Origin of the sequence: Streptomyces sp. NPDC051567 (assembly GCF_044454165.1) — a bacterium.
Taxonomy (GTDB): domain Bacteria; phylum Actinomycetota; class Actinomycetes; order Streptomycetales; family Streptomycetaceae; genus Streptomyces.
On record NZ_JBITDK010000004.1, the window covers coordinates 277731 to 334848 of the forward strand.

48 protein-coding genes and 2 pseudogenes (2 of these 50 only partly in view) are annotated in these 57118 nt (G+C 72.6%); 24 read left to right on the forward strand and 26 right to left on the reverse strand.

The annotated features are described in order from the left end of the window. Positions 1-12 carry the start of a pirin family protein gene (locus ACIA5F_RS07160; protein ID WP_399350041.1) on the reverse strand. It extends 954 nt beyond the left edge of the window, so 12 of the gene's 966 nt are visible here — the first part of the coding sequence; it begins with the start codon at positions 10-12; its stop codon lies off the left edge, out of view. A 163-nt stretch (positions 13-175) separates the two neighbouring features. Between ACIA5F_RS07160 and ACIA5F_RS07165 the strand changes: the two genes are divergently transcribed. The 6 genes from ACIA5F_RS07165 to ACIA5F_RS07190 all read left to right on the forward strand — a co-directional run bounded on the left by ACIA5F_RS07165 (position 176) and on the right by ACIA5F_RS07190 (position 4599). Beyond that, the gene (locus ACIA5F_RS07165; RefSeq protein ID WP_399350043.1) at positions 176-526 is read left to right on the forward strand and encodes a tetratricopeptide repeat protein; all 351 of its coding nucleotides are present in this window, start codon (positions 176-178) and stop codon (positions 524-526) included. 114 nt (positions 527-640) lie between these two features. Continuing rightward, entirely contained in the window at positions 641-1837 is a 1197-nt protein-coding gene (locus tag ACIA5F_RS07170; RefSeq protein ID WP_399350241.1) for a methyltransferase, read from the forward strand. A 28-nt stretch (positions 1838-1865) separates the two neighbouring features. Further along, positions 1866-2624, forward strand: a complete 759-nt coding sequence (locus ACIA5F_RS07175; RefSeq protein ID WP_399350045.1) for a MerR family transcriptional regulator — start codon at positions 1866-1868, stop codon at positions 2622-2624. 213 nt (positions 2625-2837) lie between these two features. Further along, positions 2838-3395 carry a DUF6230 family protein gene (locus tag ACIA5F_RS07180; RefSeq protein ID WP_399350243.1) on the forward strand — a complete coding sequence of 186 codons (558 nt, stop codon included), beginning with the start codon at positions 2838-2840 and terminating at the stop codon, positions 3393-3395. Further along, positions 3386-3952: a DUF6114 domain-containing protein gene (locus ACIA5F_RS07185; RefSeq protein WP_399350047.1), complete on the forward strand. Its 567-nt coding sequence runs from the start codon at positions 3386-3388 to the stop codon at positions 3950-3952. The genes ACIA5F_RS07180 and ACIA5F_RS07185 overlap by 10 nt, the downstream gene beginning before the upstream one ends. Then, positions 3949-4599: a hypothetical protein gene (locus ACIA5F_RS07190; protein ID WP_399350049.1), complete on the forward strand. Its 651-nt coding sequence runs from the start codon at positions 3949-3951 to the stop codon at positions 4597-4599. Before ACIA5F_RS07185 ends, ACIA5F_RS07190 begins: the two co-directional genes overlap by 4 nt. Before the next feature lie 104 nt (positions 4600-4703). Here ACIA5F_RS07190 and ACIA5F_RS07195 read toward each other — a convergent pair whose 3' ends face one another. The 3 genes from ACIA5F_RS07195 to ACIA5F_RS07205 form a co-directional block, all read right to left on the reverse strand. Next, complete coding sequence (locus tag ACIA5F_RS07195; RefSeq protein WP_399350051.1) at positions 4704-6872, reverse strand: hypothetical protein; 2169 nt, start codon at positions 6870-6872, stop codon at positions 4704-4706. A 138-nt stretch (positions 6873-7010) separates the two neighbouring features. Further along, positions 7011-7547, reverse strand: a complete 537-nt coding sequence (locus ACIA5F_RS07200; RefSeq protein WP_399350053.1) for a hypothetical protein — start codon at positions 7545-7547, stop codon at positions 7011-7013. A gap of 198 nt (positions 7548-7745) precedes the next feature. Then, the gene (locus tag ACIA5F_RS07205) at positions 7746-8438 is read right to left on the reverse strand and encodes a TetR/AcrR family transcriptional regulator (protein ID WP_399350055.1); all 693 of its coding nucleotides are present in this window, start codon (positions 8436-8438) and stop codon (positions 7746-7748) included. A 386-nt stretch (positions 8439-8824) separates the two neighbouring features. Here ACIA5F_RS07205 and ACIA5F_RS07210 point away from each other — a divergent pair, with 386 nt between their 5' ends. Continuing rightward, the gene (locus ACIA5F_RS07210; RefSeq protein ID WP_399350057.1) at positions 8825-10039 is read left to right on the forward strand and encodes a glycosyltransferase; all 1215 of its coding nucleotides are present in this window, start codon (positions 8825-8827) and stop codon (positions 10037-10039) included. A 173-nt stretch (positions 10040-10212) separates the two neighbouring features. After that, entirely contained in the window at positions 10213-11835 is a 1623-nt protein-coding gene (locus ACIA5F_RS07215; protein ID WP_399350059.1) for an MDR family MFS transporter, read from the forward strand. A 57-nt stretch (positions 11836-11892) separates the two neighbouring features. On the opposite strand, the gene ACIA5F_RS07220 is transcribed toward ACIA5F_RS07215, so the two are convergent. Next, positions 11893-12531, reverse strand: coding sequence for a class I SAM-dependent methyltransferase (locus ACIA5F_RS07220; protein WP_399350061.1), 639 nt, complete (start codon positions 12529-12531; stop codon positions 11893-11895). Positions 12532-12712: 181 nt separating this feature from the next. On the opposite strand from ACIA5F_RS07220, the gene ACIA5F_RS07225 reads away from it, so the two are divergent. Together ACIA5F_RS07225 and ACIA5F_RS07230 are read left to right on the forward strand one after the other, a co-directional pair. Next, positions 12713-13780, forward strand: a complete 1068-nt coding sequence (locus ACIA5F_RS07225) for a CdaR family transcriptional regulator (RefSeq protein WP_399350063.1) — start codon at positions 12713-12715, stop codon at positions 13778-13780. Positions 13781-14182: 402 nt separating this feature from the next. After that, on the forward strand, positions 14183-16246 hold the full coding sequence (locus ACIA5F_RS07230) for a PhoX family protein (protein ID WP_399350065.1): 2064 nt from the start codon (positions 14183-14185) through the stop codon (positions 16244-16246). A 144-nt stretch (positions 16247-16390) separates the two neighbouring features. On the opposite strand, the gene ACIA5F_RS07235 is transcribed toward ACIA5F_RS07230, so the two are convergent. Both ACIA5F_RS07235 and ACIA5F_RS07240 read right to left on the reverse strand, forming a co-directional pair. After that, a complete protein-coding gene (locus tag ACIA5F_RS07235; RefSeq protein ID WP_399350067.1) occupies positions 16391-17065 on the reverse strand; it encodes a response regulator in 675 nt (224 codons plus the stop codon). Then, positions 17062-18708, reverse strand: coding sequence for an ATP-binding protein (locus tag ACIA5F_RS07240; RefSeq protein WP_399350069.1), 1647 nt, complete (start codon positions 18706-18708; stop codon positions 17062-17064). The genes ACIA5F_RS07235 and ACIA5F_RS07240 overlap by 4 nt, the downstream gene beginning before the upstream one ends. A gap of 97 nt (positions 18709-18805) precedes the next feature. Between ACIA5F_RS07240 and ACIA5F_RS07245 the strand changes: the two genes are divergently transcribed. Genes ACIA5F_RS07245 through ACIA5F_RS07260 form a run of 4 tightly spaced genes read left to right on the forward strand, consistent with a single transcriptional unit; the run spans position 18806 to position 22243 of the window. After that, positions 18806-19807, forward strand: a complete 1002-nt coding sequence (locus ACIA5F_RS07245) for a Bug family tripartite tricarboxylate transporter substrate binding protein (protein WP_399350071.1) — start codon at positions 18806-18808, stop codon at positions 19805-19807. Continuing rightward, complete coding sequence (locus ACIA5F_RS07250; protein WP_399350073.1) at positions 19804-20337, forward strand: tripartite tricarboxylate transporter TctB family protein; 534 nt, start codon at positions 19804-19806, stop codon at positions 20335-20337. The genes ACIA5F_RS07245 and ACIA5F_RS07250 overlap by 4 nt, the downstream gene beginning before the upstream one ends. Then, complete coding sequence (locus ACIA5F_RS07255; protein ID WP_399350075.1) at positions 20337-21836, forward strand: tripartite tricarboxylate transporter permease; 1500 nt, start codon at positions 20337-20339, stop codon at positions 21834-21836. Before ACIA5F_RS07250 ends, ACIA5F_RS07255 begins: the two co-directional genes overlap by 1 nt. An 11-nt stretch (positions 21837-21847) precedes the next feature. Continuing rightward, on the forward strand, positions 21848-22243 hold the full coding sequence (locus ACIA5F_RS07260) for a universal stress protein (protein WP_399350077.1): 396 nt from the start codon (positions 21848-21850) through the stop codon (positions 22241-22243). Between the two features lie 205 nt (positions 22244-22448). On the opposite strand, the gene ACIA5F_RS07265 is transcribed toward ACIA5F_RS07260, so the two are convergent. Further along, positions 22449-22856: a hypothetical protein gene (locus ACIA5F_RS07265; protein ID WP_399350079.1), complete on the reverse strand. Its 408-nt coding sequence runs from the start codon at positions 22854-22856 to the stop codon at positions 22449-22451. After that, on the reverse strand, positions 22853-24559 hold the full coding sequence (locus ACIA5F_RS07270) for a right-handed parallel beta-helix repeat-containing protein (RefSeq protein WP_399350081.1): 1707 nt from the start codon (positions 24557-24559) through the stop codon (positions 22853-22855). Before ACIA5F_RS07270 ends, ACIA5F_RS07265 begins: the two co-directional genes overlap by 4 nt. Positions 24560-24678: 119 nt before the next feature. On the opposite strand from ACIA5F_RS07270, the gene ACIA5F_RS07275 reads away from it, so the two are divergent. After that, positions 24679-25299, forward strand: coding sequence for a DJ-1/PfpI family protein (locus tag ACIA5F_RS07275; protein ID WP_399350083.1), 621 nt, complete (start codon positions 24679-24681; stop codon positions 25297-25299). Between the two features lie 118 nt (positions 25300-25417). On the opposite strand, the gene ACIA5F_RS07280 is transcribed toward ACIA5F_RS07275, so the two are convergent. From ACIA5F_RS07280 to ACIA5F_RS07295, 4 genes are all read right to left on the reverse strand, one after another. Next, entirely contained in the window at positions 25418-25888 is a 471-nt protein-coding gene (locus tag ACIA5F_RS07280) for an ATP-binding protein (protein ID WP_399350085.1), read from the reverse strand. Between the two features lie 1610 nt (positions 25889-27498). After that, positions 27499-29505, reverse strand: a complete 2007-nt coding sequence (locus tag ACIA5F_RS07285) for a DUF6923 family protein (RefSeq protein ID WP_399350087.1) — start codon at positions 29503-29505, stop codon at positions 27499-27501. A gap of 743 nt (positions 29506-30248) precedes the next feature. Next, positions 30249-31421, reverse strand: coding sequence for a cytochrome P450 (locus tag ACIA5F_RS07290; RefSeq protein ID WP_399350245.1), 1173 nt, complete (start codon positions 31419-31421; stop codon positions 30249-30251). A gap of 581 nt (positions 31422-32002) precedes the next feature. Next, positions 32003-32575 carry a TetR-like C-terminal domain-containing protein gene (locus ACIA5F_RS07295; RefSeq protein WP_399350089.1) on the reverse strand — a complete coding sequence of 191 codons (573 nt, stop codon included), beginning with the start codon at positions 32573-32575 and terminating at the stop codon, positions 32003-32005. Between the two features lie 97 nt (positions 32576-32672). Here ACIA5F_RS07295 and ACIA5F_RS07300 point away from each other — a divergent pair, with 97 nt between their 5' ends. Further along, on the forward strand, positions 32673-33926 hold the full coding sequence (locus tag ACIA5F_RS07300; protein WP_399350091.1) for an MFS transporter: 1254 nt from the start codon (positions 32673-32675) through the stop codon (positions 33924-33926). Between the two features lie 80 nt (positions 33927-34006). Further along, positions 34007-34807 (forward strand): alpha/beta fold hydrolase, encoded by an 801-nt coding sequence (locus ACIA5F_RS07305; RefSeq protein ID WP_399350093.1) that lies wholly within the window; start codon positions 34007-34009, stop codon positions 34805-34807. A 215-nt stretch (positions 34808-35022) separates the two neighbouring features. Here ACIA5F_RS07305 and ACIA5F_RS07310 read toward each other — a convergent pair whose 3' ends face one another. The 5 genes and pseudogenes from ACIA5F_RS07310 to ACIA5F_RS07330 form a co-directional block, all read right to left on the reverse strand. Continuing rightward, the gene (locus tag ACIA5F_RS07310) at positions 35023-36453 is read right to left on the reverse strand and encodes a dihydrolipoyl dehydrogenase family protein (protein WP_399350095.1); all 1431 of its coding nucleotides are present in this window, start codon (positions 36451-36453) and stop codon (positions 35023-35025) included. Between the two features lie 43 nt (positions 36454-36496). Then, positions 36497-36889 (reverse strand): thioredoxin family protein, encoded by a 393-nt coding sequence (locus ACIA5F_RS07315; RefSeq protein ID WP_399350097.1) that lies wholly within the window; start codon positions 36887-36889, stop codon positions 36497-36499. Between the two features lie 161 nt (positions 36890-37050). Then, positions 37051-38490: an aldehyde dehydrogenase family protein gene (locus ACIA5F_RS07320; RefSeq protein WP_399350099.1), complete on the reverse strand. Its 1440-nt coding sequence runs from the start codon at positions 38488-38490 to the stop codon at positions 37051-37053. 262 nt (positions 38491-38752) lie between these two features. Next, positions 38753-39952 carry a thiolase family protein gene (locus tag ACIA5F_RS07325; RefSeq protein ID WP_399350101.1) on the reverse strand — a complete coding sequence of 400 codons (1200 nt, stop codon included), beginning with the start codon at positions 39950-39952 and terminating at the stop codon, positions 38753-38755. A gap of 260 nt (positions 39953-40212) precedes the next feature. Further along, positions 40213-40470, reverse strand: a pseudogene (locus tag ACIA5F_RS07330) (substrate-binding domain-containing protein); the annotation flags it as partial. A 726-nt stretch (positions 40471-41196) separates the two neighbouring features. Here ACIA5F_RS07330 and egtA point away from each other — a divergent pair. The 4 genes from egtA to egtD are packed head-to-tail and all read left to right on the forward strand — an operon-like array spanning position 41197 to position 45656. Next, a complete protein-coding gene (gene egtA, locus ACIA5F_RS07335; protein WP_399350103.1) occupies positions 41197-42600 on the forward strand; it encodes an ergothioneine biosynthesis glutamate--cysteine ligase EgtA in 1404 nt (467 codons plus the stop codon). Next, complete coding sequence (gene egtB, locus ACIA5F_RS07340) at positions 42597-43925, forward strand: ergothioneine biosynthesis protein EgtB (protein ID WP_399350105.1); 1329 nt, start codon at positions 42597-42599, stop codon at positions 43923-43925. The genes egtA and egtB overlap by 4 nt, the downstream gene beginning before the upstream one ends. Continuing rightward, positions 43925-44689 (forward strand): ergothioneine biosynthesis protein EgtC, encoded by a 765-nt coding sequence (gene egtC, locus ACIA5F_RS07345; protein ID WP_399350107.1) that lies wholly within the window; start codon positions 43925-43927, stop codon positions 44687-44689. Before egtB ends, egtC begins: the two co-directional genes overlap by 1 nt. Next, positions 44682-45656: an L-histidine N(alpha)-methyltransferase gene (gene egtD, locus ACIA5F_RS07350; RefSeq protein WP_399350109.1), complete on the forward strand. Its 975-nt coding sequence runs from the start codon at positions 44682-44684 to the stop codon at positions 45654-45656. Before egtC ends, egtD begins: the two co-directional genes overlap by 8 nt. Positions 45657-45847: 191 nt before the next feature. Here the strand turns inward: egtD and ACIA5F_RS07355 are convergent, their stop codons facing one another. After that, entirely contained in the window at positions 45848-47110 is a 1263-nt protein-coding gene (locus ACIA5F_RS07355; RefSeq protein WP_399350111.1) for an extracellular solute-binding protein, read from the reverse strand. Between the two features lie 170 nt (positions 47111-47280). Between ACIA5F_RS07355 and ACIA5F_RS07360 the strand changes: the two are divergent. Beyond that, a pseudogene (locus tag ACIA5F_RS07360) lies at positions 47281-47373 on the forward strand (dodecin domain-containing protein); the annotation flags it as partial. Between the two features lie 559 nt (positions 47374-47932). Here the strand turns inward: ACIA5F_RS07360 and ACIA5F_RS07365 are convergent. Continuing rightward, a complete protein-coding gene (locus ACIA5F_RS07365) occupies positions 47933-48154 on the reverse strand; it encodes a dodecin (RefSeq protein ID WP_399350113.1) in 222 nt (73 codons plus the stop codon). 618 nt (positions 48155-48772) lie between these two features. Next, a complete protein-coding gene (locus ACIA5F_RS07370) occupies positions 48773-49267 on the reverse strand; it encodes an HAD family acid phosphatase (protein WP_399350115.1) in 495 nt (164 codons plus the stop codon). A 139-nt stretch (positions 49268-49406) separates the two neighbouring features. Here ACIA5F_RS07370 and ACIA5F_RS07375 point away from each other — a divergent pair, with 139 nt between their 5' ends. Further along, the gene (locus ACIA5F_RS07375) at positions 49407-50453 is read left to right on the forward strand and encodes an MsnO8 family LLM class oxidoreductase (protein ID WP_399350117.1); all 1047 of its coding nucleotides are present in this window, start codon (positions 49407-49409) and stop codon (positions 50451-50453) included. Between the two features lie 11 nt (positions 50454-50464). On the opposite strand, the gene ACIA5F_RS07380 is transcribed toward ACIA5F_RS07375, so the two are convergent. The 4 genes from ACIA5F_RS07380 to ACIA5F_RS07395 all read right to left on the reverse strand — a co-directional run bounded on the left by ACIA5F_RS07380 (position 50465) and on the right by ACIA5F_RS07395 (position 54693). Further along, complete coding sequence (locus tag ACIA5F_RS07380; protein WP_399350119.1) at positions 50465-51121, reverse strand: hypothetical protein; 657 nt, start codon at positions 51119-51121, stop codon at positions 50465-50467. Between the two features lie 160 nt (positions 51122-51281). Beyond that, positions 51282-52022, reverse strand: coding sequence for a succinate dehydrogenase/fumarate reductase iron-sulfur subunit (locus ACIA5F_RS07385; protein WP_399350121.1), 741 nt, complete (start codon positions 52020-52022; stop codon positions 51282-51284). Then, entirely contained in the window at positions 52019-53986 is a 1968-nt protein-coding gene (locus tag ACIA5F_RS07390; RefSeq protein WP_399350123.1) for a fumarate reductase/succinate dehydrogenase flavoprotein subunit, read from the reverse strand. The genes ACIA5F_RS07385 and ACIA5F_RS07390 overlap by 4 nt, the downstream gene beginning before the upstream one ends. 2 nt (positions 53987-53988) lie before the next feature. Next, the gene (locus ACIA5F_RS07395; RefSeq protein ID WP_399350125.1) at positions 53989-54693 is read right to left on the reverse strand and encodes a succinate dehydrogenase cytochrome b subunit; all 705 of its coding nucleotides are present in this window, start codon (positions 54691-54693) and stop codon (positions 53989-53991) included. Positions 54694-54788: 95 nt separating this feature from the next. On the opposite strand from ACIA5F_RS07395, the gene ACIA5F_RS07400 reads away from it, so the two are divergent. Next, positions 54789-55667: a LysR family transcriptional regulator gene (locus ACIA5F_RS07400; protein WP_399350127.1), complete on the forward strand. Its 879-nt coding sequence runs from the start codon at positions 54789-54791 to the stop codon at positions 55665-55667. Between the two features lie 34 nt (positions 55668-55701). On the opposite strand, the gene ACIA5F_RS07405 is transcribed toward ACIA5F_RS07400, so the two are convergent. Continuing rightward, positions 55702-57118: the 3' portion of a putative bifunctional diguanylate cyclase/phosphodiesterase gene (locus tag ACIA5F_RS07405; protein WP_399350247.1), read on the reverse strand. It continues 716 nt past the right edge of the window; the window shows 1417 of its 2133 coding nt (coding positions 717-2133); the start codon falls outside the window, past its right edge; the stop codon is at positions 55702-55704.

The window sequence follows — 57118 nt, forward strand, 5'->3', positions numbered from 1 at the left end:
GAGATTACTCATGCGGACAACCTAAGGGGTGTCCCGTGCTCCGTGGCGGGCACGCGACGACGGCTCCGGCGCGGCGGCGGCCCGGCGGGGAGCCGGGGAGGCGGGGTGAGGAATGCGCGGCGGAGCGGCGGCGTTGGAGCCACCGAAGAGACACCCGGACGGCGGAAGGGACCCGATGGACGCGTCGACGACGTACCACGAGCAGGGGACGGCAGCCGAGCGCTGGGCGCGGGCCCAGCTCTTCTTCGACGCGAAGGAGTACGCGACGGCCGCGATCGTCCTGGAGACGCTGGCGGGCGAGGCCCCCGAGCAGCTGGCGCCCCGGCTGCTGCTGGCCCGCGCCTACTACCACTCCGCCCAGCTCTCCCGTGCCGAGCGCGAGCTCCGCGCCCTGGTGGAGCGCTGGCCGGTGGAGGACTACGCGCAGCTGATGCTCGGCCGGACCCTGCAGCGCCAGGGCCGGGCGGCCGAGGCGGCCCCGTACCTGCGGCTCGCCGCGGCGATGGCCGGCGATCTCCCCGAATAGGGCGCGCCGGACAGCGCGCGGCGGCGCGCTTCGCACGGCCCGCGTCCCCGGTTCGGCCCCGCCCGTGCGGGGCCGGGCCGCCGCCTCGGTTAGCCTGGGCGCACGATGAACCGTCTGACCACGCCTTTCGGCTCCTACGAGCTCACCCGCTTCCCCGAGGACCCGCGCGACCGGCTCCGCGCCTGGGACGCCGCCGACGAGTACCTGCTGCGCCATCTCCACTCCGGTACCGGGGAGCGCGCTCCGGTGGACCTGGCCGGCGCCGGGCAGATCACCGTGCTCGGGGACCGCTGGGGGACGCTGACCACGGCGCTCGCCGCCTACCGCCCGACGCAGATCACCGACTCCTCCCTCACCCGTTCGGCGACCGCGGCCAACCTGGACCGGGCCGGGATCGGGACGTCCAAGGCGACGGTGACGCTGCTGACCACGCAGGACCCGCCGCCGCAGCGGATCGACGTGCTGCTCGTACGGGTGCCCAAGAGCCTCGCGCTGCTCGAGGACCAGCTGTACCGGCTGGCCCCGCACGTGCACGCGGGCACGGTGGTCGTCGGTACCGGCATGGTCAAGGAGATCCACACCTCCACCCTGCGTGTCTTCGAGAAGGTCCTGGGCCCGACGAAGACCTCCCTCGCGGAGAAGAAGGCGCGGCTGATCTTCTGCACGCCGGGCACGCCCGGGGCGGTCCACCCCACGACCCCCGGGCCGTGGCCGCTGACGTACACGGTGGACGAGGAGGCGGGCACGGGCTCCGGTCTGACCGTCGTCAACCACGCCGGGATCTTCTGCGCGGACCGGCTGGACGTCGGCACCCGCTTCTTCCTCCAGAACCTGCCGGTCAACACGGACGGCGCCCGGGTCGTGGACCTGGGGTGCGGCAACGGTGTCGTCGGCACGGCGGTCGCGGTCGCCGACCCGGACGCCGAGGTGGTCTTCACCGACGAGTCGTACCAGGCGGTCGCCTCCGCGCGGGCCACGTACCGGGCGAACGTCCGCGAGGGCCGGCGGACCGCCGAGTTCCTCGTCGGCGACGGTGTGGCGATGCTGTCCCCGGGCTCGGTGGACCTGGTGCTGAGCAATCCGCCGTTCCACTCCCATCAGGCCACCACCGACGCGACGGCGCTGCGGATGTTCGCGCAGTCGCGCAAGGTGCTGCGGCCCGGCGGGGAGCTGTGGATCGTCGCCAACCGGCACATGGGCTACCACACGCACCTGCGCCGGCTCTTCGGCAACAGCGAAGTCGTGGCGAGCGAGCCGAAGTTCGTGGTGCTGCGGGCGGTCAAGCGGAGCGAGCAGCAGCGCCCCATGTGACCTGCCGGTATCTCCTAGACTCGGCCGGATGAGCAGCCAGGGGGAGAACGCGGGCGGGGAGGGCGGGCGCTACCGCCGCGAGGACGTGGCCCGGGCGGCCGGGGTCAAGGTGCGCAACCTGCGCTACTACCAGGAGCGCGGGTTGCTGCCGCCGCCGCGCCGGGAGGGCCGGATCGCCTGGTACTCCGACGACCACCTGACCCGGCTGCGGCTGATCAGCGATCTGCTGGGGCGTGGTTACACCGTCAACGGCATCGCCGAGCTGCTGCACGCGTGGGAGGAGGGCGGCGGCGGTCTGTCCCGACTGCTGGGCCTGGAGCGGGAGATGACCCGGGACTGGGTGCGGGAGGAGCCGGTCACGATGGACCGGGCCGCGTTCCGGGAGCTGTTCGGCCCGGCCGCGACCGCCGAGGACACCCGGCGGGCGGTGGAGCTGGGGTACGTACGGATCGAGGGGGACCTGGTCACGTACCCGAGCCGGCGGCTGCTGGAGGCGACGGTGGCGCTGGTGCGGCAGGGGGTGCCGCTCGCGGAGATCCTGGACGCGGGGGACTTCGTCCAGTCCCAGGCGGCGGCGCTGGCGGACCGGTTCGTCGGGCTGTTCCGGCGGCATGTGGTCGGGGCGGAGGGGCTGGAGCATCTTTCGGCCACGCGGCTCCAGCACATCACGGAGGCGGTGGCGGCGCTGCGGCCGGTGGCCGGCGAGGTCGTGGCCGCCGAGTTCGCCCGCGCGATGGCGCGGCGGATGGACGAGGAGGTTGGCGAACTGTTGCGTACGGAGCAGTAGGAGTCGGCCGAAAAGGTGCGCTCGCACAACCTTGCCAACCCTCATTGGCACTCTTACATTCAACTCGTCGGTAACAACGGTGCACAGCCGAGAGCAAGGGACATGCTCATGGCAGATACTCCGAACGCATCCGAACCGCCGGGCCGTCGCGACGACGGGAACAGTGGCAGAGACGGCACGGCGGGCCGGGTCCGCTGGCGGCGGTTCGCGCTCCTGACCGTCCCCGCCGTGGCCGTGACCGCCGGTCTGGGCATCGCCCTCGCACAGGGCGCGCTGGCCGCCTCCTTCGCCGTGTCGGGGCAGCAGTTCAAGGTCTCGGCGAAGAACCTGGAGGGCGAGGGCTTCGCCCAGTACGGCAGCGTCGACGTCAACGCGCGCCAGGAACTCATACCGGTGGCGGTCACCGCCATCAAGGAGGCCAAGCTCTACAGCCTCTGCCAGTCCGTGGTCACCACGCTCCCGATGATCGGCGACATCTCCCTCAACCTCACCGCGGGCCGCAAGACCCCCGTCGAGGCCACCAACCTGTTCGTCGACGCCACCCAGCTCTCCGGCGACGCCGTCTTCACCAACATCGAGATCGGGCGGGACGCCTCCACCCTCGACAAGGGGCCGGCGGAGGCCCAGGGCATGCAGGACCTCTTCGCCCAGCAGGCGGACACCGTCAGCATCAGCGATCTCCAGCAGACGGCGTGGGCCACCAACGCCGGCACCTTCAAGCTCTCCGGGCTCAGCATGAACATCAGCAAGGGCAAGAAGGAATGCTTCTGAGACGCGCCGCCCCTCGGTCCGGCCCTCACGCCGGTACCGACGCCGGTACCGACGGCGCCCCATCGGGCCGGTTCCGTCGCTGGCGGCGCGGCAGACCCTTCTGGGGCGGGTTCTTCGCCCTGCTCGCCGGGGCCGAGATCTGCGTCCTGCCGCTGGCGCCGCTGAAGGTGATGCTCCTTCAGGGGGTGGCGGGCATTCCGTCCGTCCTGATGGGGATCGTCATGATCGTGCTCGGGCTCACCGTCTGGTTCTCGCCCGCGCAGCGCGTTCTCGCGGGTGTCCTCACCACCCTGATCGCGACCGCCGCGCTGGTCCTGTCGAACCTGGGCGGTTTCCTGTTCGGCACCTTGCTGGGCATCGTCGGCGGCGGGCTGATGTTCGCCTGGCAGCCGTACGCCGACCGGCGCGCCCACGGCGCCGGGACCACCGGGACCACCGGGACCACCGGTGACGATCACCCCCACGACGCACCGCCCGCAGCGTCCGTGCCCGCACCCCCCACGCACCCCCACCCCCACCCCCACCCGCGCAACGATCCCCAAGGAGCACAGCCATGAGCCGTACGCGCACCTCGCTCGCCCTCGGGATGGCCGCCGCCGGGGCCCTGTCGATGGCCTCCGTCACCGCCAGCGCCGCGCCCGTACCGCTGGCCGGGCCGACCACCGTCTCCCCGGCCGGGCACGCCTTCAAGGCCACGCTGACCGGGAGGGCCACCCTCAAGGCCGGTTCGGTGACGGTGACCTGCTCCGTCTCCGTCTCCACCGGCAGCGTGCCGGCCGCCCCCGGCAACCACAACGCGGCCGGGCCGGTCTCCTCGCCGATCTCGCCGCCCACGTACAGCTCCTGCACCGCCAGCCTGCCGGGGGTGACCCCGACGGTCACCACCAGCGGCCCGTGGACGGTGTCGATGCAGAACGGCTCCCCCGTCACCGCCACCCTGAACGTGCCGGTCGGCGGGCTCGTCGTGCAGACGAGCGGCCTGGCCACCTGTACGGTCACGACGGCCCCCACCGCCCCGGCGGGCGTGGCCGGGACCTGGGCGAACGGTGTGCCGTCGAAGCTGACCTTCACCAACGCGTCCGTGCCGGTCTCCGTCACGGGCGGGTTCGGCTGCCCGACGAGCGCGACCTTCTCCACCTTCAACGCCGTCTACCAGGTCACGGACACCACCGCTCCGGCGCAGCAGATCATCGTCGGCCCCTGACCCGCGCCACGCACCACGGCCCGCCCGCCCCGGGGTACCTCCGGGGCGGGCGGGCCGTTCGCGCGGTCAGGGGAGAGGAGCCGGCGCGGGCCGGTCGGCCCGCGTCAGGCCGTGGTGCCCTGCCGCCTGCGCCGGACCAGGAACCAGCCGGACGCCGTGAGCACGAGCGCGGCTCCGCCCAGGGTGGCCACGGCCGCGCCGGTGGAGGCCAGTGCCCCGCCGGCCGGGACCTTGCCGGCGGGGCCGACCGAGCCGCCGGAGCCCACCGCGCCGCCGCCACCGACCGTACCGGGGCTGCCGGCGCTGTCACCGGAGCCCCCCGTACCGCCGGAGGAGCCGGACGTGCCCGAGGAGCCGGACGTGCCGGAGGAACCGCCGCCCGCGACCCCGCCCGTGCCCCCGGAGGTCGAGCCTCCGTCGGTGGTGCCGCCCGTGGAGTCCGTGGTGACGGTGAGCGTGACCGGGGTGGTGCGGCTGGTCCCGGCCTCGTTGCGGAACTCCGCGCGGAACCGGTGCCCGTCGTGCCCGGCCGCCGCCGTGAACGCGTACGTCTGCGCGGTGGCCCCCGCCACCGGCTGCCAGGTGCGGCCCGCGTCGGTGCTGACCTGCCAGGCGACGGCGGGGCGCGGGGTCCCTTCCGCCTGCGCGGTCAGGGAGACCTTGGTGCCGGGTGCGACGGACTGGTCCGTGGGGCCCTGGGTGACCTTCGGGGAGACCTTCCGCTCCAGCCTGGTGATCTTCCCCTCGGCCGGGCTGGAGACGAACACGGCCCCGCCCCCGGGCTCGACCGCGAGGGCCGCCGACCCCGACTGGGCCTGGTTTCCGGACAGGACGACGGGTGCGGCCACCTCCTGGAGGTCGGTGGTGCGGTGGACGGTGAACGTCCCGTTGTTGTCGCTGCCCTGCTGGGACGGGTCCCCCGTGTCCTGCCAGACCACGAACGCCTCGTGCGTGAGCGGGTCGAACCGCGCCGCCCTCGGCATGTCGGTGCCGGGCAGGACGCGCAGCCGCTTGCCCGTCGCGTCGTGGACGACGACGGAGGTGTCCAGTGCGACCCAGACCGCGCCGGTGGTGGGCTCCACCTCGGTGAACCCGCCGAAGCCGTCGCCCGCCGGGAGTTCGACGGTCGCGGCGACCTGGAAGGTGCCGGTGTCGATCCGGTACATGCGGCGGTTGCCGACGTCGGTGAACCACACCGTCCCGCGCTTCGCGTCGAGCGCGAACTGGTCCCCGCCCTCCAGGGTGACGGACCGTTTCACGGCCGCGGTGGCGAGGTCGACCTCCGAGAGGACGGGGCCCTGCGCGACCAGCACCGTGCCCGGGGTGACCCCCGGGGCGGCGTCGGTGACGGTCGTGCCCGGTACCCAGGCGCCCGCCGCGGCGGCGTCGCCGTCCTTGGCGGTGCCGATGCCGCGCAGCGGGTAGACGAAGAGCGCGCCGTCGCCGGGGAGCGGGGCGATCAGTTGTTTCACGGCCCGGCGGCCGAGGGTTCCGGTGGGTCCCGGGGCCTGGCCGACGGTGGAGCGCAGTTTCCCGTCGGCCGGTTCGAGGACGTGCAGTCCGCTCTCGTTGGTGTCCGCGGTGTCGGGCAGGTCGGCGGCGGCGACGTACAGCTTCTTGGAGTCGGGGTGGAGCATCAGGTCGAGGGGGCGGCCGGCCGTGGTGAACTGCGCCGCCTCCTTGTAGGCGACGGTGCCCTGGGGTACGTCGACGCCCTCGCCGCCGGGGCCGGGCGGTTCCTGGCTGCCGAACGCGACCGGTATCCGGACGTCCTGCGAGCGGTCCCCGGCGCCCCGGTGGTCGACGCGGGTGACGACGGAGCAGACGATCGCGGCGCAGTCCAGGCCGTGGGTGGAGGCCGTCAGTTTCAGCTCGACGTCGAAGCTGCCTCCGTCGCCGTAGGGGATGCCGAGGGCGCCCGCGTGGCTGTCGTTCTTCGGGACGATCCACTGCGACGCCTTGGAGCCGCCGCTCGTGTCGGCGCCGCCCACGCAGGGGGCGGGGGTCCGGTTGTCGCCGTTGTCCTTGCAGAGGGCGACGTAGACGCCCTTGGTCTCGTCGAAGCCCTTGCCGGTGACGCGGACGGTCTGCCCGGCCGGGTCCAGCCCGGACGCGGCGGACACGGTCAGCTGCTGTCCGTTCGCCCCCAGCACGGTCCGGCCGGGCCCGGCGGCGGAGACGTGGCTGCCGGAGGCGGCCGAGGCGAGCACGAGCGCGAGCGCGGCCGTGGCGGCGCCCGCCCGGCCGGGAGTGAGGGGGAGGTGGGGTGTCATGGCTTCCTCGTCGGGACGGCGGGGCGTGTCGTGGACGTGGCGCCATCGGCCCGGGGGCCCGCCCGGCGGCAGCCGGGGAGCCCCTTTCGCCACACGCCACAGGGCCCGCGCGTGGACGCGCGGGCCCCCGGACTGCTGTTAGTTGAAGGTCACCGGGACGTGGACGTCGTACTTGCGGTTGGCGGAGTTGAAGTGGTCGGCGCGGGTCACGATGGCGCACTCGACGGTGTCGCCGCAGATCTGGCCGTTGCCCAGGTCGGCCTTGACGTGGACGGTGACGCTGAAGGAGCCTCCGGTACCGAAGACCGAGGTGTTGGGCAGGGTCCCGCCGAAGGTGTTGTTGACCCAGTGCGAGGCGCCGGTGGTGCCGGCCTGGTCCGAACCGCCCAGGCAGGGGGTGGGCTTGCTGGCGCCCTGGGCCCCGTTGACGGCACAGAGGCTGACGTATATGCCCTTGGCGGAGTTGAAACCGCTGCCGGTGACGGTGACGTTCTGCCCGGCCGCCGCGAGGGTGCTGGGCGCGGTGACGCTGAGGTTGTAGGTCGCGCCGTCGGTGACCGTACGCGTCGAGGTGGCGGCCGAGGCCGAACCGGCCAGACCGACGGTGATCGCGACGGCGGCGGCGGAGGCGAGGGCCGCGCGGGCGGCGGTACGGGGCAGGGAGGCAGCACGCATCACAAGAACACCTTTCAGGTGCGGGAAGAGGGGCTGAACTGAGGTAAGGCTAACCTAATATCGATCAAGGCAGAACCCTTTCGGCCACTCCCGCCCGGACCAAACCCGCCCACCTGCGCGTATGACCGACGGGCGGCAAGTGGGGGGTGGCCGATAGGAGTTGTACGGGGCGGACCCATGTCCCGGAGCCGGGACGGTTCACGGGCCGGTACCGGTACCGGGGTCAAGGTCGGGGTCGGGGTCGGGGTCGGCCCCGGGGGGCCGCCGCTCCCCGGGGCCTTCGTGGCCGCCGGGCGGGTCCAGCAGCGGATCGATCCCCGCCCGGAGGCACCGGAGCAGCGCGCCGTCCGAGGCGGAGACCAGCTCCGGGGTCCCGATGGCCATCCTCATCAGGGTGGCGCCGAGCAGCCAGGCCGCGAGCAGCTCGGCGCGCAGCCCGGCGTCGGGGCCCTCCAGCCGTCCGGCGAAACCCTCCGAGAAGACTTCGGCGATCTCGCCGCGGAGCCTCGCGACGGCCCCCTCCTGGCCGGAGGAGCGGAGCACCGACAGCACCGGGTGCGGGACCTCGCCCTGCGTGGGCGCGTTGAGGACGACGTCCCGGACCCAGGCCGCCACGTCTTCGAGCGGCAGGCCGCGCAGCGGCTCGAAGAGGGCCGTGCTCGTCGACACCGCCTCGAACAGTGCCTCTTTTGAGCCGAAGTAGCGGTAGACGAGGGCCGCGTCCACTCCGGCGTCCCCGGCTATGTCCCGGACGCGGGTGCCGTTGTAGCCGTACCGCCCGAAACGCAGGGCGGCGGCGCCCGTCAGAGCGGCGCGGGTGGCCGCCGCGTCATGTTTGCGGGCTCGCGCGAGGGGAGTTCCGTCTTGCCGCGATTCATCAGGATTGTTCACCTGTCACACCTCCACCTGCCTCGTGCCGCACGTGTCGCCCGACCGGCTTCCCTCGTGTCCGAAAGCCGTCGGACGTTGTCACCCGTCGTTGACCCACGACCGGGCCGACCCTACGTTTTCGTCAACGGGCGGTGACCCGGAACGTCTCTTTCCCCTCTCCCTCCTCCTGATATCCGCTCCGGCCGGTACGCCGGTGTGCCCGTGCGTCCGGGTGCCCGTGTGCCGCCGCGTCCGGCGGACCGCTCCGGGCTCGCGCCGGCCGTCCGTTCACATGGACGCACCCGGTCACAGCCACGGTCACGGTCACGAGCGGAACCCTTTCCCTGCCCCACGGCAGCGGCCTTGAGCGACCTGCGGCAAGAAGCCCCGTCAGAAAGGCATCATTCGTGCGCATACTGTTCACCACCGTCGGCAGCCCCTCCCACGGGCGTGCCCAACTGCCCCTGGCCCGCGCTCTCGCCGCGGCCGGCCACGAGGTCCTGGCGGCCACCACCGAGCCCATCGCCTCGGTGTTCGAACGGGACGATGTCCGGGTCACGAGCTGTCTCGCCGACTTCACGCCCGGCGCCCAGGCGCAACCGGCGGCGCCCGGCGCCGACCACCCGGACCCGGACCCGGAGGTGGCGCGCGAACGGATGATGCACTTCATGCACCAGTCCCTGTCCGGCCCGATGGCGCAACAGATGCTGGGCACCCTGCTCCCCTTGGTACGGGACTTCCGGCCCGATGTCATTCTCCGTGACGGCATGGACATGGCCAGCGTCCTGATCGGCGAGCTGCTGGGCATCCCGCAGCTGCCCACCCCGTCCGGGGCCAGCAACCTGTTCGACCCGGCCGCGCTCCTGCCGGGCCTCAACACCCTGCGGGAACAGCACGGGCTGCCCGTCCGCGAGGACCCGCTGTCGGTCGTCCCGCACGGCCGGATCGACTACGTCCCGCCGTCCTTCTCCTTCGCCCAGCACCTGCCGGCGTCGTGGTCCTACCGGCAGACGGTGACCGTGGACCGGGGTTCCGTCCTGCCCCAGTGGGTCGTGGACCTGCCCACCGACCGACCGCTGCTGTTCACCTCCATCGGCACCGCGCTCCCCCTGATCCGCGAGAAGCTGGAACAGGAGGACGCCCAGGAGCTGCCGTTCCCGATCCCGGACCCGGTCGAGACCCTGCGGACGATCATCGGGGCGGCGGCGCTGCTGGACGAGTGCACCGTCATCGTGGCGACCATGGGAATCCCGGCGGACACCGACGGCCTCCCGCCGCACGTCCACGTCACCGAGCGGCTGCCGCAGCCGCTGCTGCTGGAATCCGTCGACCTGTTCCTCACCCACGGCGGGTTCAACAGCATCCGGGAATCGCTGCGCACGGCCACGCCGATGGCGGTGCTGCCCCAGTTCGGCGATCAGCACGACAACGCGCGGCGCGTCCAGGAACTCGGACTCGGCCGGGAGATCACCGACGCCACGCCGGAGGGGATCGCGGCCGTCTGCCGTGAGGTGCTGGCCGATTCCGGCATCCGCGCGCGGGCCCGGACGGCCCGGCTGGCGATGCTGGCGCTGCCGGAGGTCGACAACGCCGTCGCCGACCTGGAGAAGCTCGTCGGGTAGCGCACCGCAGCCTCCGAGCCGGGGCGGCGCGTGCGCCCTTCCCCGGCTCGGCCCCGCCCCACCCCCGACCCGCCCCGCTGCCCGGCCGCGCCCCGGCAGCTCCGTACGCGCGGAAGCCCGGACGCGCGGAGCCCGGACGCGCGGAGCCCGGACGCGTGGCCAAGGAGGTTCCCGTGACGCCCCCACCCCCGACGGCGGACGCCCCGCACGGCGGGCCGCGGGCACCGGCCCGGCTGACGCACCGGCAGATCGTCACCGTGCTGTACGGGCTCATGCTCGGGATGTTCCTCGCGGCGCTCGACCAGACGGTGGTCTCCTCGGCCCTGCGCACCATCGCCGACGACCTGCACGGGCTGACCGCCCAGGCGTGGGTGACGACCGCGTACCTGGTGACCGGCACCATCGCCACCCCGCTGTACGGAAAGCTCTCCGACGTCCACGGCCGCCGGCCGGTCTACCTGTGGGCGATCGCCCTGTTCACCGCGGGGTCGCTGCTGTGCGGGTTCGCCACCTCGGTCCACCAGCTCGCCGGGTTCCGGGCGGTGCAGGGGCTCGGTGGCGGCGGGTTGATGTCCCTCGCCATGACGATCATCGCCGACATCACCTCGCCGCGTGAACGGGGCCGCTACCAGGGCTACATCACGACGGTCTTCGCCGCCTCCAGTGTCGTCGGCCCCCTGGTGGGCGGGGTCTTCGCGGAGCACGCCACCCTGCTCGGGATCGACGGCTGGCGCTGGATCTTCCTGGTCAACGTGCCGCTGGCGGCCCTGGCCGTCGTCGTCATCCTGCGCGTGCTGCACGTACCGCACGAGCCGGTGCGCCACCGGCTGGACTACGCAGGGGCGGTGGCGCTGGCGACCGGGATCGTCCCCCTCCTCGTCATCGCCGAGCAGGGGCGGAGCTGGGGCTGGGCCTCCCCGCGGGCGCTGGCCCTGTACGCCGTCGGGCTGGCCGGTCTGGCCGCCTTCGTCCTGCTGGAGCGCCGGGCGGGCGACGCCGCCCTGCTGCCGCTGCGGCTGTTCCGCATCAAGGCGTTCCGGCTGGGGGCCGTCCTGCACTTCGTCGTCGGCATCAGCATGTTCGGTGCGATGGCGGTCCTTCCGCTGTACTTGCAGCTCGTCCAGGGCATGACCCCGGTGGAGGCGGGTCTCGCCACCCTGCCCACCGTGGTGGCGAACGTGGCGGTGACGCTGGTGGTCGGCCGGCTGATGTCACGGACGGGGAAGTTCAAGGTCCACCTGGTGGCGGGCACCGGCTCCCTCACCGTCGCCATGGCCCTGTTCGCGACGCTGCGGGTGGACAGCCCGCTGTGGTACGTCGGCCTCGGCATGCTGTTCCTGGGCGCGGGCCTGGGCGCGGCGATGCAGACGATCACCACCCTCGCCCAGTCCGAGGTGCCCCGGCGGGACATGGGGGCGGCGACCGCGTCGGTGAACTTCTTCCGCTCGAACGGGGGCACGGTGGGCACCGCCGCGTTCCTCTCGATCCTCTTCACCCTGGCGGGACCCCGGATCACCGAGCGGCTGACCGCGGCCTTCACGGACCCGGCGCTGCGCCGGACGGCCGGGGAACCGGCGAACGCCGTCCCGCTGGAGGGTGTCCTGCGGCCCGGCGGCGGTGTGAACCTGGAGGACTCGGCCTTCCTCCGCGCTCTCGACCCGGTGGTGGCCCGGCCCTTCCTGGAGGGCTACGTCAGCTCCATGCAGGCCGTCTTCCTCACGGCCGCCGCCGTCTCCCTCCTCGCCTTCGTGATCGCCGCCCGGCGCGTCCCGGACACCGTCCTCTCCGCCGACTAGGCACACCGGCGCGGCCCTACCGGCACGCGCTCAGCGGAGGCGTCTCCCGTACCGTCGTCATGCTGTGTCCGCCTGCGGCTTCTCGAAGACCAGCCGGCTCCAGTGGACGCCGTCGCGGCCCAGGTGGTCCCCGCCGGTGCTCGCGTGCAGCGGGCGCAGGCCGTGTGCGGCGGCGAGGGCGGCCGTCTCCTCGGCCGGGACGTCGAACATCCGTCTGTCCCTCGGCGGCCTCCCGTGCCGCAGCGTGACGACCAGACGGCCGCCCTCCGCGAGGAGTTCGCTCAGCCGTGCCATGGCGACGGGCCGCTCGTCGGGGTCCAGGTGCATCCACACGGCGGAGAGGAGCAGCAGGTCGAAGGTGCCCCGCACCGCGTTCAGCTCCGGGAGCGCGTCCGCCAGCCAGACCAGTTCCTCCGGGTGCAGGCGGGACGCGACCTCCCGCATCTCCCGGACCGGCTCGACGGCCGTCACCCGGTACCCCGCGCGGGCCAGGGCCGCGGCGTCCCGCCCGGTCCCCGCCCCGATGTCGGCGGCACGGGCGGGCGCCGTGGGCAGCCACGGCAGCACCTCCTCGTACAGCACGTCGAAGCTCAGTCCCTCGTACCGGTGGGCCAGGGCCTCCGCGTACTGCGCGTAGTACCACTGGACCCCGGAGCACGGCTGTGCCCCCGCCCCGTTCATCTGATCGGTGTCCACTCCGGAAACCCTACGGGCCGCCACTGACAGCACGGCCCCGGCCGGGAGGGCCGGACGGACGTGGTCCCCGGCGACGCGTGCTCCGGCGCGCCCCCGCCGTGCGGAGCCGGGCCGTCCGCACGGGCGGTCCGCAGGGGGGCACGGCCGCGGCGTTCCACGAGGTCACGGGTATGTTGACCCCATGATTGCCGGCACCACCGCTCAGGCCATCGTCGATGACATCGTCGGCCGCCTCGGGGTCAATGTGAACATCATGGACGAGCGCGGCACGATCACCGCCAGCGGTGACCGCTCGCGGGTGGGGAGCCTCCACGAGGGCGCCCTGAAGGTGCTGGAGACAGGGCTGCCGTTCTCCGTGACCGGGGAGGGGGCCCGGGGGCTCCACGGCACGCGGGCCGGTGTCAACCTCCCGCTGCGGCTGAACGACGAGATCGTCGGGGTCGTCGGCGTCAGCGGCGAGCCGCAGGAGGTCGGTGAGATCGCCCGCGCGATCGTGCGCCTGGCCGAGCTGATGGCCATGCAGCAGGCGTTCCTCGGCGAGGCCGGGTGGCGGCACCGGGTGCGTCAGCAGATCGTGGAGGACCTCATAGCCGGCCGGTTGACCGTGCGGAGCTGGCGCCGTCGCCAGCAGCTCGCGGGCTGCCGGGTGGAACCCCCGTACGCCCTCTTCGCCCTGGGCTGCGGCCGGTCCGGGCCGCCCGCGGGCCCCCGGGACCTGTACCGCTGGCTGGAGGTGGACGAGAGCGCCGTCCTGGTCGCGGCCGACGCGGAGGGGACGGTGTGGGCGGTGGCCGGCGGGACCGCGGCGGTGGCGCTGCGCCGCCGTATCTCGGCCCTGCGGGAAACCCGGCGGGACATCGGGACGCTGGACGCGGGAAGCTCCGCGGACTTCGCCGCGCTGGCCGAACGGACCGTCCAGGCCGTGTTCGCGATGCGCCGCAAGCCGGTCGGTGAGGTCCGTCTGGCCGATCTGGAGCTGCCCGCGCTGCTCGACCGGCTCGACCCGGGGACCAGGGCCACGACGGCCGAACGGATTCTGGGTCCGCTCTCCGCCGAGCTGCGCCACACCCTGCGGGTCTACCTCGCCCACGACCGCAGCCTGACCTGCGCCGCCCGGTCCCTGAACGTGCACCGCAACACCCTGGCCTACCGGCTGCGCCGGATCGAACACCTCACCTCGCGCGATCCCCGTTCGTTCCAGGACGCGGTGGTCCTCCAGGTCGCGCTCCATCTCACCGAACTCGACTGAGCCCGCCGCGTACCGCCCGCCGCACACCACGCACCGCACACCACGCGCCGCGCCCGCCGTCGGCCGGGCCCGCCGGGGCCCTGCGGAGCCGGCCTTGTGCACGGCGCACAATCCGGCCTGTGCACAGGGGTGAAACTTCGTCGTCCGGGCCAATTCTGACCGCGGGTTCCAGTCCCTAGAGTTCCGACACAGCCCATCGGATTCCAGGATGTGCCGGTTTCTCCCGTACCACCTGATCCGGTGCGTTCACGGGTGGTTCGGTGCGCTCGCGGGAGCACCGTCCCCGAGGAGCGGACCGGCCGTGGTACGGCGCGAGGCGCTCCGCGGCGAGGCGGACACCCGCCGTCCCTGGACCCGGGCATCAGGACAGCTGCGGCGCGGACACGCGCCCGAGGAGGAACCGTGCGCAACCTGTTGCCGTTTCTGAGCGCCCCGCCGCACCCGGGCGGGCGCTCCGCGCTCACCTGTCGTTACCGCTGCGGGGACGCCTGTTTCCAGGACGTGCCCAACACCAGCGACAACGCGTACGCGGGTGACATCATCGCGGGCGCGCTCTCGCGCCGGTCCGTGATGCGCGCCGCCGCCGTGGTGACCGTGGCGGCGGCCTCGGGAGCCGCCTCGGTGACCGGTCCGGGCGGAAGCGGGCAGGCGTTCGCCGCCACCGGCCCGGGGGCACGGGAGCGGGGACACGGGAGCGCCGACGGCGCCCGGGGGCTGCGCTTCGCCCCCGTACCGCCGAACGAGACCGACGCCGTCACCGTCCCCGCCGGTCACGACCAGGCCGTCGTGATCCGGTGGGGTGACCCGATCCTGCGGGGCGCGCCCGCCTTCGACCAGGAGAACCAGAGCGCCGCGGCCCAGGCGGGTCAGTTCGGTTACAACAACGACTTCCTCTCGCTGTTGCCGCTGCCCGGTGAGCGGGGGCGCCAGGTCATGGTGGCCAACCACGAGTACACCAGCGAGTGGCTGATGTTCCGGAACTACGACCCGGCCGACCCGACGCGCGAGCAGGTCGAGATCGGCTGGGCCGGGCACGGGCTCTCCGTGGTCGTGGTCCAGGAGGAGCGGGGCACCGGCCGGCTGACCCCGGTCCCCCGCCACCGTCTCAACCGCCGCATCACCGCCACCACCGAGTTCCGGGTGACGGGCCCGGCGGCGGGCGGCGCGCTGCTGAGGACCTCGGCCGACCCGTCCGGCACCCGGGTGCTCGGCACCTTCAACAACTGCGCGGGCGGCACCACCCCGTGGGGCACCACGCTGCACGGCGAGGAGAACATCAACAACTACTTCGCCCACTCCAGCCGCCCCACCGACAAGCGGTACGGCCTGGCCACCGGGGAGACCGAACGCAAGTGGGAGCGGTTCGACCAGCGCTTCGACGTGGTGCGGGAGCCCAACGAGTCGCACCGCTTCGGCTGGGTCGTGGAGCTGGACCCCTACGACCCGCACTCCACCCCGCGCAAGCGCACCGCGCTCGGCCGCTTCAAGCACGAGGGGGCGCAGCCCCGCCTCACCGAGGACGGCCGCCCGGTCGTCTACATGGGCGACGACGAACGGTTCGAGTACTTCTACAAGTTCGTCTCGTCCAAGCAGATGCGCAAGGGCGACTCCCGCGCGGCCAAGGAGCACAACCTCACCCTCCTCGACGAGGGCACCCTGTACGTCGCCAAGCTCACCGGTGACAGTCCCGAGGAGATCGACGGCACCGGGAAACACCCCGCCGACGGCGAGTTCGACGGCTCCGGCAGCTGGATCAAGCTGGCCACCGGCAACGTCTCGCACGTGCCCGGGATGACCGCCGAAGAGGTGTACGTCTTCACCCGGCTCGCCGCCGACAAGGCGGGCGCGACGAAGATGGACCGCCCCGAGGACGTCGAACCCTCCCCGCGCACCGGCCGCGTCTACGTCGCGCTGACCAACAACTCCGACCGCGGCAAGCCCGGCAAGCCGGGCGCCGACGAGGCCAACCCGCGCGACCTCAACAAGCACGGGCAGATCCTCGAACTCGCCGAGAACTTCGACGACCCGGCGGGCGACGGGTTCGCCTGGCGGCTCTTCCTGGTGGCCGGTGACCCGAACGACCCGGCCACCTACTTCGCGGGCTTCCCGAAGGACAGGGTCAGCCCGATCTCCTGCCCGGACAATGTGACGTTCGACCCGCACGGCAACCTGTGGATCTCCACCGACGGCAACAAGCTCGGCTCGAACGACGGCCTGTTCGGGGTGGCCACCCATGGTGAACGGCGCGGGGAGCTGAAGCAGTTCCTCACCGTCCCGGTGGGCGCCGAGACCTGCGGCCCCGTGGTCCAGGAGCGGCGGGTGCTCGTCGCCGTCCAGCACCCCGGGGAGACCGACTTCGCGACGGTGGAGAACCCCGGCAGCACCTGGCCGGACGGACCGGGAAAGCTGGTCCGCCCCGCCGTGGTGGCGGTCTGGCGCAAGGACGGCCACCCCATCGGCATCTGACCCCACCCCGTCCTCCCGCACCCCACCGGACCCCACCGCACCCGCCGCCCCCGGCCCGCCCGTCACCCGACGGCCGGGCCGGGGGCGACCGCCGGTCAGGGGAAGGGCGGGTGGCGAGGACCCGCCGGGCCTCCCAGGGCGGGGTCAGGGGCGCCAGCCGTAGCGGCGTTCGGGCCGGCCGGCGGCTCCGTACCGCAGGGACACCTCGGCGCGGCCGGTGTCGTGGAAGTGTTCGAGGTAGCGGCGGGCGCTGACCCGGGAGATGCCGGTCCGGGCCGCGCACTCGGCGGCGGACAGCGTTCCCTCGGCGCCGCACAGGGTGCGTTCGATCAGCCCCGCGGTCTCCACGCTCATGCCCTTCGGCAGCGCGACACTCGATGTCGGCAGGCCGGCCCCGGTCAGGACCCGGTCCACGTCGGCCTGGCCCCTGACGACCGTGGTGAGCAGGCTGTTGCGCTGGGCGGCGTACCGTTCGAGGCGGGGCCGCAGGTCCTCGAAGTCGAACGGCTTCAGCAGGTAGTTGACCACGCCCTGGCGGACGGAGCGGCGGACCGCCTCGGCCTCGCGCGAGGCGCTGATCACCATGACGTCGCAGTCGTGCCCGGCGGTCCGCAGGCGCGGGATGACGTCCAGGCCGAACATGTCCGGAAGGTAGAGGTCGAGCAGGACCAGGTCGGGGCGGAGCCGGCCGACGGCCGTGATCGCCTGCTCGCCGGTGTTCGCCGTGCCGACGACCCGGAAGGGCTCGACGCGGTCGACGAAGGTCCGGTGGACGCTCGCCACCATGAAGTCGTCGTCGACGACCAGGACGTCGATCATCTGGAGGCCCCTTCCACGGCCGTGCCGGCCAGGTTGCCGACGGACATCCTCGCGGTGAACATGGCGCCGTAGGACGTGTTGGTCACGGCGACCTCGCCGCCGCGGCGCTCGCAGACGAGCCGGGTGAGCGCCAGCCCGATGCCGCGCTCCCCTTCCTGGGCGGCCTTCGTGGTGAAGCCGTGCGAGAAGACCTCCTGGGCGAGTTCGGGCGCCACGCCGGGGCCCGAGTCGCGCACCACGATCTCCACGCTGGAGGCGTCCTGCCGCAGTTCGACCTCCACCCAGGCGTCGTGGCCGTCGTCGCCCGCCGCCGCGGCGTCGACGGCGTTGTCGACGAGGTTGCCGATGACCGTCGCCACGTCCACCGAGTCCTCCGGTGCCAGCCGGTCGAGCGCCGTGTGCTCCGAGACGCGCAGGACGACCTTGCGTTCGGCCGCGAGCGAGGACTTCGCCATCAGCAGGGCGCCGACGGCCATGTCGCGGACCCGTGTGGTCAGGGTCGTGTCGAGCGACTGGCGGTGCCGGTTGAGCGCGCGGACGTACCGCACCACCTCGTCGTGCCTGCCGATCTGGATCAGTCCGGAGATCGTGTGGAGCTGGTTGGCGAACTCGTGGGCCTGTGCGCGCAGCAGCTCGGCGGAGCTGCGGAACGATCCGATCTCGCGTTCCAGCTGCGCCAGCTCGGTGCGGTCCCGCAAGGTCGTGACCGAGCCGAGCCGGCGGCCGTCCTTGGTGACGGTCATCCGGTTCATCACCAGCACCCGGTTGCGGCGGATGACGACTTCGTCGCGCCGCTCGGCCGTCTCACCGGGTGATCCGGCGAGCACGTCGTGCAGCCGGCCCTCGATCCGGAGGTCGGCCAGGCTCATCCCCACGCAGTGCTCGGGCAGATCGAGCAACCGCCTGCCGACCTCGTTGACCAGGGTGAGCCGCAGTTGCGGGTCGAGGGCGATCACGCCTTCCGCGATCCCGTACAGCATGGCCTCGCGGTGCTCGGCGAGGCCCGCGATCTCGCGTGGCTCCAGGCCGAGGGTCTGGCGTTTGGTCCGCCGGGCCAGCAGCCACGATCCGATCAGGCCGAGGCCGCCCGCGATGCCGAGGTAGGCGAGCAGGTACGAGGACGCGCCGCCGAGGCGCTGCCAGGCCGTCGGGGACGCCTCACCGATCATGACCGTGCCGAGATGCCGGCCGAGGCCGGGCTGGGTCGCTTTGATCACCGGCACCTGGGCCACCAGCTGGTGGGCGCCGTCCAGGACCAGCTCGCCCGACCAGCCGCGGGCCTCGGCGACGCCGGGGCCGAGCGAGAGCCCCGTACCGATCATCGTGGGGTTGGTGGAGCTGACGATCCTGCCGCCGCTGTCGGCGACCGTCACGGAGGTGACGCCCGACTGGGTCAGCGTGGTCTGGACGAGCGGGGCGAGCGTCTCGCCCGGCGCCGGCCGGGTGAGCTGGCTGGAGACCAGGGGCATGCCGGCCAGCTGCTCGGCCAGCGCGGTGACCCGGTGTCCTTCGACCCGGTTGAAGGTCGCTTCCGACTGGGCCAGCGAGAGGGCGGCGACCGCCAGCACCACGACGACGACGATGGCGAGCTGGAGCACCAGCAGTTCGCCCGCGAGGGTATGGCGGCGAAAAGTTACGACCACAATGAACTCAATCTTCAGTTCTGACACAACGCAGACGTGCTAGTTGCCGAGTCGCACAATCATGGCGTCCGGCTGTCGGAAGTGAAAGGGACAAACCATGAGAACTCGAAGAACTGCTGTCGTCAGCGCCCTGGCCGCCCTCTCCATGCTCACGGTGGGGGCCTGCGGCGCCACCGCGGAGAAGGAGACGACGGGCAAGAGCGACGAGCCCGTCACCGGTCTGCGGATCATGGTTCCCAACACCCCGGGCAGCGGGTACGACACCACGGCGCGGACGGCGGCCAAGGTGATGGAGGACACCAAGATCGCCTCCGGTATCCAGGTGTTCAACCTCCCGGGCGCCGGCGGCACGGTCGGTCTGCAGCGCACCGTGAACGAGAAGGGCAACGGCAAGCTGGCCATGCAGATGGGGCTGGGGGTCGTCGGCGCCTCGTACGCCTCGAAGTCGAAGGCGACGCTCTCGCAGACCACGCCGATCGCCAAGCTGATGGAGGAGGCGGGCGCGATCGTCGTGCCCAAGGACTCCCCGTACAAGACGATCAACGATCTCGTCACCGCCTGGAAGGCGAACCCCAAGGCCATCGCCGTCGGGGGCGGCTCGTCGCCCGGCGGACCGGACCACCTCCTCCCGATGCAGCTCGCCAAGACGGTCGGCATCGACCCGAAGCAGGTCAACTACGTCGGCTACGACGGCGGCGGCGAGCTGCTCCCGGCGATCCTCGGCAACAAGATCGCCTTCGGTGCCAGCGGTTTCGGTGAGTTCCTCGACCAGATCCAGGCGGGTCAGGTGCGGGTGCTCGCGGTGACCAGCGAGAAGCCGGTCGAGGCCCTCAAGGACGCCCCGACGCTGAAGTCCGCGGGCATCAACCTGGTCTTCACCAACTGGCGCGGGGTCGTCGCCCCGCCCGGCATCAGCGACGCCGACAGGAAGGTCTGGACCGACGCGCTGACCGCGATGCACGAGTCCAAGGAGTGGAAGGCCGAGCTGGCCAAGCACGGCTGGACCGACGCGTTCATGACGGGCGGTGAGTTCACCACCTACCTGGCGGTGCAGGACAAGGCCGTCGCCGACATCCTCACAGAGCTCGGCCTGGCATGAGCCTGGACGTCACCGAGCACACCGACTCGGATTCCCGCCGGGCCTCCGGCGGGGACCGCGCACAGTACGGCGTGTGCGCGTTCCTCGCCCTGCTGGGTGTGCTGGTGATCGTCGACGCCACCGGGATCGCACACTCCATGAACAGTGCCGACCCGGTCGGGCCGCGCACCGTACCGGTGCTCCTCGGCGCACTGCTCCTCGTGATCGCCCTGGCGTACACCGTCGACGTCGCGCGGGGCGGCCGGGCCGAACCGGAGGCCGGCGAGGACATCGACCTGACGAACGCGATCGACTGGCGCACCGTGCTGCTGCTGATCGGCGCGGTCGTCGTCAACGCGGTCCTGATCGAGCCCCTCGGCTGGGTGATCAGCGGGGCCCTCCTGTTCTGGGGAACGGCCTTCGCCCTGGGCAACCGGCACTACCTGCGCAACCTGGTGATCGCGGTGGCGCTGTCGCTGATCACCTTCTACGCCTTCGCGATCGGCCTCGGCGTCAATCTCCCGGCCGGCGTGCTGCAAGGAATCCTGTGATGGACAACCTGAACCATTTGCTTGAGGGGTTCGCGCACGTCGTCACCCCGATGAACCTTCTGCTCGCGCTGATCGGCGTCACGATCGGCACGGCGGTCGGAGTCCTGCCCGGCATCGGCCCGGCCATGACCGTGGCCCTGCTGCTGCCGGTGACGTACGGGATGGAGCCGACCCAGGCGTTCATCATGTTCGCCGGCATCTTCTACGGAGGCATGTACGGCGGCTCCACCACCTCGATCCTGCTGAACACCCCCGGCGAGTCGTCCTCGGTGGTCACGGCCATCGAGGGCAACAAGATGGCCAAGGCCGGGCGGGCGGCGCAGGCGCTCGCCACGGCGGCGATCGGCTCCTTCGTCGCCGGGACGATCGGCACGCTGCTGCTGGTGTTCGTCGCCCCGCTCGTGGTGGAGTTCGCGGTCGCCCTGGGCGCACCGGACTACTTCGCGATCATGCTGCTGTCCTTCGTCGCCGTCACCGCGGTGCTCGGCTCGTCGCGCATCCGCGGGTTCGCCTCGCTCCTCGTCGGCCTGGTAATCGGCATCGTCGGGATCGACTCGGTCTCCGGCCAGCAGCGGCTCACCTTCGGCGTCCCCCAGCTCGCCGACGGCATCGACGTGGTGGTGGTCGCCGTCGGCATCTTCGCCGTCGGCGAGGCCCTCTGGGTGGCGGCGCACCTGCGGCGCAAGCCCGCCGGGGTGATTCCCGTCGGCGTGCCGTGGATGGGCCGCGAGGACTGGAAGCGGTCCTGGAAGCCCTGGCTGCGCGGCACCCTCTTCGGTTTCCCCTTCGGTGCCATGCCGGCCGGTGGCGCGGAGATCCCGACGTTCCTGTCGTACGCCACGGAGAAGAAGCTGAGCAAGCACCCCGAGCAGTTCGGGAAGGGTGCGATCGAGGGAGTCGCCGGCCCGGAGGCGGCGAACAACGCGTCCGCGGCGGGCACCCTGGTACCGATGCTCGCCATCGGGCTGCCGACGAACGCGACCGCCGCGGTGATGCTCGCGGCATTCCAGTCGCACGGCATCCAGCCCGGCCCGCTGCTGTTCGAGCGCGAGTCGGAGCTCGTCTGGGCGCTGATCGCCAGCCTGTTCATCGGCAATCTGCTGCTGCTCCTGCTGAACCTGCCGCTCGCGCCGGCCTGGGCCAGGCTGCTGCGGATACCGCGCCCCTATCTGTACGCGGGGATCGTGTTCTTCGCGTCGATGGGTGCCTACGCGGTCAACGCCCAGCCCTTGGACCTGTTCCTCCTCCTGACGGTGGGGCTGATCGGTTTCGGAATGCGGAGATTCGGGCTGCCGGTGCTGCCGCTGATCGTCGGCGTCATCCTGGGCCCCCGCGCGGAACTCCAGGGCCGGCGCTCGCTCCAGTTGTCGGGCGGCGAACTGTCCGGTCTGCTGGGCGGACCGGTGTCCTATGTGATCTACACGGTGATCGTGCTCGTACTGGCCTGGCCGCTGGTCCGCCGGTACGTCATGCGTCCGCTCGCCGCTCGACGGGCCTGAAAGGGGCAGTCATGACGGTACTGGTTGGATACGTGCCCTCGCCGGAAGGGGAGGCGGCCCTGCGCGCGGGGGTCGAGGAGGCCCGCACCCGGGGCGAGAACCTGCTGGTCGTGAACACCTCCCGGGGCGACGCGTACGTCGACCGCGGTTTCGCGGAGCAGAAGGACCTCGACCTCGTCCGACGGGACCTGACCGAGCTGGGTGTCGACTTCGACATCCACCAGGTGGTCGGCGGGCGCGACGCCTCCGAGGAGATCGTCGAGCTGGCGGGATCGTCCGAGGTCTCCCTGGTGGTGATCGGGCTGAGGCGCCGCAGCGCGGTCGGCAAGCTCATCATGGGATCGTCGGCGCAGCGGATTCTCCTGGACTCGCCGTGTCCGGTCCTCGCGGTGAAAGCGGATTCCTGACCGCTCCGCTCCGTCACCCCGGGGTACGTCGTGGCCGCGGGCGTCCGGGGGGGGCGGGCTCCGGCGCGGCATCGGCCATGACCGTCGCGGAGGCGTTCGGTCATGGCCCGAGCCGTACCCGCGCCTCCGTTCCGTACCCGTACGTCCGCGCCTCCGCCGTTCGGCGTTCGACGGCCGCCTTGAGGAGCGCGCCGGACGGACCCCCTCAGACGATCCCGGCCAGCGACTCGATCGCCAGCCGGGCCCACTCCTGCGCTCCCACCGCCGTACCGGCCACCACTCCGGCCGCGACCGGCCCCAGGGCCCCGTCCAGCCTGCCGAGCGCGCGCCGGAGCCTGCCCTCTTCGGGGGCGTCCGGGCCGGTCACCGCCCCGAGCACGTCCCTTGCCGCGGACTCGACCTCCTCGCGCTCCGCAGCGGCGAGACCGGCCTCGGGCAGCTCCTGGAGGAAACGGGTGACCAGCGAGGAGAGTTCCTCGTACGCCGGGGCGACAGCACTGTTGTGCCGCTGGTTCTGGGTGACCGTCTCGTTGTTCCAGGCGAACTGGTTGCCCGTGACGGGGCCGTGGAAGACCGGACCGTCGTAGTGGTGGGTGTTCTGCGGATCGCTCATGGGGGAGGACCCTCCTTGTTCGTCTGCTGCTGGATGCTCCGGCTGTTGTTCCACGCCAGTTGGACACCGTGGGACACGGCGTTGAAGACCGGCCCGTGGTAGTGGTTGACGGTGGTCGGCGCGGTACCGGCCGGTTCCGTCACCTTCCTGACGATCCGCAGCTCCGTGCGCAGCCTCGTCAGGTCGAAGCGGTCGTTGTGCACCACTGCCACGCCCCGCGTTCCTTCCACGGAGCAGTTCACCAGCCGACCGGTGCACTCGTCGGCGAGAGCCGCGCCCGCTGACGCGCAGTCGGTGAAGGTGGCGTCCGTGACGTCCAGGTAGGCGGAGCCCGCCCCGCAGAGCCCCAGTCCCTCCGAACCGGTCACGGTGAGGTTGCGCGCCACGAGTCGCGCTCTGCCGACCGCGACGGCCCCGCCGGTGCTCACGGCCTTGGCGTCGCAGTCGTGCACCAGCAGCTGGGCCTCCTCGGCGGCGCAGAAGGCCACCGCCCCGTGCTCGGCCGCCACGCGTGTCAGCTTCATCCAGGCCTGGCCGGAGGCGGTCGCCGCGGCCATGTCGAAGCCGCTGAACCGCGCTCCGGTGACCTCGACCGTGGTGCCCGCGCCGCCCTGGGCCTCCAGGCCCGACGGGCAGCGCTCCACCAGGACGTTCTCGAACTCGGCCCTCGACCCGTCGAGGACCCGCAGCGCGGTACCCACCAGATCCCTGACCTCGATCCGGGTGAAGCGTCCCCTGGCGGCCTCGGTGACGGCGATGCCGACCTTGCCCCGCGAGATGCGGCAGCCGTGGACCTCGGGGGCGCCTCCCCGGGTCGAGAACACCGCGACATTGCCCGCGTCGACGACCTCGCACTCCTCGAACCTGCCGCGGCCCGCGCTGTGGACGTTGATACCGGTGTCGCGGCACCGGGTCAGCACACAGCCGCGCACCACCGGGTCGGCGCCGCTCACCACCACGATCCCGTGCTGTGCGTCGACGACGTGCGTGCTGTCCACGGACCCCCGGGACTGTTCGCTGAACATGATGGCGTCCTCGTGCACGGCGCTGATCACGCAGCCGGTCACGGTCAGTTCCGCCTGCGTGTCCGCCACGATGGCCGCCTGGCCGGTGCGGGTCAGCTCGCACCCGGTGACCTGGGCCCGTGCGCCGCTGACCCGGATGCCGTGGATCATGCTGCCGTCGATCCGGCTGTCCCGGACCGAGATCCGGGCGCCCTCGATCGCCGCGATCGCGTTGTCGGTGGCATCGGTGAACCGGCACCGTTCCACGAGCCCGTGGGAGCCGCGGAAGAGGGTCCTGCCATGGAGGACCGTGCTGTCCAGCAGTGTCACGGAGGTGTTCGGTCCCGCGTGCACGCTCACGCCGTTGTGCGCCTGGATCTCGCAGCGCTCCAGCGTGAGCGCTCCCGCACGGCAGGACACGACATCGGCGTCGCGGCCGGTGAACACCAGCCCGTGGACGCGGACCGCTCCAAGAGCGTCGAGCACGGCCCCGCTGAGCGGGCCCACCACCACGGACCCCGGATCGCCGGCCGCGACCAGCTCGACCTCGCCCCGGACCGTGAGCGTCTCCTCGTAACGACCGGGCGCGATCTCGATCCGTGCCGCCCCGCCCCGCTGAGCGGCGGCGGCGAGCGCGGACGCGATGCCGGGATGGGCCCGGCGGCCACCGTAGGGCGAGACGACGTACTTCCTGACCATTCGCCCCCGCCCCCCTTGCGGCCGCCCCGGAGCTGCCGATGCTACCGGAGCACGGCCTCGCTTCCCGGGCTTCACCGGGCCCCGCGCGGTCCGCCCGGGTGGTGGCTATGCTGCGGCGCATGGACATCGTGATCCCGCTCTTCGACCACTTCGAGCCGCTCGACGCGATCGGACCGTACGAAATCCTCGCGTACGTGCCCGGTGCCACCGTACGGTTCGTCACGGCCGAACCCGGGCTGGTGCAGGACGCGTTGGGCTCCCTGCCGGTGCACGTCCCGACCAGGTACTCCGAGGTGGAACGTTGCGACGTCCTGCTGATCCCGGGCGGGGGCAGCTTCCGGACCATGGCCGACGACCCCGGTTTCCTCGACTGGGTACGCCAGATCCACGCCGGCACCCGCTTCACCACCTCGGTCTGCACCGGCTCCCTGGTACTCGGCGCGGCCGGCCTGCTGGACGGCCTGACCGCCACCACCCACTGGAACGCGGCTGCCGAACTGGAGTCGTACGGCGCCCTCTACACCCCCGAGCGGGTGGTCCGGCACGACCGGGTGATCACCTCGGCCGGGGTCTCCTCCGGCATCGACATGGCCGTCCGGCTGGCCGCCCTGCTCACCGACGAGGTGACCGCCCAGGCGATCCAGCTCTACACCGAGTACGACCCGCAACCCCCCTTCGACACCGGCTCGGTGGCCAAGGCCCCGCCCGAGGTCCTCGCACGGGCCCACACCCTGGCCTAGCACAAGGCCGACGGGCCGACCGACCCCACCGATCCGGGCACCACCCACATCACCGAGGCCGACCTGAACACCGGCGCCTCGGAGCGGCGCCTCACCCGGGCGCGACGGGTCCCGGCGGCTACCGGCCCCGGCACTGCTCCGGGTCCGGGTCCGGGTCCGGGTCCGGGTCCGGGTCCGGGGAAGGCGAGCGCACCGGCGGCTCGGGGCACACCGGGCCGCCGGGCGATGGCCTCGCGGCGCGGCGGACCGGCAGTTGTTCGAGCAGGGGCAGGTCGAACCAGACCCGCTTGCCCCGGCCGATCACCGCGGCCCCATGGGCGAGGGACAGACGCTTGACCAGGAACATGCCGCGTCCGTTCACATGGTCCGGCCCGGCCGTACGCAGGCGCGGCAAGACCTTCGAGTCGTCGTACACCTCGATCCGGAGCCGCCGCCGGCCGGGAATGACCCGAATGTGGATGGTGACCGTCTTCCTCTCCTTCTCCTTCTCCCTCTTCCTCTCCTTCTTCCTGTCCCTCCTCCTCTTCCTCTCCTTCTTCCTCTTCCTCTCCCTCTTCTTCTTGGCCGGGTGGCACACCGCGTTGTTCACCAGCTCGGAGGTGAGCAGGATGAGGACGTCCCCGGTGTCATCGTCCAGGTGGAGATCCCAACCGGCGATCTGGACGCGGACCCGGCTGCGGACGTACGAGACGGAAATTTCGGTTCGGGGCACGGAGAAGACAGACCAATACACGTCCATGGCGAGAAACCCTTCGGCACTGGACTGAGTCGGCGGTGACCGCCGCCGCGGGGAGAAACGTCATCGGCCCGGAAAGCCGCTCTCGGGGTCGGCACAGACCTCGAAACGGCGGGTTCGCCCGCGTGGCCAACCGGTTCCACGCCGAGGTCGGATTCAAGCTGAAGTACGACGAACCAGCGGGTCTCCCACAGGTCGTCAGCACACCGCCCGATGGCCGCCGTCGTCCTGTCCGAGCCATCGCGGCCGATCCAGCGGGGCAACTCAAGTGGGGGCGGAAGGAACTCCCGCCGGGACTTCCGCGCGGCCGGAACCCCGACCCGTCCGGCGGGCGGGCCGTCACCCGGCCCGCTGCGGCCGAGCCGGCCCGGCACCACCGGATGGGCCGGAAGCCGACGCCTCAGCAACGGGTGGGAGCTGAACTTGCCTCGCGCGACGGAATACCTGATCCTCTACTGATCCGCGAGATCGAAGCCGACCTTTCCTCTCCCGATCCGAACTCCGACGCAGACTCCGCTGCCGGCTCACGCGGCCACGCGATTCCTTACCGTCCCCGCTTCTGCGGGGGTGTTCCACTGCCCAGGCAAACCCGCTATCAAAGGGGTATCTGGTCCCCGCTTCTGCGGGGATTGTGCACCATCGGACCGAAGCCGTCGGCGCATTTCCTCGTGAAGTGCGCCGACAGCTTCTGCCGGGCCCGTGAGGTGACGGCCTGGAGTGCGCTTCGGTGTTCATGGGGGTGGGGGGTTCTGCGGTAACGGTTGCAGCCGGCCCGGTGGGATAAGAGGCCGTTGACGACAGGGGGTTCCCGGATTCCGGTGCGGCCATGGAGCATGGTTCCCCGAGGCGGAGTCCATTATCTCGCGGAGGGATGGTATTACAGGGGAGAAATGGGCAAGGGCCAGGTTTCATGGGTTCCTTCCGGATGTACCGGTGAAGCGTGAGTACTGGGCAGACTTGTGACCGTGGCCCGCGTCCTGACCCCAGTTTCACTACGCTGCCGGGCCAGTTATAGAGCACTTCACAGAATCATGTCGGACTGTTTCGGCCGATTCCTGGCTTGCTTCTACTGGAGTTACCGATGGAACCCCACTCCGACTACCAGATACCGGGGCGAGAGGCCGGGCGCAGCGCGGCGCTCCGCAAGGTCCCCCGTGGTCACGAATTCTGATACCTTATGCGTCTGATCTGCGGTTTCGTCGTTCGCGTAACAGCCTCCCTCTTCCGCCCTCACCCTCCCTGACCCCTGTGCTACCGGGTGTGCCTGGGCAGATTTAAGGAAGTCCGACCCTTCGCTTTCACTCTTCGTAATTGGCTGAACATCGCGCCGGGACCTGCCCGGCGGCTGTTCGCCGGGCAGGTCCGCAGCAGCAAAGTGAGGGCCGCCTCCCGGTCACCCGTCCCGTTCCCCAGCGGTGTCGGGCGAGGGTGGTCAGGTGTCGGTGGCGTCGTTGGTCAAGCGGTCACGCCTTGCTTCCCTGGGACGTGGACACGGCCTTGTCCTTCTCCTTGTCCTTGGGCTTCACCTTGCCGTGCGTGGTGCAGCGGGGGTCGGTGCCGCGGTCCGGGCAGTTGTTGCCGGGGGTGTCGGAGGTGATGGTGTTGTCGAGTCTCAGGTTGCCGAAGGGGCGGGCGTTGGTGGTGACGGTGAAGGTGATGGTCGCGCTCTGGCCGGGGGCGAGGGCGCCGGACCATTCCAGGACGGGTTCGCTGTAGGCGACGGTGCCACGGGTGGCGGTGGCGTCGTCGTTGTAGACGGCGTCGTCGAGGAGGTCGGTGAGGTCGTCGGTGAAGCGCGCGGGGGTGACGTCGGTGAACGCGGTGGTGCCGTTGTTGGTGACGGTGACCGTGTAGCCGACGGTGGCACCGGCCTGGACCGTGACGGGCCCGTGCTGCTTCTTGACGATGGTCAGACCGGGGGTGCCGGTGACCGTCGTGGTGATGGTGCTGGTGTTGTTGCCGGGGACCGGGTCGGGTTCCTTGCCGGTGACTCTGGCCGTGTTCTCGACGGTGGTCGCGCCGGGCGCGGCGTTGCCGGTGACGGTGAGGGTGGTGCTCGCGCCGTTGGCGAGCGGACCGCCGGTACAGGTGAGGACGCCGGCGCCGATGCCGCAGCCGGGCGTGGATGTCGCCGCGCCGGTCACTCCGGCGGGGATGGTGTCGGTGAGCGTCCAGCCGGTGGAGTCCTGGGGGCCGTTGTTGGTGATCTCGATCGAGTAGGTGATCTCACCGCCGGGGGCGACGGTGGCCGGTCCGGTCTTCACGACGGCGAGGTCGACGGTGCGGGTGACGGTGGTGGTGAAGGTGCTGGTGTCGTTGTCGGGGTTGGGGTCGGGGTCGTTGCCCCGGACCGTGGCGGTGTTGACGATGGTGGTCGCGGCGTCGGCCGCCGTGCCGGTCAGGGTGACGGGCGCGGAGGCTCCGACGGCGAGGGGTCCGCCGGTGCAGGAGAGGCTTCCGCCGGTGATCGTGCAGCCCGCGGTGGTGGTCGCGGCGTTCGTCAGCCCGGCGGGGACCGCGTCGTTCAGGGTCCAGCCGGAGGACGGGTTCGGGCCGTTGTTGGTGACCTGGATCGTGTACGAGACGTTCCCGCCCGGCAGCACCGTCGTCGGCCCCGTCTTCGTGACACCGAGGTCCACGGGATCGGCGAAGCAGGACGTGGCGTCCACCGATCGCGACATCGCCGGCGCGGTCTGGGAGGAGAGCACCGTGAATTCGGGCGTGGCCGGGTCGGTGACGGCGACCCGGTAGATCAGGCCGTTGTTGTCGAAGAACCCGAGGTCGCCGTTGCCGTAGGTGAAGGCGCCGCCGAATCCGATGGTGGAGGCGGGGATGACACCGGGGTAGGTGGTGACGGTCCCGGTCACCGGGTCGATGCGGGTGATGTCGCCCGAGATCGAGGTGCCCCAGAGGTAGCCGCCGCTGTAGGCGAAGTCGATCACCGTGTTGAGGGGCTGGCTCAGCGTGATCGTCGTGAACGTCTTCGCGGTGACGTCGATCTTCTGGAGCAGAGTGTCCGAACCATTGGCGACGTAGTAGTTCCCGGCGGTGTCGAAGGTCCCGGAGGCGTAGGTGCCCGCGCCGGCCGTGGGAGTCGGAAGCCCCAGGGTTCCCAGGTCGGTCACCGCGCCGGCGTCGTCGATCCGCAGCAGGTTCCAGCCCGGCGCCTCGGTCTTGATCGCGTAGGAGTACCGGTCGACCGGGTTGACCCCGATCGCGTTGTAGTGGACCGTCGCCGACCCCACCGGAGCGAAGGAGATCGCCCCCGGGCCCGTCGCCCCCTCGAACAACTGGCTGGCATCGGCCCCCGCGATCAGCAGGATGTCACCCGCACAGCCGAACGGGGCCCGCGCCCGCGCCGTGGCCTCGGCCGTCGGCACCACCGCCGCGGCCGGTGCGCTCGTACCGGCCGCCACGGTCAGCACGGTCAGCGCGGAACACGCCCACGTGCGTGCCAGGAGTCTTCGCATACGAATACGCCTTTCTGCTCAGAAAGGGGGAGCACCCGAGCGGAGCCGACCGCATCCCGGCCGGAGAGACCGCGCGCCGACCGTTCGGCCAGGCGCTCCATCACTTTGTGGGACAAGACGACAACACGCGTACCGGCCGGAACGCTTACCGTGCCGACGGACTCCCCCGGGTTCACCCTCACGGTCCAGACTCCCGCCCCGAGGGCACTCCTCCCGGGACCAGACGCCCCGTCAGCCACAGAGCTCTACGCCCGGCACATCCGCCGAACGGGCCGCCGCACCATGACGTGCATCGTCGCGACGGTGCGCGTACTGCCTCCGGCCGGACGCACCATCCGTACAGCACCGCCCGGTGGCCGCTCGGGGACAGTTCGCCCGCCCGGGTCAGCCGGACCGCCTCCGAGGGCGGGGTGATCCGGGCGATGTCGCGGATCACCGTGGAGACGTGACCGTGCAGGGCCACGTGCTCCACGGCCGACCCGGCCTCTACGGGGCTACGGGCGTACGAACGCGTAGCCGTAGGGCGGCTCGGCCTTGGCCCGGCCGGCCCGCCGGGCCTTGACGGTCGCTTCGCGGTTGCGGCGCCGGGCGGCGCGCGGCTCCGTCCGAGCACCCCACCAGGTCCGGTGGCGGGAAGCGGTTCCCGTCGTCCTCGCAAGGCGGAGGGGCGCCCGTAGTACCGGATGCACTTGGGTGCCCCGACAACACGGCGAGGTGCCGCACCGGACGCCGCGGGGCAGCGCTCAGCCGTTGTCCCCGGTGTTCACCTCCAGCACGCAGTGCCGCAGTTCGTAACTGCCGATGGGATCGATGAAGCCGATCGTCGGCGGGCTCGCCATCCGTATCCCGGGCAGGGCGAACAGCAGGCTGAGGAAGACGTCCGTCTCCAGGAGCGCGATGTGGAGCCCCGGGCATTTGTGGGGGCCGTCGCCGAAGGCCAGCCCAGGCGTCCCGGCGTCCTTCATGGCGCGTCCCGGGCGCAGACAGCGCGGCCGTGCCCCGACGGTTCGTTCGTCGACGTTGGTGTGATCGACCAGGATGTCGATCCGGTCGCCGACCGGGACGGTGAGATACCCGCCGTCGGCGCCGGGCAGGTCGAGCGGTTCGGTGGTACGACGGCTGAGGCGGCCCACGACCGGTTCGAGCCGCAGGATCTCGCCGAGGACCGCGAGCCTGCCCGGCTCGTCCGCTGCCCGGTAGTGCGCCAGCAGATCGGCGTCGGAGAACAGGTGCCAGGCCGCCGCGCTGATGAATTCGCGGGTGGTGACCATGCCCGCCGCCGCGAAGGTGAGGCACTCTCCGAGGATCTCGGTGGTCGAACAGCCGTCGTCGATGAGGTGGGAGATGAGATCGTCCCGCCGGGTGCGGCGGCGGGCCCGGACGGCGGGGCGTACGTCGCCGACGTACATCCGTAACCAGTTGGCGTTCTGCCGCAGTGTCCAGTAGATGCCGTGCGGACTCGTCAGCCCCGGCGTGCCGAAGCGCTCCGGGAAGAAGCGCTCCAGCCGTTGCTTGATGCCGGGCCTGCTGTCCGTCAGGCCGATGACCGCGCAGGCCACCCCGATCGCGAGATCGAAGCTGAGGTCGGACAGCCGGGCCCGGCCGTCGGCCCGGAGCCGGTCGATCTGGGCCTGCGCGACGTGGGCCATGACCTCGCGGTAGTGCTCGTCGACGCGGCGCGGGGTGAAGAACCGTGCGGTCTGGCGGCGGTGTTCGCGATGCTCGGGACCGTCCCGGTAGAGCACGGGCCGCCGGATGTGTTTCGGCAGCTTCGACACCATCTCGACCCCGAGCCCGGCCTGCACGGTGGACGTGCTGCGGAGCACGGCGCGTGCCTCGTCGTACCCACGCACCTCCCACACCCCGTCACCGGCCCGCGCGACGGGACACTCCGACGCCGTCCCGCCGCGCTCGATCCTGCGGAATCCGTACCCTCTGTCCGACCCGGCCTCCGCCGGGTCACCGCTGTCACGGAACTCGTCTGGTTCTCCGCCCACGAGCGGCACCTCCCTCTCTCCCTGACCGTGCCGGGCCTTCGCGCACCCGGACTTCCCTCCCCGGCTGACGGCACACTCCCGCCGATCACGGGGCGGTGCGGTGTGGTGTGCCGTGCCGTGCCGGGTGACTCCTTCCCGCTGCGACGCCACGGGAAGCGGGTGTCAGCGTCGGGGGGCGGACGGTGAGCCGGCGGGTACGGGGTCACCGTGCCGTCCCGGCTGGAGCGTTGCTCAGCGAGGGGGCTGTCGCCTTGGGTCTTGTCACCGAGCGGGACTGCCACGTCGATGCGCTCCTCGGAGGAGCGCCGTCCGGGAAATCGGGCGGCCGTCTGCGCTGTCCCGCCCGACCGCTCCGCCTGCCGTGTCGCGCCAGTGCCTCCGGCGTTCCGGCCCGGGCGCGGCAACTCGGCCCGCAGGGAGCGTGGTGGGGCATCTGCGCGAAGGTCACGCCCTCGGCCTGGCCGCGCCCGTCGGACTCGCCGCAGTGGTACGCGGCCTCGTCAGCCCGGCAGCAGGCGTGACACAAGGGTGCGCGTCCACTCGGGGGTGAGGGGCAGGTCGGTGAATACGGCCCGGTAGTAGAGGGGGGCGAGGACGGCGTCCGTGGCGTGTTCGAGGGTCGGGGGCCGCCCTCCCCTCGCCCGTTCCCGTTCGAGGACGGCTTCGAGCTGCCGCTGGCGCTCTCCGCGGCACACGGCGGCGCCTTGTTCTCCGCCCGTACCGATGGTGGCGCGGACCAGGGCGAGGGTGTCCGGGTCGCAGAGGTCCTTGGCGAGGTCGTGCGCGTAGCGTTCCAGGTCGCTACGGAGGCTGCCGGTGTCGGGGACCACGATGTCGCCGGAGAAGCGGCTGGTCGTGACATCGGCGAGCAGTTCGGCGACGGTGCCCCATCGGCGGTAGACGGTGGTGGCGTGCACGCCGGCGCGAGCGGCGATGACGGGGATCGTCGGTGGTTCGCCCGCCTCGTCGGCGACCAGTTCCCTCACGGCCCGGTGGACGGCCGCGCGGACTCGGGCGGAGCGGCCCCCCGGCCGGCTCACGGCCCCTGGGGCGGGGGAAACGGTGGTGGACACCTCCCCAGTATCGCACTGATCACTGCACCAATAATGCAGTGATCGCTGCGTTTGTGTTAGCGTGCAGACACTAACGCACAGATCACTGCGAGATTCTATGTCTACTGACTCGGCTGTATCCGCCGCACCGTCCGGCGCCGGCACGGGACGCGTACTGCGCGGGGCCGCCTTCCCCAGCGTGGCCGGTGTCTTCGTCGTCTTCCTCGCCGCCTCCAGCGTGCCGTCCCCGCTCTACCCGGTCTACCAGCAGCAATGGCACTTCTCCGCGTGGGTGCTGACCGTCGTCTTCGCCCTGTACGTGGTCGGCCTGCTGGGCTCGCTGCTCGTCGTCGGGGCGCTGTCGGACCACATCGGCCGCCGGCCGGTACTGGCCGCGGCGATCGCACTGGAGACGGTCGCGCTCGTCCTGTTCCTCACCGCCGGGAACGTGGTCGCCCTGGCCGCCGCCCGAGTGCTGCAAGGAATCGCCACCGGGGCGGCGACGACCACCCTGAGCGCCACCCTCGTCGACCTCGAACCGTCGCACGCCCGTGGCCGCGCGGGCGTCGTGACCTCGGTGGCACCCCTGACCGGGCTCGCCCTCGGCGCTCTGGGCTCCGGTGTGCTGGTGGAGTTCGGCCCCGCCCCGACCCGGCTGGTCTACGCCCTGCTGCTCGGCGCCATGCTGGTGGCGGGGGCGCTCACCGCTTTTCTGCCGGAGACCTCCCCGCGCCGGCCGGGAGCCGTCGCCTCCCTGCGCCCACGGGTCGCGCTCCCCGCGCACCTGCGCGCGGACATCGTCCCGGTGGTCCCGACGATGATCGCCAGTTGGGCGCTGGCCGGGCTGTTCCTCTCCCTCGGCCCGTCCGTCGCGGCCCAACTGCTGGGGCTGCGGAGCCACCTGGCCGGCGGCATCGTCGTGACACTGCTGGCGGGCACTGGGGCACTGACGGTCGCCGTGCTCCGCTCCCGTTCCGCGTCCTCGCTGCTGGCTCCCTCGTCCGCCCTGCTCGGGCTCGGCGTCCTGACCGCGCTCGCCGGCATCATGGCGGACCTCGTCTGGCTCGCCGCCGGTGGCACCGTCGTCGCGGGGGCCGGCCTCGGCGCCTCGGTGCTGGCGGCGTTCGGCACCTTCGCCACCATCGCCAGGCCGCACGAGCGCAGCGCGGTCTTCGCCTCCGTGAACATCATCAACTACCTCGGCAACAGTGTGCCGGCCGTGCTCGGCGGTATCGCCGTCACCGCCCTGGGGCTGCGGACCGCCACCGAGATCTACGCCCTGGCGATCGTGGTGATCGTCTCCGCCGCCTTCCTCCTGCGGCTGAACCAGATACGGGTGCGGCGCCGCCCCGCCCCGGCTACGGGCGGGTGAGGCACCCGCCCACAACGACCGCCGCAACCCTCCTCGCTCAAGACCGGCACGGAACCCTTCGCGCGAAAGAAGGAAACACCATGACGACCGCGGACAGCGGAACCATCAAGAGCCTCGTCGCCCATCGCCCGCACCACACGACGATCCGCTATACGGCCGTCGGCCCGACCGACGGGCCGGCCCTGGTCCTCATCCACGGCTGGGCCTGCGACCGCGGCGACTTCGACGCGGTCATCGGCCATCTGCCCGACGGCCACCGGGTCCTCGCGGTCGACCTCGCCGAGCACGGCGAGTCCCGGTCGGCGCGAGAGGTGTGGACCATGGAGGAATTCGCTCGCGACGTGGCCACCGTACTGGAGGCCGAGGCCGTGACCACGGCCGTCGTGGCCGGCCACTCCCTCGGCGCGGCAGTGGCCGTCGAAGTCGGCCGACTGCTCCCCGGCACCGTCTCGCACGTGATCGCGCTCGACGGGCTGCACTACCTTTCCCTGTTCCCGGCGCAGCGCGAGGAACAGGCCGACGCCCTGCTGAGCGCGTTCCGCGGCGACTTCGCCGCGGCGGTGCGCGGCCTCGTCGAAGGAGGATCGCCGGCCGGGACCGACCCGGCCCTCGCCGACGCCTACTTCGAGAAGATGTCCGCGGTGCGACAGCCCGCGGGCCTGCGCGCCATGGAGGGCCTGGTGCGCTGGGACATGGACGCGGCGCTGCGCGGGACGACGCAGCCGATCACCGTATTCGCGATACGTGACCTGGTGACACAGGAGGCGATCGACCGCTACGGGAACCGCCTCGACATCGTCCTCGTCGACCTGGGCACCCACCACTTCCCGGTGGAGGCCCCCGAAGCCACGGCGGGGCTTCTGGCCGCCGTCAGGAGCTGACGAGGCACGGCGGTCCGGTCTGCCGGGGGGGCGCTCACCCGCCACACCCGCGGCAGACCGGACCGCCGTGTGAGGGCACTCAGGAGCAGGGTGCGCGGTTCGGGCTGAGTCCAGCGGCCGAGAACCTCGGCGACATCCACGCGTCCCTGGCCCCTCCCGGCGCCACAGCCCCGGTGCCCGCCGCCGTCACCGCGGTACGGCTTCGACGGCGGCTCCTACCCCCGGTACGTCTCCAGCAGCCGCAGCCAGACTTCGCTGATCGTGGGGAAGGCCGGGACCGCGTGCCAGAGGCGGGAGAGGGGGACTTCCGCCGTTACCGCGATCGTGGCCGCGTGCAGCAGTTCGGCGGTGCCCGGGCCGACGAAGGTGGCGCCGAGGAGGATTTCGCGGTCCAGGTCCACGATCATGCGGGCCCGGCCGCGGTAGCCGTCGGCGTACAGGCCGGCGCCCGAGACCTTGGCGAGGTCGTAGTCGACGGCGCGCACCCGGTGGCCCGCCCGTTCGGCCTCGGCCAGGGTCAGGCCCACCGCCGCGGCCTCCGGGTCGGTGAAGACGACCTGGGGGAGGGCCCGGGTGTCGGCGGTGGCCTCGTACGCGCCCCAGGGGGCGGTGTCGGTCACGGGGTCGCCGGCCGCGCGGGCGGCGATGACCGCGCCCGCGATCCGGGCCTGGTACTTGCCCTGGTGGGTGAGGAGCGCGCGGTGGTTGACGTCGCCCACCGCGTACAGCCAGTCGTGTCCGGGGACCCGGCAGCTGTCGTCGACCGCGATCCACTCCCCCGGGGCCAGCCCGACGGTCTCCAGCCCGATGTCCTCGGTGCGGGGCGCGCGGCCCGTGGCCACCAGCAGCTCGTCGCCCTCCAGGGTCTCGCCGCCCGCCAGCACGACGGTGACCGGCCCGGCCGGACCGTCCCGGACGACCGCCTCGACGGAGACACCCGTACGGACCACCGCGCCGGCCTCGCGCAGCGCGTCGGCGACCAGCTCGCCCGCGAAGGGCTCCATGCGCGGCAGCAGCCCGGAGCCGCGGACCAGGACGGTGACCTGCGAGCCGAGCGCCTGCCAGGCGGTGGCCATCTCGGCGGCCACCACCGAGCCGCCCACGATCAGCAGCCGGCCGGGCGCCTCCTGGGCGGAGGTGGCCTCGCGGCTGGTCCAGGGCCGGGCGGCGGCGATCCCGGGCAGGTCGGGGACGAGGGCCCGGGTGCCGGTGGCGACGACGACGGCGTGCCGGGCCGAGAGCACGTGGTGCTCGCCCTCGGGGCTGGTGACGGCGACCTTGCGGGTCCCGTAGAGCCTGCCGTGGCCCCGGTAGACGTGGGCGCCGGTCGAGTCGACCCAGGCGACCTGGCCGTCGTCCTTCCAGTGGCCGGTCCAGTAGTCGCGGTGCGCGAACACCGCCGCCGTGTCCAGTGGTCCCTGGACCGCCGCCGCCAGTCCGGGGACCTTGCGGGCGTCGGCCCGGGCCAGGGCCGGGCGCAGGAGGGCCTTGCTCGGCACGCAGGCCCAGTACGAGCACTCCCCGCCCAGCAGTTCGCTCTCGACCAGTGCCGTGCTCAGCCCGGCGGCCCGGGTCCGGTCGACGATGTTCTCGCCGGCCGGTCCCCCGCCGAGCACCACCACGTCGTACTCCACCGCTTCAGTCATACCGGCCAGTGTCACCGCCGGGCGGGGGCGGCGTCACGCAAGGTCAGCCCTCCGGCGTGCCGGGGTCCGCCGGTTCCTGCCGCGCGGCGGTCATCTTCGCCCGGACCTCGTCCATGTCGAGGGCGCGGGCCTGGCCGATGAGGTCGGTCAGCGCGGCCTCCGGCAGCGCGCCGGGCTGGGCGAAGAGCGCCACCTGGTCCCGGACGATCATCAGTGTCGGGATCGAGGTGACCTCGAAGGCGGCGGCCAGCTCCTGCTCGGCCTCGGTGTCCACCTTGGCGAAGACCAGGTCGGGGTGGGCGTCCGAGACCTTCTCGTAGACCGGGGCGAACTGCAGGCAGGGACGGCACCAGCCCGCCCAGAAATCGATCAGCACGAACGGGTTCTCGCTGACCGTCCGGTCGAAGTTCGCCTTGGTGAGCTCGACTGTAGCCACGGTGTCCAGACCTCCTCATTGCTCTGTCTGCTGCCTGAACGAACGAGCGGCCTCCCGCATTCCTGTTCCTGCGCCCGGCCGTGACCCGAGTCCCGCGAACCGGGTCACGGCCGGGCGGGTCCGCCCTCCGGTGGGCCGGGGAGCCTCTTCGAGGACGCTCCCTAGAACGGGTGCCCGGCGGGGGTCGTGCGGGCCGTGGTCCAGCGGAGTTCCGTGAAGGCGTCGAGGTTGGCCTCGCCGCCGAAACGGGCGCCGGTGCCGGAGGCGCCGGTACCGCCGAAGGGGGCCACCGCCTCGTCGTTGACCGTCTGGTCGTTGACGTGCGCGATCCCGGTCGGGATGCGCGCGGCCAGTTCCAGGCCGCGCGCCGCGTCCCCCGTCACGATCCCGAGGGAGAGGCCGTACGGGCCCGCCGAGGCCAGGGCCACGGCCTCGTCCTCCGTGGCGAAGGAGCGTACGGGGGCGACCGGGCCGAAGACCTCCTCCGTGTAGGCGGGGGTGTCGTCGGCGACGGCGGCCAGCACGGTCGGCCGGTAGAAGAGGTCCCGGTGGGTTCCGCCCGCGACGAGTTTGGCGCCCTGCTCGGTGCTCGCCTCCACCAGTGCGTGGACCCGCTCCAGCTGGGCGCGGTCGATCAGCGGGCCGAGGTGGACGGGTTCGCGGTACGGGTCGCCCACCGCCAGCGCCTCGGCCCGCGCGGCGAGCCGCTCCACGTACTCGTCGTACAGCGAGGCGTGCACGAGGTGACGCCCGGCGGTCATGCAGATCTGGCCCTGGTGGAAGAAGGAGCCCCAGGACGCCTGGGCGACGGCGGCCTCGACGTCGGCGTCGCGCAGGACGACGAGCGCGGAGTTGCCGCCCAGCTCCAGGTGGGCGCGGGTGAGGTGGCGGCCGGCCAGTTCGCCGACGGCCCGGCCGCTGGCCGTGGACCCGGTGAACGACACGACCCGTACCCGGGGGTCGGCGACGACGGCGGCCCCCGTCGCGGCGGAGCCGGGCAGGACGTGCAGGAGCCCGCACGGCAGACCGGCGGCGGCGAAGACGGCGGCGAGGGCGAGGCCGCCGCACACGGCGGTGCGGCGGTCCGGTTTGAGCAGCACGGAGTTGCCGAGCGCGAGGGCGGGTGCCACCGAGCGGATCGAGAGGATCAGCGGGGCGTTGAAGGGGGCCACGACCCCGACCACCCCGGCCGGTACCCGGTGGGTGAAGGAGAGCCGGGGCGCCTCGCTGGGCAGCACCTGGCCGGTGGGGCGGGAGGCCAGTGCGGCGGCCTCGTAGCACTCCTGGGCGGCGACGTGCAGTTCGAAGTCGGCCTTGCCGGGTATCGAGCCCGACTCGCGCACCAGCCACTCCCGCAGCTCGTCGGCGTGCGCGGCGAAGAGGTCCCCGGCGCGGCGCAGGACGGCCGCGCGCTCCAGGTGGGTCGCCCGTGCCCAGGAACGCTGCGCGTCCTGGGCGCGCAGGGCGGCCTCCGTGACGTCGGCGGGTGCGGCGAGGTCGATGGTGGCGAGGGTGCGGCCGGTGGCCGGTTCGACGACGGGGGCGGTACCGCCGGTGAGTGTGGGTCCGTCCTGCCAGAGCGTGGGATCGAGGAGCGGCATGGCGCGGGGCCTCCGGTGAGGATGGGCGGGTGGCGGGGGGGGCGGCAGCAGGCGTCATCGTGCCAGACGGTCGGCTCAACTTCTGTTCACTGACAGGACAGTTGGCGAATGACTCTGACTGGAAATGATCGACGGATCTCTGCGGTGCGGGAGGTGACCGGTCGGCCCTCACCGCCCGGCCCGCCACCCCGCCTCACCCCCGCCCCCCGCCTCCTTGCCCCGGGCACCGCTCCGGAAGCCGGGGCGCCGCTCCGGAACGGGTTCACCGCTCCAGGACGAGTGCGATCCCCTGTCCGACGCCGATGCAGAGCGCCGCCATGCCGGTTCCCGATCCGGCCGCCGCCAGCTGGTGGGCCACCGACCCGGCCAGCCGGGCGCCCGAGGCGCCGAGCGGGTGGCCGATCGCGAGGGCGCCGCCGCGCGGGTTGACCACCGCCGGGTCGAGCTCCGGCCAGGCCGCCAGGCAGCCCAGCGCCTGCGCGGCGAACGCCTCGTTGAGTTCGAAGGCGGCGAGGTCGCCGAGGCTGCGGCCGGCCTTGTCCAGCGCCCTCCCGACGGCCTCCACCGGGCCCAGGCCGAAGAGCTGCGGCTCGATCCCGGTGACCGCCGAGGCGCTGATCCGTGCGAGCGGCTCCCGTCCGGTGGCCGCCAGGCCCGCCTCGTCGGTCAGCAGCAGGGCGGCGGCGCCGTCGTTGAGCGGGGAGGAGTTCCCGGCGGTGACCGTGCCCGTCCCGTCCGTCCGGAACGCGGGCTTCAGCCGGGCCAGCGCCTCGGGCGTGGAGCCCTCGCGGACCGACTCGTCCCGTACGAGGTCCACGCCCGCGTAAGGGACGACCTCGGCGTCGTACGCGCCGGCCGCCCAGGCCGCCGCGGCCCGGCGGTGGCTCTCCAGTGCGAAGGCGTCCTGTGCCTCGCGGGTGATGCCGTGCTTGTCGGCGACGAGTTCGGCTCCCTCGCCGAGGGAGCCCGTCCACTGCCCGGGCATGCGGGGGTTGGTCATGCGCCAGCCGAGGGTGGTGGACCACAGCTGCTGGTGGGCGGCGGGGAAGGCCCGTCCGGGCTTCTCGACGACCCAGGGGGCGCGGCTCATCGACTCGACGCCGCCCGCTAGGGCGACGGAGGCGTCGCCGAGGGCGATGGCCCGGGCGGCCTGCACCACGGCTTCGAGCCCCGACCCGCAGAGCCGGTTGACGGTGACCCCGGGGACGGTCACGGGCAGTCCCGCGAGGAGCACCGCCATGCGGGCCACGTCCCGGTTGTCCTCGCCCGCGCCGTTGGCGTCGCCGAAGACCACGTCGTCGATGCGGGCCGGGTCGAGGGCGGGCGTACGGTCCACCAGCGCGCGGACCACGTGCGCGGCCAGGTCGTCGGGCCGGACCCCGGCGAGGGCGCCGCCGAACTTTCCGATCGGGGTGCGGACGGCGTCGACCACGTAGACGTCGCGGACGGTGCGGGTGCTCATGGGACTCTCCTGGGCCTGTCCGTTCGTGCGGCGGGGCCCCGGTGCCGGTGTCGGCGCCGGGGTGTGTCGCCGGGTGCGCCCGGTGGGGCGCGGACGCAGTCTCGGTCCGCCCGTCACCGCCTGTCAACGGCTTCCGGGGGCGGGACCGGTCCTTGGCTCCGCGCGGGCCGGACCCGCGCGCCCGCGACGGCCCGCGCGGCCCGTCCGCCGGGTCGGGCCGCCGGGGTCGGGCCCCGGGGTCAGGCCGATTCGCGGGGGACGACGACCGCCGCCGGGACGCGCAGCCCTTCGTCCTGGAGGGCCCGCATCAGCAGTACCGCGTACTCGTCGTCGTACGCGAAGACCGCGCCGAGTCCGAGCGACGGCCAGCGGGCCGCCGGCGGCGCGGCCGACTCCTCGGTACCGGCCGTCGGGAGCTCCGTCACCTCGGCCCCCGCCACCGAGCGGGCGCCCGCCGGCCGGGGCTGGGAGAAGAACTCCAGCCCCTGCTCCACGGGGACGACCACGCCGATCCGGCGGCTCCGCGGATGGCCGGAATCGGATCGCCCGGCCGGGGCGGCGGCCTCGTTGTCCGTCATCTCCGCCGTCGTCCGCGCCGTCCGCGTCCGCCGTCCACACCCGTCGTCCGCGCCGTCCGCGCGCGTCCCGGCCCGCCGGCGCGGTGGCCTTGGCCTTGGCGGGGCCGTGGACCGGGGGCCCGGGACGCATCGTCGGAGAGGGGCCGGGCCGGGGCCCGGACCGGTCGTGTGATCCCTGTCCGGTCCGCGTGCACCGGATCTCCAGCCGTTCGCGACCGTCCGTCCCTAGCGTCTTGTCCACCGAGCGGCAGGGGAGGTCCCGGTGTCGGATTCCTCAGCCTCCACAGGTGCGGTGGTCCCGGCGGCCTCGGGCGCCGCCGGGCCCCCCGGTCCGCCCGGAACCCCCGCGCGCACGGGCCGGGAGTGGCGGGCCACCCGTTCGGTGGAAGGGGCGCCGGGCTCAGCACCGGGTCCCGGCGGCGACGCCCCGTACCGGCCGGAGGCGCGGTGGGTGCGGTACGGCGCGGTGTGTCCCGGCGGCGCCCTCCGCTGCCGTCCCGTCACTCCGCACCACGGGAGCCATTCGCCTGGAATGGCCGGGTTTGCTCACATATTCTGATTCCGGCCTCGGCCGCCGCCCGGATACGGGAGCACAGGAATGCCCGGACCGGGGGCGGGTAGGCACGGGTGATGTCACGGCCGACGACAGGAGACGAGGACCCGCTCATGTCACAGGACTCACCTGCTCCGCATCCCACGTCCACTTCCACGTCCGCCCCGCCCGCCCCACCCACCTCGGGCGTCCACCCCGGCGCACCGGAATCTCCCACCCCCTCCGTCGCACCCACCCAGCCCGGCCCCGGAGACCCGCCGCCGCCCTCGATCACCGAGACCCAGGCCGAGGAACTGATCCGCGGCATCTGTTTCAAGACGGGCCCGCCCCGTCTCCTCGGCGCCGAACTCGAATGGCTGGTGCTGGACGCCGAGGACCCCGGACGGCCCGTCCCACCCGAGCGGCTCGCCCTCGCGCACGAGGCGGCCCGCGCCCTGTCCCTGAACTCCCTGCTCACCGCCGAACCCGGCGGGCAGCTGGAGCTCAGCTCCGCCCCGGCCGCCTCCCTCACCGGCTGCCTGGACGGCCTCCAGGCCGACCTGGCCGCCGTCCGGGGGGTCCTGCGCGCCCAGGGCCTGGTCCTGCACGGCCGCGGCCAGGACACCCGGCTCCCCTACCGCCGGCTGCTGACCAGCCCCCGGTACGAGGCGATGGAACGTTTCCTCGACCGCACCGGCCCCGCCGGGCGCACCATGATGCGTTCCTCCGCCTCGGTGCAGGTCTGCGTGGACGCCGGACAGGAGGAGCCGGGTCCGGCCGGTCACGGCCGGCGCTGGCGCCTCGCCCACCTGCTGGGCGCGGTCCTGGTCGCCTCCTTCGCCAACTCCCCCGGCCGCGAGGGCCCGTACGCCGGGTGGCGCTGTGCCCGCCAGGGGCTGTGGGACGACATAGACCGCAGACGCTCACTGGCCCCGCCGCTGGAGGCCGAGCCCCGGTCCGCGTGGACCCGGCAGGCCCTGGACACCGAGGTGATGTGCGTACGGTCGCGGGGCGACGGGCCGTGGGCGGTCCCGCGCGGGATGACCTTCCGTGACTGGCTGCGCTCCGGCGGCCCCCGGCCGCCCACCGCCGAGGACCTCGACTACCACCTGACCACGCTCTTCCCGCCGGTCCGGCCGCGCGGCCACCTGGAGCTGCGGATGATCGACGCGCAGCCCGGCGACGACGGCTGGCTGGTCCCGGTGGCGGTCGTCCACGCGCTGTTCGACGACCCGGAGGCGTCGGAGACCGCGTACCGGGTGACGAAGGCGCTGGCCGACAGCTACGGCACCGAGCCCGCCCCGCGCAACCCGCTCTGGCGCTCCGCCGCCCGGCACGGCCTGGCCGATCCCGAGCTGCGGACGGCGGCCACCGCCTGTTTCCGGGCCGCCGTCGAGGCGCTGCCCCGGCTCGGCGCGGGCGCGCACGTCAGGGACACGGTCGGCGCCTTCGCCGAGCGCTTCGTCCGCCGGGGCCGCTGTCCGGCCGACGAGCACACCGGGCGGGAGCCGCTCGGCGGGCGGGACGTGCGCCCGTGACCACCGCATCCCGTCCGGGCACCCCGCCGGACCTGCGCGAACGTGCCGTGGCGGCCCTGACCGCCGCCCGCGCCCGCACCGCCGCCCTCACCGACCCGGTGAGCGACGGGGACCTGACCGCGCAGCACTCCCCGCTGATGTCCCCGCTGGTCTGGGACCTGGCCCACATCGGGAACATGGAGGAGCTGTGGCTGCTGCGCCGGGTGGCCGGGCGCGCGTCCCTGCGTCCCGAGATCGATCCGCTCTACGACGCCTTCGAACACCCCCGCTCCGAGCGGCCGAAGCTGCCGCTGCTGGGGCCCGGGGAGGCCCGCCGGTACGCCGCCGAGGTGCGCGGGCGGGTCTTCGACCTGCTGGAGCACACCCCGCTGGAGGGCACCGAGCTGCTCGACTCCGGCTATGTCTTCGGGATGATCGCCCAGCACGAGCAGCAGCACGACGAGACGATGCTGATCACCCATCAGCTCCGGCCGGGCGCCCCGGTGCTGACCGCGCCGGAGCCGGACCCCCCGCAGGGCCCCCCGCCGCCGGCCGCCGAGGTCCTCGTCCCCGGCGGCCCGTTCACGATGGGGACCTCCGCCGAACCCTGGTCGCTGGACAACGAACGGCCCGCGCACGTGCGGGAGACCGTACCGTTCCGGATGGACACGGCGCCGGTGACCAACGCCGCGTACCAGGCGTTCATCGCGGACGGCGGCTACCACGAGCCCCGCTGGTGGGCGGCGCCCGGCTGGGAGCAGATCCGGGCGCACTCCATCGAGGCCCCGCTCTTCTGGTACCGGGAGGGACCGACGGGTGACGGCTGGCTGCGGCGCCGCTTCGGGGTGACCGAGCCGGTGCCGGGCGGGGAACCCGTCCTCCACGTGAGCTGGTACGAGGCGGACGCCTACGCCCGCTGGGCGGGGCGCCGGCTGCCCACGGAGGCGGAGTGGGAGAAGGCCGCCCGGTACGACCCGGTGACCGGCCGCTCGGCCCGCTACCCGTGGGGCGACGCGGACCCCACCCCCGACCGCGCCAACCTCGGCCAGCGCCATCTGCGCCCGGCCCCCGCGGGCAGTTACCCGGCCGGGGCCTCGCCGCTCGGCGTGCGCCAGCTGATCGGCGACGTGTGGGAGTGGACCTCCTCCGACTTCCTGCCGTACCCGGGGTTCCGGGCCTTCCCGTACCGCGAGTACTCGGAGGTCTTCTTCGGGCCGGAGCACAAGGTGCTGCGGGGCGGTTCCTTCGCGGTGGACCCGGTGGCCTGCCGGGGCACCTTCCGCAACTGGGACCTGCCGGTGCGCCGGCAGATCTTCTCCGGGTTCCGGACCGCGAGGGACCTCTGATGTGCCGTCATCTTGCCTATCTGGGACCGGTGGTGGCGCTCGGTCAGCTCCTGTCGGAGCCGGAGCACTCGCTGGTGCGGCAGTCCTGGCTGCCGCGCCGGCAGCGGTACGGGACGGTCAACGCGGACGGCTTCGGCGTGGGCTGGTACGCGCAGGGCGACCCGGTGCCCGCCCGCTACCGGCGGGCCGGGCCGGTCTGGGGCGACCTGAACCTCGTCGATCTCGCCCGCGTGGTGCGCTCCGGGTCCGTGCTGGCCGCCGTACGGGACGCCACGCTGGCCGGTGCGGACGGGGAGGCCGCCGCCGCGCCGTTCACGGCCGGGCCCTGGCTGTTCAGCCACAACGGCTCGGTACGGGGCTGGCCGGAGGCGGCGGCCCCGGTCGCGGCCGGACTGGCGGCCGGGGAGCTGCTCCAGCTGGCCGCGCGCACGGATTCGGCGCTGGTCTGGGCGCTGGTCCTGCACCGCCTGCGCGCCGGGGAACAGCTCGGCGCCGCCCTGGCCGGGGCGGTGCGGGAGCTGGCCGAGGCGGCTCCCGGCTCCCGGCTCAACCTGCTGCTGACCGACGGGACCGCGATCGCCGCGACGGCCTGGGGCGACTCGCTCTGGTACCTCGCCGACGCGGCGGCCCCGCGCACGGTGGTGGCGTCCGAGCCCTACGACGACGACCCCCGCTGGCGCGAGGTGCCCGACCGGACCTTGCTGACCGCCACCCGTACGCGGGTCGAGCTGACCCCGCTGGGGGAGAAGGAGCACCGTGAGTGACTTCCAGTTGACCCGGACGCTCGACGAGCACGCGGCGGACGCGGCGCTGCGCGCGGACGTGCGGGACGGGCTGACCCGCACCCCCAAGTCGCTGCCGCCCAAGTGGTTCTACGACGCCCGGGGCAGTGAACTCTTCGAGGAGATCACCCGGCTGCCGGAGTACTATCCGACGCGCGCCGAGCGGGAGATCCTGCTGGAGCGGGCCCGGGAGATCGCCTCGGTGAGCGGGGCCCGGACCTTGGTGGAGCTGGGTTCCGGTTCCTCGGAGAAGACCCGGCACCTCATCGAGGCGCTGCCCGCGCTGGACACCTACGTCCCGGTGGACGTGAGCGAGAGCGCGCTACGGGGAGCGGCGGCGACGCTGCTGGCGGACCGGCCGGGGCTGCGGGTGCACGCGCTGGTGGCCGATTTCACCAGGGCCCTGAAGCTGCCGGACTCCCCCGGGCCGCGCCTGGTGGTCTTCCTCGGCGGCACGATCGGGAACCTGCTGCCGCCGGAGCGCGCCGTGTTCCTGGCGGCGGTGCGGGCGATGCTGTCGCCCGGGGACGGGCTGCTGCTGGGGACCGACCTGGTGAAGGAGGAATCGGTCCTGGTGGCGGCGTACGACGACGCCCAGGGGGTGACGGCCGAGTTCAACCGGAACGTCCTGGCCGTCATCGACCGGGAGCTGGGCGGGAACTTCCGCACCGCCGATTTCGCGCACGTGGCGGTGTGGAACCGGGAACAGGAGTGGATCGAGATGCGGCTGCGGGCCCGCGCGCGGGCGCTGGTGAAGATCCGGGCGCTGGACCTGGTGGTGCCGTTCGCGGCGGGCGAGGAGATCCTGACGGAGATCTCCGCGAAGTTCCGCCAGGAGGGCGTGCGCCGGGAACTGGCCTCCGCCGGGCTGGAGCTGACCCACTGGTGGACGGACGCGGAGGAACGTTTCGCCCTGTCCTTGTCGGTCGCGGACGGACGGACGAGGTGACGGCGCGACGAGGTGAGGCGTGACGGCGTGACGCGCCGAGCCTGGTGCCCCGGCGGCGTCGCCGTCGTCGGGGCCCCGCGCACGGGCACCCGCGCCGCCTCAGCGGGCGCCCGCCGGTCCGGGCGGCGGGTCGGCGGACCTCCAGGGCGACAGACCGGACCGCCAGGCCGCCGGGCTCAGCGGTCAGCGGGTCAGCGGTCGGAGCTGAGCACCCGGCTGATCGTGTCGGAGGCGGTCTTGGCCGCCTGCTTGGGGTCCTGGCCGGAGAGCACGGCCGTCATGAACGGCTTGATCGGGTTGTCGGCCTCGATCTCGGCCCAGCGGGCGGAGTTCGGGGTGGCCCGGCCCTGGGCGGCGCTGGCGGCCATGCTCGCGGCGCCCTCGTTGCCCTCGACCACGTGCGCGAGCGTGGTCTTGTTCGGGACGTAACTCATCGAGCGGGCCAGCTCGGTCTGCCACTTCTCGCTGTTCAGGGCCGTGATCACATCGACGGCGCCGGCCCGCTGCTTCGTTCTCTCGGGGATGATCAGGTCGGAGCCCCCGGTGAGGACCGCGCCCGCCTTGTCGGAAGTCTTGCCCGGTATCGGGAAGAAGCCGAGCTTTCCCTTCAGTGCGGGGTTGGCCGCCTCGATCTCGGCGACCTGGCCGGGCGGGGCGATGATCTGGGCGACGTCGCCGCGGGCGAAGACCTTGGCCTGCGAGGGCGTCTCCTCGTCGGCGTCCTTCGGACCGTTGCCGAGGGCCTGCAACTGCTTGTAGAACTCCATGCCGGCCAGCGCCTTGTCCTCGTCGAGCGCGCCGACCCACTGGCCACTGGTCTCGACCGCGAGTTCACCGCCCTCGTCCCAGACGAAACCGGCCAGGACGTACCAGTTCTGGCCCGCGAGGTAGATGCCCTGCTGGTCTCCCTTGTCGAGCTTCTGGGTGGCCTGGACCCAGTCCTGGCGGTTCTTGGGGAGCGCCTTGACCCCGGCGTCGGCGAAGAGGTCCTTGTTGTAGATCACCACGCGGTTGGCGGCGTACCACGGGACACCGTACTGGGCCCCGTTGAGACTGCCCGGGTCGGAAAGCCCCTTGAGCCAGTCCTTGCTGCCCCACTCGCGCAGCCCCTCCAGGGTGAGTTCGGAGAGGCCGCCGGTCTCGATGTACTGGGCGACCTGGGTGTTGCCGACCTCGATGACGTCGGCGCTCTCCTTGCTCTTGCCTTCGAGGACGGCGTTGACCTTGTCGCCGATACCCGTCCACTCCTGGATCTTGACTTCCAGGTCGATGCCGGGGTGTTCTTTCTCGAACGAGGTGGTGAACTTGGTGATGAAGTCGTCTGACGCGCTGCCTTTCATCAGCCACAGCGTCACCTTCTGCGACCCTCCGTCCGAGCCGGCCAACTGGCTGCAGCCAGTGAGGGCGGCCGAGGCCGCGAGAGCGGTACACACGGCAAGGAAACGCATCTTCACTTAATTCACCTTCTGGGGATTGATCTCAGATGGCTTGAAATTGGCATAGACCAAACACGCAGGTCAAGGGCCCTCCGCTGTGGATTGTTCACACAAAGTTCGCGGAGCAGGACTTACTGGGGCACCGTGGAACAAGGTATTGACCCACACCACCTGGAAAGCCCCCGCCGAACCACACATATCGGGCGTCCGAGATCATCGACACCTCGCGGGAGGGAATCGATCAAGCCATCCGTAACGGGATCACCCGGGCCGACCGCACCGCGGCGTCGGCAGCCGGGTCCTCGCTGTCCGGCGGAACCGCCACGCTACCGAGGCAGGCCCCCCGGCGACGAGGTCGTGGGTGCGGTCGAGGGTGCGGTCAAGGACGCCACCGTCTCCGGTGCCGTGCGCCGTGAACCTTACCGACCGCCCCCTCCCCCGGCAGGTGAACGGTCGAACCGAAGCTATGAGTATGCGTATGAGTATGAGCGGGAGGCACGGTCGACTGGTATCCGACGGGAATCAGGAGAGGCGCTCGGCGCCCGCGACCACCAGCGCCACGTCCACGCGCTCGAAGGCCACGAGAACGTGGACGTGAAGGCCCGGGAGGCCTCGTGGTCCCACCGGAGCAGGCCGGCGACGCTCGCGAAGCGGCAACTGCGGACGCGCTGAACCAGGAGACCTGGAGCGAGAAGGCGGCGTCACGGGCAACGACGGCCACTCGCCGCGGAGCGGGCTGGTGCCGCGTCAGGCGACGTTCGCCCGTCAAGGAGCGGCGTCCGGTACGTGGTCCCGGTGCGTGGTCCCGGTACGTCGGCCGGACGTCCTCGTACTGCTCGTCTAGGACCCGTCGGTCTCTTCCAGCCGGAATCCGACCTTCATACCCACCTGGTAGTGGGCCACCGCGCCGTCCTCGATGTGGCCGCGAATCTGGGTCACTTCGAACCAGTCCACTTTGCGGAGCTTCTGAGTGAAGCGAGAGACGCCGTTCTTGATCGCGTCGTCCACGCTGAGGGGTGAGGACCCGACGATCTCTTCGACCTTGTACGTGTGGTTCGACATGGACCTCTCCTCATGTGGGTCTCTGAACCACCATGCATCAGGGATGGCGTGCCCGCACCACGGAGACAGGGGGACCTCTCCCGGGCGAAAGGGCGGCCGGTCGGTCGGCACGCGCCGACGGTCCTTCCGGCCGCGCAGTCATGATCGTTCCGGGAGCGGTAGCTCGATCGGATGGCTTCGTCCCGGACTCCGCGTCTTCCTCGCGGTCGGCGCGTAGGACATACGGCTAGTGCTGTGACCGGAAAGGTTCACCGGCCCTCGACGCCCGGCACGGCGCCTCGCCGCGTTGTCGGACCACGCAAGTACGTCCAGTACAAGCCGTGACCCTCCGCCTTGCGATCCACCGCACCGGACGCCGCGGGCCTACCGGCAAACCTTTCCGGTCACAGCACTAGGGGAATCGGCGACCGACACCAGAAGAAGGATGTCGAAGCGGCACTCAAGAGGGCGGAGGCAGCGGGCCCCGAAGCCCCCGGCATTCCCGTCCGTCCGGGGTGCTGGGGCCCGACAGGCGAGGAGTGGGGAGTGACCTCCGGTCCCGGACCCCGGACCGGACGCACCGGACCCCACCGGACCCACCCGCCCCGGTGTACCGGAGTACCGGACCCGCCGGGAACCTCAGGTGCGGCCCTCGCCCTCCTGGGCGTGCTTGAGTTCCGGCGCCTCCGCCGCCCAGTCCGCCAGGACCACCGGGAACCCCTCCGCGCGGGCGGCCCGGCAGACGAGTTCGTCGTCGTCCACGAACCTCCGTACCTCCCGCCCCCGGGCGATCCGCCGCAGCACCTCCAGCTTGGTGGTCCGGGCGGGCCGCCGGTCCCGGTCCCCGCGCATCCACAGCCGGCCCTCGGGCAGCCCGTGCCGGGTGAGCCACTCCACCGTGTCCGCCCGGCACCGCTCCGGACGCCCGGTCAGGTACACCACCTCGCACCCGGCCGCGCTCTCCACCGCCAGCGCCACCCCGCGCGCGAGCGGCGGATCGGCCGGGGCCGCGCCGAAGAAGCCGTCCCAGTCCCGGGGCCGGTGCTCCAGGAAGTGCTGGCGGTGGCCGGTGTCGGCCAGGGTGTTGTCGATGTCGAAGACGGCCAGTGGCAGAGGGGGCTCGATCGGGCTCATGCCGTCAGGGTAGGCGCCGCTCGAAGCCCGGCGGAGCCCCGGTGGCGCACGGGCGGAGCGGGGACCGGGCGCGGACCGGACAGGGGCGGACCGGGGCCGGACCGGGGAATCCCCACGGGTCCGGGGCGTTGAGAACGGTGTGATCCGAAAACTCTCGATACTCGACCGGTCCCGCACCCGCGAGGGGTACGGAGCCCCGCAGGCCCTGCGCGACACCGTGGAGCTGGCCCGCGCCGCCGAGCAGCTCGGCTACCACCGCTTCTGGGTCTCCGAGCACCACAGCGTGCCCGGGGTCGCCGGTTCCGCCCCGACCGTGCTGGCGGCGGCCGTCGCCGCCGCGACCGGGCGCATCCGGGTCGGCACCGGCGGTGTGATGCTCCCCAACCACCAGCCGCTGGTGGTCGCGGAGCAGTTCGGGGTCCTGGAGTCGCTGTTCCCCGGCCGGATCGACATGGGGCTCGGCCGGTCCGTCGGCTTCACCGACGGCATCCGGCGGGCCCTGGGGCGCGGCACCGGGGACGCCGACCGGTTCGAGGAGCAGCTGACCGAGCTGCTGGGCTGGCTGGACGGCACCCAGCGGGCCCATCCCGAGGTCCACGCCCGGCCCGCCGAGGGGCTGCGGATACCGGCGTACGTGCTCGCCACCGGCTCGGGCGCGGGGATCGCCGCCCGCGCCGGGCTGCCGATGGTGGTGGGGGACCTGCGTACGCGCGGCCGGGTCGTGGAGGCCGTCGAGCGGTACCGCGCGCAGTTCCGGCCGTCCGCCCTGGGCGCGGAGCCGTACGTCGTCGTCTCCGGGACGGTCGCGGTCGCCGCCACCGCGGAGGCCGCCCGGCGCGTCCTGGTGCCGGAGGCGTGGTCCATGGCGTACTCCCGTACCCACGGCAGCTTCCCGCCGCTGCGTCCGGCCGAGGAGATCGAGGCCATGGCCATGACCCCGAAGGAGCGGGAGCGGTACGAGGACGCCCTGGCCGGGCACATCCACGGCACCGGGGAAGAGGTCGCGGCGGAGCTGGCCGGGGTCGCCGCGGCGACCGGCGCGGACGAACTGCTGGTCACCACCTCCACCCACGACCGGGCGGCGCTGCTGGACTCCTTCACCCGGCTGGCCCGGATCACGGGCACCGCGCCCACGCCCACGACCGCGCCCTCCGCCACCGGAGCCGGGGCCCAGGCCCTGCGATAGGACGGGGTGTCCTACGCGTCGCCGGGCAGCAGGCGCTGCGGCAGTTCGTGGAAGCTCCAGGCGCCCTCGCGGCGGGTGAAGGTCCAGACGAGGTCGTAGCGGTCGGGCCAGTCGGCGGGGACGCCGACGAGCTGGTGGGCGCCGAGGGCCCGGACCAGGCGGGGGATGCCGGGGGGCTCCCAGCAGACGAGGACGGGGGTCGGGGCGGTGAGCACGGCGTGGGCCAGGGCCGGTTCGGCTCCGGTGGCGAACTCGGTGCGGACGGGGACGCGCAGGGCGGTGGCCAGTGCCTCCACGGTCTGTGCGCACCGTGCGGGGGCGGTGGTCCTGCCGCCCGGGGCGGCGGCGAAGATCCGCTCGGGGCGCGGCAGCGAGGCGCCGCCGCTCGGCGCGAAGAGGCGGTGCAGTTCCTCGGCCCGGCGCCATCCCCGGCCCGCGAGGAACCCGGGGTCCTCGTTGCCGTCCTCGTCCTCGCCGATGTCGCCCGTGTACGGCTTCTCCGCGTGCCGGACGACCATGACCAGGGCGTCCTTGACCGCGCCCGGCGGGCCGGGCGCGGGGCGCCGGGGCGCTTCCTCGGCGGCGCAGCCGGCCGCCGCGAGCGGGGCGAGGGCGGCGGCCAGCACGGTGCGGCGGCGCGGTCCGGACCCGTCGGGGGCTTCTGGCATGGGGCCACTGTCGCCGACGGCCCGGACCGTTCCGGGCGCGGCACGGCGTGCCGCCCGCACGAACACCCGGTCGGCCCATCCGATCATCCGGTCGGGCCGGAAGTCCGGCCCGTGGGCGGCAGGGGCGGGACCGTACCGGCGGCGCTCGGGGCCGTACGGGTCACTTCTTCCGGACGGCCCGCAGCCACTCCTTGTTCATCGCGGCGATCGACGGCAGCGGTATGCCCTTGGGGCAGGCCGTGGCGCACTCGCCGGTCAGGGTGCAGCCGCCGAAGCCCTCCTCGTCCATCCGGGCCACCATGTCCAGTACCCGGGTCTCGCGCTCCGGCGAGCCCTGCGGCAGCACGTTGAGGTGGTTGATCTTGGCGGCGGTGAAGAGCATCGCGGAGCCGTTGGGGCAGGCCGCCACGCACGCTCCGCAGCCTATGCACTGCGCGTGCTCGAAGGCGTGGTCGGCGTCGGTCTTGGGCACGGCGGTGGCGTGCGCCTCGGGGGCCGCTCCGGTGGGGGCGGTGATGTAGCCGCCGGCCTGGATGATCCGGTCGAAGGCGCTGCGGTCGACGACGAGGTCCTTGACCACCGGGAAGGCCGCGGCCCGCCAGGGTTCGACGTCGACGGTGTCGCCGTCGGTGAAGGAGCGCAGGTGGAGCTGGCAGGTGGTGGTGGGTTCCGGGCCGTGGGCGTCGCCGTTGATGACGAGGCTGCACGCGCCGCAGATGCCCTCGCGGCAGTCGTGGTCGAAGGCCACCGGGTCCTCGCCGCGCAGGATGAGGTCCTCGTTGAGGGTGTCGAGCAGTTCCAGGAAGGACATGTCCCGCGAGACGCCGTCGATCTCGTAGGTGGCCATGGCGCCGGGGGCGGCGGCGCCGGGCTGGCGCCAGACGCGCAGGGTGAGCTTCATGCGTAGCTCCGCTGGGTGGGGTGGACGGAGGCGAAGGCGAGGTCTTCCCGGTGCAGGACGGGGGCGGCCCCGGTGGCGGTGAACTCCCAGACGGCGGCGTACGAGAACTGCTCGTCGCGGCGTTCGGCCTCGCCGTCCGGGGTCTGGGACTCCTCGCGGAAGTGGCCGCCGCAGGACTCGGTGCGGTGGAGCGCGTCGAGGCACATCAGCTCGGCGAGTTCGAGGTAGTCCACGATGCGGTTGGCCTTCTCCAGACACTGGTTGAACTCCTCTCCCCGGCCGGGCACCTTGACGCGCCGCCAGAACTCCTCCCGGATCTCGGGGATGCGGGCCAGCGCCTTGCGCAGACCGGCGTCGGTGCGGGCCATCCCGCAGTACTCCCACAGGAGCGCGCCGATCTCCCGGTGGAAGGAGTCGGGGGTGCGGTCGCCGTCGGTGGCGAGGAGGCGCGCGAGGCGGTCGCGGGTCTGTGCCAGGGCGGCCCCGGCCTCGGGGTGGGTGTCGTCGACCGGCTCCCGGTGGGGGTGGCGGGCGAGGTAGTCGTTGAGGGTGGCGGGGAGGACGAAGTAGCCGTCGGCGAGGCCCTGCATCAGCGCGGAGGCGCCGAGGCGGTTGGCGCCGTGGTCGGAGAAGTTGGCCTCGCCGATCGCGAAGAGGCCGGGAACGGTGGTCTGGAGGTCGTAGTCGACCCAGAGACCGCCCATCGTGTAGTGGACGGCGGGGTAGATCCGCATGGGGACCTCGTACGGGTTCTCGGCGGTGATCCGCTCGTACATCTCGAAGAGGTTGCCGTACTTCTCGGCGACCTGCTCCTTGCCCGTGCGGCGGACGGCGTCGGCGAAGTCGAGGTAGACGCCCTGGCCGCCGGGGCCGACGCCGCGGCCTTCGTCGCAGACGTTCTTGGCGGCGCGGGAGGCGATGTCGCGGGGGACGAGGTTGCCGAAGGAGGGGTAGATCCGCTCCAGGTAGTAGTCGCGTTCCGCCTCGGGGATGCCGGCCGGGGGACGGGTGTCGCCCTGGGCCCTGGGGACCCAGATACGGCCGTCGTTGCGCAGGGACTCGCTCATCAGGGTGAGTTTGGACCGGTGCTCGCCGGTGCGCGGGATGCAGGTGGGGTGGATCTGGGTGAAGCAGGGGTTGGCGAAGTGGGCGCCGCGCCGGTGTGCCCGCCAGATGGCGGTGGCGTTGGAGTTCATGGCGTTGGTGGAGAGGTGGAAGACGTTGCCGTAGCCGCCGGAGGCGAGGACGACGGCGTCGGCGTAGTGGGTGGAGATCTCTCCGGTGACCAGGTCACGGGCGACGATGCCGCGGGCCGTCCCGTCCACCACGATCAGGTCGAGCATCTCGGTGCGGGCGTGCATCTCGATGTTCCCGGCGGCGATCTGGCGGGAGAGGGCCTGGTAGGCGCCGAGGAGGAGTTGCTGGCCGGTCTGGCCGCGGGCGTAGAAGGTGCGGGAGACCTGGACGCCGCCGAAGGAACGGGTGTCGAGGAGGCCGCCGTACTCCCGGGCGAAGGGCACTCCCTGGGCCACGCACTGGTCGATGATCTCCACGGAGATCTGGGCGAGGCGGTGGACGTTGGACTCGCGGGCGCGGAAGTCGCCGCCCTTGACGGTGTCGTAGAAGAGGCGGTGCACCGAGTCGCCGTCGTTGCGGTAGTTCTTGGCGGCGTTGATGCCGCCCTGGGCGGCGATGGAGTGGGCGCGGCGCGGGGAGTCGGAGAAGCAGAACTGGACGACGTGGTAGCCCTGTTCGGCGAGGGTCGCGCCCGCCGAGCCGCCGGCCAGGCCGGTGCCGACGACGATGACGGTGTGTGTGCGGCGGTTGGCGGGGTTGACGAGCCGGGCCTCGAAGCGGCGGCGGTCCCAGCGTTCGGCGATCGGGCCCTCGGGGGCCTTGGTGTCGGCGATCGGGTCGCCGGTGACGTAGTGCGCGTAGTGCGCGTACGGGTTGTGTTCGCTCATGGTCAGCTCACCACTCCGGTCATGACGGCGACGGGGACGGAGACGAACCCGGCGAAGAGGACGAGGGCCAGCGCGTCGGCCAGGAACTTCAGGGTCCGCCCGCGCCGGGCGGTGCCCGCGCCGAGGGTCTGGGCGGCGCTCCAGAACCCGTGGCGCACGTGGAGTGCGAGCGCGGTCATCGCCACGAGGTAGATGGTGTTGCCGTACCAGGTGGAGAAGGTGGCGAGGACGTTCTCGTACGGATGCCCGGCCCAGGCGCGCTCGTTGACGGTGAGCGTGGTGAGGTCCAGGAGGTGCCAGACGATGAAGAGGGCGAGGATGACGCCGCCCCAGCGCATCGTGCGGGTGGCGTAGGTGGCGCGGCGGCGCTTGTGGACGTACGCGACCGGGCGGGCCCTGATGTCCCGCCGGCTGAGCTGGTAGGCGCAGACGGCGTGCGCGACGACCGCGACGACCAGCACCACGCGGACGGTCCACAGGGCCCACTCGTGGTGGAGGAAGGGCGCGCCGAGGGTGCGCAGCCAGTGCGCGTAGCCGTTGAACTCCTCCGGGCCGAAGAAGATCTTGAGGTTTCCGAGCATGTGCGCGACGAGGTAGCCGAGCATGATCAGGCCGGAGACCGCCATGACGGCCTTCTTGCCGAGGGAGGAGTCCCAGAGCGTGCGCGTGGTGGAGGGCCGTCGGTCCGTCCGCGTTGCCAGAGCCATGCCGTCGACGGTAGGGACGAAGGACCTGAAAGGTCCAAGACATGGTGGAGCTGATCTCGATAGGCTGTGTCTATTCATGGGGTTATCCTGGGTCGATGCAGTTCCAGCAGCTCGTCTACTTCGTGGCCGTCGCCGAGACCCGGCACTTCACCCGGGCCGCCGAGCGGGTCCATGTGGCCCAGCCCTCGCTCTCGCAGCAGATCAAGGCACTCGAACGGGAACTGGGGGCCGAACTGTTCAGCCGCGCCCGGGGCAACATCGCGCTCACCGACGCGGGCGAGACGCTGCTCCCGCTGGCCCGGCGCATCCTGGCGGACGCGGACACCGCCCGGGTGGCGGTGCAGGAGCTGGCGCGGCTCCGGCGCGGCCGGGTCCGGCTGGGCGCCACACCGAGCGTGTGCACGGGCCTGCTCCCCGGTGTGCTCCGCGCCTTCCACACGGCACACCCCGGTATCGAGCTGCTGATCGAGGAGAGCGGCTCGCTGGACCTCGTACGGGAACTCGCGCGCGGAGCCCTGGACCTGGCCCTGATCGCCCTGCCCCTGCCGCCCTCGGCCCCGTCGCTGACCACGGTGGAGCTGCTGACGGAGGACCTGGTGGTGGTCTCCTCGGCGGAGCTGCCCGCGCCGGGCGGTGGCGGTGAGCTGACCGTCTCGGGGCTGCGCGACGAGCCGATGGTGATGTTCCGCCACGGCTACGACCTGCGGGAGCTGACCGTGACGGCCTGCCGCGCGGAGGGCTTCGAGCCGGTGTTCACCGTGGAGGGCGGGGAGATGGACGCGGTCCTGGGCTTCGTCCGCGCCGGGCTCGGGGTCGCGGTGGTCCCGGCGATGGTCGTCGCCCACGCCGGACCGGGCCTGCGGGCCACCCCCCTGGCGGGCTCCCCCCTGCGGCGCACGATCGCCCTGGCCCACCGCAGCGACGTGGCCCCGCCGCGCGCGGCCCGCGAACTCCAGCGCGTCCTGACGGGCTGACCGGGCCGGGGCCCGGCCCGGTCGGCCCCGGGTGTCAGGAGGCGGAGGGCAGCGCGTCCGAGAGGCAGAGGGCGTGAATCCGGTCGGCGGCGCCGGGGCGGGCGTAGTACCAGCCCTGGGCGGTGTCGCAGCCGAGATCACGCAGCTGGGCCGCCTGGGCGCCGGTCTCCACGCCCTCGACCGTGACGGCGAGTTCAAGGCTGTGGGCCAGGGCGACGATGCCCTCCACGATCTTGACGTCGACCGGGTCGGCGGGCTGCTGCTGCATCCCCTGGGTGAAGGAGCGGTCGAGTTTCAGGACACTGACCGGGAGGCGGCGCAGGTTGGCCAGGTTCGAGTAGCCCGTGCCGAAGTCGTCGAGCGCGATGTCCACCCCCAGGGCGGCCAGCCGGCGCAGCGGTTCCAGGAGTTCGTCGTCCGCGCCGATCAGGGCCGACTCGGTCACCTCCAGGCAGAGCGCGCCCGGGGCCAGGCCCGATTTCTCCAGCACCGCCACGGTGTCGGCGACCAGACCGGGGTGGTGGAGCTGGGTCGGCGAGAGGTTCACGTTGATCCGCAGGGCCACACCGCCCCGTTCGCGCTGCCAGGCGCGGGCCTGGCGGACGGACTCCTCCAGGACCCAGCGGCCGAGCGGCACGATCAGTCCGGTCCGTTCGGCGAGCGGGATGAAGCGGTCCGGGCCGAGCACCCCGTGCTGCGGGTGCGACCAGCGCACCAGTGCCTCGGCGCCGTGCACGCTGCCGTCGTGCATGTGCACCAGCGGCTGGTACTCGATGAAGAACTCGCCGCGTTCCAGCGCCGCGGGCAGGGCGTTGGTCAGGCCGTGGCGGGTGATGGCGCGGGCGTCGGCCTCGGCGTCGGCGAACTCGAAGCGGTTGCCGCCCGCCGCCTTGGCCCGGTACATCGTGATGTCGGCGCTGCGCAGCACCTCTGCCGGGGTGCGCTCCTTGGCCCGGCCCTCGACGATGCCGATGCTGCCCCGGACCGTCAGTTCCCGGCCCTCCAGCCGGATCGGCGTGGACAGGGCGGACAGGATGCGCACGGCGAGGTCGCTCGCCTTCTCCTCGGACTCCGGGCCGGTGGTGAGCGCCACGAACTCGTCGCCGCCGAGCCGTGCGATCACCTCGCCGGGTCCGGTGGCGCAGCTCTGGAGCCGGTCGGCGACCTCCACCAGCAGCCGGTCCCCCGCCGAGTGGCCGAGGCTGTCGTTGACCGCCTTGAACCCGTCGAGGTCCAGGTAGCACAGGCCGAAGCGGTCGCCTCCGGCCCCGCCCAGGGCCTTCTCCAGCCGCTCGAAGAAGAGCGTCCGGTTCGGCAGGCCGGTCAGCGCGTCGTGGGTGGCCTCGTAACGGAGGCGCAGGTTCAGCAGCCGCCGTTCGGTGGTGTCCTCCATCAGGGCCAGCTGGTACTGCGGCGCCCCCTCGGCGTCGCGCAGCAGCGACACCGTCAGG

Bases quoted from the DNA above. Each gene is read 5' to 3' on its own strand.
- ACIA5F_RS07165 (WP_399350043.1), top strand. From the start codon at position 176: ATGGACGCGTCGACGACGTACCACGAGCAGGGGACGGCAGCCGAGCGC.
- ACIA5F_RS07175 (WP_399350045.1), top strand. From the start codon at position 1,866: ATGAGCAGCCAGGGGGAGAACGCGGGCGGGGAGGGCGGGCGCTACCGC.
- ACIA5F_RS07185 (WP_399350047.1), top strand. From the start codon at position 3,386: ATGCTTCTGAGACGCGCCGCCCCTCGGTCCGGCCCTCACGCCGGTACC.
- ACIA5F_RS07190 (WP_399350049.1), top strand. From the start codon at position 3,949: ATGAGCCGTACGCGCACCTCGCTCGCCCTCGGGATGGCCGCCGCCGGG.
- ACIA5F_RS07195 (WP_399350051.1), bottom strand. From the start codon at position 6,872: ATGACACCCCACCTCCCCCTCACTCCCGGCCGGGCGGGCGCCGCCACG.
- ACIA5F_RS07200 (WP_399350053.1), bottom strand. From the start codon at position 7,547: ATGCGTGCTGCCTCCCTGCCCCGTACCGCCGCCCGCGCGGCCCTCGCC.
- ACIA5F_RS07225 (WP_399350063.1), top strand. From the start codon at position 12,713: ATGATTGCCGGCACCACCGCTCAGGCCATCGTCGATGACATCGTCGGC.
- ACIA5F_RS07235 (WP_399350067.1), bottom strand. From the start codon at position 17,065: ATGATCGACGTCCTGGTCGTCGACGACGACTTCATGGTGGCGAGCGTC.
- ACIA5F_RS07245 (WP_399350071.1), top strand. From the start codon at position 18,806: ATGAGAACTCGAAGAACTGCTGTCGTCAGCGCCCTGGCCGCCCTCTCC.
- ACIA5F_RS07250 (WP_399350073.1), top strand. From the start codon at position 19,804: ATGAGCCTGGACGTCACCGAGCACACCGACTCGGATTCCCGCCGGGCC.
- ACIA5F_RS07255 (WP_399350075.1), top strand. From the start codon at position 20,337: ATGGACAACCTGAACCATTTGCTTGAGGGGTTCGCGCACGTCGTCACC.
- ACIA5F_RS07260 (WP_399350077.1), top strand. From the start codon at position 21,848: ATGACGGTACTGGTTGGATACGTGCCCTCGCCGGAAGGGGAGGCGGCC.
- ACIA5F_RS07265 (WP_399350079.1), bottom strand. From the start codon at position 22,856: ATGAGCGATCCGCAGAACACCCACCACTACGACGGTCCGGTCTTCCAC.
- ACIA5F_RS07270 (WP_399350081.1), bottom strand. From the start codon at position 24,559: ATGGTCAGGAAGTACGTCGTCTCGCCCTACGGTGGCCGCCGGGCCCAT.
- ACIA5F_RS07275 (WP_399350083.1), top strand. From the start codon at position 24,679: ATGGACATCGTGATCCCGCTCTTCGACCACTTCGAGCCGCTCGACGCG.
- ACIA5F_RS07285 (WP_399350087.1), bottom strand. From the start codon at position 29,505: ATGCGAAGACTCCTGGCACGCACGTGGGCGTGTTCCGCGCTGACCGTG.
- ACIA5F_RS07300 (WP_399350091.1), top strand. From the start codon at position 32,673: ATGTCTACTGACTCGGCTGTATCCGCCGCACCGTCCGGCGCCGGCACG.
- ACIA5F_RS07305 (WP_399350093.1), top strand. From the start codon at position 34,007: ATGACGACCGCGGACAGCGGAACCATCAAGAGCCTCGTCGCCCATCGC.
- ACIA5F_RS07310 (WP_399350095.1), bottom strand. From the start codon at position 36,453: ATGACTGAAGCGGTGGAGTACGACGTGGTGGTGCTCGGCGGGGGACCG.
- ACIA5F_RS07320 (WP_399350099.1), bottom strand. From the start codon at position 38,490: ATGCCGCTCCTCGATCCCACGCTCTGGCAGGACGGACCCACACTCACC.
- ACIA5F_RS07325 (WP_399350101.1), bottom strand. From the start codon at position 39,952: ATGAGCACCCGCACCGTCCGCGACGTCTACGTGGTCGACGCCGTCCGC.
- egtA (WP_399350103.1), top strand. From the start codon at position 41,197: ATGTCACAGGACTCACCTGCTCCGCATCCCACGTCCACTTCCACGTCC.
- egtC (WP_399350107.1), top strand. From the start codon at position 43,925: ATGTGCCGTCATCTTGCCTATCTGGGACCGGTGGTGGCGCTCGGTCAG.
- ACIA5F_RS07365 (WP_399350113.1), bottom strand. From the start codon at position 48,154: ATGTCGAACCACACGTACAAGGTCGAAGAGATCGTCGGGTCCTCACCC.
- ACIA5F_RS07370 (WP_399350115.1), bottom strand. From the start codon at position 49,267: ATGAGCCCGATCGAGCCCCCTCTGCCACTGGCCGTCTTCGACATCGAC.
- ACIA5F_RS07380 (WP_399350119.1), bottom strand. From the start codon at position 51,121: ATGCCAGAAGCCCCCGACGGGTCCGGACCGCGCCGCCGCACCGTGCTG.
- ACIA5F_RS07385 (WP_399350121.1), bottom strand. From the start codon at position 52,022: ATGAAGCTCACCCTGCGCGTCTGGCGCCAGCCCGGCGCCGCCGCCCCC.
- ACIA5F_RS07390 (WP_399350123.1), bottom strand. From the start codon at position 53,986: ATGAGCGAACACAACCCGTACGCGCACTACGCGCACTACGTCACCGGC.
- ACIA5F_RS07395 (WP_399350125.1), bottom strand. From the start codon at position 54,693: ATGGCTCTGGCAACGCGGACGGACCGACGGCCCTCCACCACGCGCACG.
- ACIA5F_RS07400 (WP_399350127.1), top strand. From the start codon at position 54,789: ATGCAGTTCCAGCAGCTCGTCTACTTCGTGGCCGTCGCCGAGACCCGG.